This window comes from Chryseobacterium sp. WG23 (genome assembly GCF_024586575.1).
GTDB lineage: Bacteria > Bacteroidota > Bacteroidia > Flavobacteriales > Weeksellaceae > Chryseobacterium.
The window spans coordinates 461,374-519,044 of sequence record NZ_JALCZE010000001.1; the positions used below are offsets into that span (position 1 = coordinate 461,374).

General features: G+C 36.5%; 56 protein-coding genes (1 of these 56 running past the window's edge). 36 read left to right on the forward strand and 20 right to left on the reverse strand.

From position 1 onward, the window contains the following. The 8 genes from MP477_RS02125 to rplI form a co-directional block, all read left to right on the forward strand. Window positions 1–816: the 3' portion of an S-adenosyl-l-methionine hydroxide adenosyltransferase family protein gene (locus MP477_RS02125; protein ID WP_230035279.1), read on the forward strand. Its footprint begins 12 nt before the window's first position; only the last 816 of its 828 coding nucleotides appear in the window; its start codon lies off the left edge, out of view; its stop codon occupies window positions 814–816. A gap of 63 nt (window positions 817–879) precedes the next feature. Beyond that, window positions 880–2,187, forward strand: coding sequence for a dihydrolipoamide acetyltransferase family protein (locus MP477_RS02130; protein WP_230035277.1), 1,308 nt, complete (start codon window positions 880–882; stop codon window positions 2,185–2,187). 258 nt (window positions 2,188–2,445) lie between these two features. Continuing rightward, entirely contained in the window at window positions 2,446–2,793 is a 348-nt protein-coding gene (locus MP477_RS02135) for a hypothetical protein (protein ID WP_257188955.1), read from the forward strand. Window positions 2,794–3,021: 228 nt separating this feature from the next. Continuing rightward, entirely contained in the window at window positions 3,022–3,648 is a 627-nt protein-coding gene (locus MP477_RS02140; protein WP_257188956.1) for a hypothetical protein, read from the forward strand. A gap of 42 nt (window positions 3,649–3,690) precedes the next feature. Beyond that, window positions 3,691–5,043, forward strand: a complete 1,353-nt coding sequence (locus MP477_RS02145) for a chloride channel protein (protein WP_257188957.1) — start codon at window positions 3,691–3,693, stop codon at window positions 5,041–5,043. A 135-nt stretch (window positions 5,044–5,178) separates the two neighbouring features. Next, entirely contained in the window at window positions 5,179–5,520 is a 342-nt protein-coding gene (gene rpsF, locus MP477_RS02150; RefSeq protein WP_047429790.1) for a 30S ribosomal protein S6, read from the forward strand. A gap of 31 nt (window positions 5,521–5,551) precedes the next feature. After that, window positions 5,552–5,854, forward strand: coding sequence for a 30S ribosomal protein S18 (gene rpsR / locus MP477_RS02155; protein WP_034706728.1), 303 nt, complete (start codon window positions 5,552–5,554; stop codon window positions 5,852–5,854). Window positions 5,855–6,035: 181 nt separating this feature from the next. Beyond that, on the forward strand, window positions 6,036–6,548 hold the full coding sequence (rplI, locus tag MP477_RS02160) for a 50S ribosomal protein L9 (protein ID WP_230035271.1): 513 nt from the start codon (window positions 6,036–6,038) through the stop codon (window positions 6,546–6,548). 127 nt (window positions 6,549–6,675) lie between these two features. Here rplI and MP477_RS02165 read toward each other — a convergent pair whose 3' ends face one another. Further along, complete coding sequence (locus tag MP477_RS02165; RefSeq protein ID WP_257188958.1) at window positions 6,676–7,479, reverse strand: AraC family transcriptional regulator; 804 nt, start codon at window positions 7,477–7,479, stop codon at window positions 6,676–6,678. Window positions 7,480–7,621: 142 nt separating this feature from the next. Here MP477_RS02165 and MP477_RS02170 point away from each other — a divergent pair, with 142 nt between their 5' ends. From MP477_RS02170 to MP477_RS02185, 4 genes are all read left to right on the forward strand, one after another. Continuing rightward, window positions 7,622–8,953, forward strand: a complete 1,332-nt coding sequence (locus MP477_RS02170) for a TolC family protein (protein WP_257188959.1) — start codon at window positions 7,622–7,624, stop codon at window positions 8,951–8,953. Window positions 8,954–8,958: 5 nt separating this feature from the next. Further along, entirely contained in the window at window positions 8,959–10,005 is a 1,047-nt protein-coding gene (locus MP477_RS02175; RefSeq protein ID WP_257188960.1) for an HlyD family secretion protein, read from the forward strand. Window positions 10,006–10,327: 322 nt separating this feature from the next. Next, on the forward strand, window positions 10,328–11,890 hold the full coding sequence (locus MP477_RS02180; RefSeq protein ID WP_257188961.1) for a hypothetical protein: 1,563 nt from the start codon (window positions 10,328–10,330) through the stop codon (window positions 11,888–11,890). A gap of 107 nt (window positions 11,891–11,997) precedes the next feature. Next, on the forward strand, window positions 11,998–13,359 hold the full coding sequence (locus MP477_RS02185) for an aldehyde dehydrogenase (RefSeq protein ID WP_257188962.1): 1,362 nt from the start codon (window positions 11,998–12,000) through the stop codon (window positions 13,357–13,359). A gap of 120 nt (window positions 13,360–13,479) precedes the next feature. Here the strand turns inward: MP477_RS02185 and MP477_RS02190 are convergent, their stop codons facing one another. After that, window positions 13,480–14,049, reverse strand: coding sequence for a thioredoxin family protein (locus tag MP477_RS02190; RefSeq protein WP_257188963.1), 570 nt, complete (start codon window positions 14,047–14,049; stop codon window positions 13,480–13,482). 79 nt (window positions 14,050–14,128) lie between these two features. Between MP477_RS02190 and MP477_RS02195 the strand changes: the two genes are divergently transcribed. The 3 genes from MP477_RS02195 to MP477_RS02205 all read left to right on the forward strand — a co-directional run bounded on the left by MP477_RS02195 (window position 14,129) and on the right by MP477_RS02205 (window position 16,687). Continuing rightward, window positions 14,129–15,013, forward strand: a complete 885-nt coding sequence (locus MP477_RS02195) for a lysophospholipid acyltransferase family protein (RefSeq protein ID WP_230035256.1) — start codon at window positions 14,129–14,131, stop codon at window positions 15,011–15,013. A 6-nt stretch (window positions 15,014–15,019) separates the two neighbouring features. After that, window positions 15,020–16,003, forward strand: a complete 984-nt coding sequence (locus MP477_RS02200) for a glycosyltransferase family 2 protein (protein WP_257188964.1) — start codon at window positions 15,020–15,022, stop codon at window positions 16,001–16,003. A gap of 126 nt (window positions 16,004–16,129) precedes the next feature. Next, the gene (locus MP477_RS02205; protein WP_230035253.1) at window positions 16,130–16,687 is read left to right on the forward strand and encodes a 3'-5' exonuclease; all 558 of its coding nucleotides are present in this window, start codon (window positions 16,130–16,132) and stop codon (window positions 16,685–16,687) included. A 241-nt stretch (window positions 16,688–16,928) separates the two neighbouring features. Here the strand turns inward: MP477_RS02205 and apaG are convergent, their stop codons facing one another. The 8 genes from apaG to glgB form a co-directional block, all read right to left on the reverse strand. Further along, window positions 16,929–17,303 carry a Co2+/Mg2+ efflux protein ApaG gene (gene apaG / locus MP477_RS02210; RefSeq protein ID WP_230035247.1) on the reverse strand — a complete coding sequence of 125 codons (375 nt, stop codon included), beginning with the start codon at window positions 17,301–17,303 and terminating at the stop codon, window positions 16,929–16,931. 96 nt (window positions 17,304–17,399) lie between these two features. Then, a complete protein-coding gene (odhB, locus tag MP477_RS02215; RefSeq protein ID WP_047490993.1) occupies window positions 17,400–18,653 on the reverse strand; it encodes a 2-oxoglutarate dehydrogenase complex dihydrolipoyllysine-residue succinyltransferase in 1,254 nt (417 codons plus the stop codon). A gap of 38 nt (window positions 18,654–18,691) precedes the next feature. Next, window positions 18,692–21,505 carry a 2-oxoglutarate dehydrogenase E1 component gene (locus MP477_RS02220; RefSeq protein ID WP_230035246.1) on the reverse strand — a complete coding sequence of 938 codons (2,814 nt, stop codon included), beginning with the start codon at window positions 21,503–21,505 and terminating at the stop codon, window positions 18,692–18,694. 114 nt (window positions 21,506–21,619) lie between these two features. Next, window positions 21,620–22,660: an SRPBCC domain-containing protein gene (locus tag MP477_RS02225; RefSeq protein ID WP_257188965.1), complete on the reverse strand. Its 1,041-nt coding sequence runs from the start codon at window positions 22,658–22,660 to the stop codon at window positions 21,620–21,622. A gap of 244 nt (window positions 22,661–22,904) precedes the next feature. Then, the gene (locus MP477_RS02230; protein WP_230035240.1) at window positions 22,905–24,173 is read right to left on the reverse strand and encodes a glucose-1-phosphate adenylyltransferase; all 1,269 of its coding nucleotides are present in this window, start codon (window positions 24,171–24,173) and stop codon (window positions 22,905–22,907) included. Between the two features lie 293 nt (window positions 24,174–24,466). Next, a complete protein-coding gene (locus MP477_RS02235) occupies window positions 24,467–24,751 on the reverse strand; it encodes a hypothetical protein (RefSeq protein ID WP_257188966.1) in 285 nt (94 codons plus the stop codon). A gap of 1 nt (window position 24,752) precedes the next feature. Continuing rightward, window positions 24,753–26,159: a glycogen synthase gene (locus MP477_RS02240; protein ID WP_257188967.1), complete on the reverse strand. Its 1,407-nt coding sequence runs from the start codon at window positions 26,157–26,159 to the stop codon at window positions 24,753–24,755. Between the two features lie 2 nt (window positions 26,160–26,161). After that, a complete protein-coding gene (glgB, locus tag MP477_RS02245; RefSeq protein ID WP_257188968.1) occupies window positions 26,162–28,108 on the reverse strand; it encodes a 1,4-alpha-glucan branching protein GlgB in 1,947 nt (648 codons plus the stop codon). A gap of 206 nt (window positions 28,109–28,314) precedes the next feature. Here glgB and MP477_RS02250 point away from each other — a divergent pair, with 206 nt between their 5' ends. From MP477_RS02250 to MP477_RS02290, 9 genes are all read left to right on the forward strand, one after another. Beyond that, on the forward strand, window positions 28,315–29,436 hold the full coding sequence (locus tag MP477_RS02250) for an alpha/beta hydrolase (RefSeq protein ID WP_373567398.1): 1,122 nt from the start codon (window positions 28,315–28,317) through the stop codon (window positions 29,434–29,436). A 4-nt stretch (window positions 29,437–29,440) separates the two neighbouring features. Then, window positions 29,441–30,856 carry a leucyl aminopeptidase family protein gene (locus tag MP477_RS02255; protein WP_257188970.1) on the forward strand — a complete coding sequence of 472 codons (1,416 nt, stop codon included), beginning with the start codon at window positions 29,441–29,443 and terminating at the stop codon, window positions 30,854–30,856. 141 nt (window positions 30,857–30,997) lie between these two features. After that, window positions 30,998–32,203 (forward strand): acetyl-CoA carboxylase biotin carboxylase subunit family protein, encoded by a 1,206-nt coding sequence (locus MP477_RS02260; protein WP_257188971.1) that lies wholly within the window; start codon window positions 30,998–31,000, stop codon window positions 32,201–32,203. A 35-nt stretch (window positions 32,204–32,238) separates the two neighbouring features. Continuing rightward, window positions 32,239–32,952, forward strand: a complete 714-nt coding sequence (locus MP477_RS02265; RefSeq protein WP_257188972.1) for an alpha/beta hydrolase-fold protein — start codon at window positions 32,239–32,241, stop codon at window positions 32,950–32,952. Window positions 32,953–33,135: 183 nt separating this feature from the next. Next, on the forward strand, window positions 33,136–34,089 hold the full coding sequence (locus tag MP477_RS02270; protein WP_230035232.1) for a RimK family alpha-L-glutamate ligase: 954 nt from the start codon (window positions 33,136–33,138) through the stop codon (window positions 34,087–34,089). A gap of 31 nt (window positions 34,090–34,120) precedes the next feature. After that, window positions 34,121–35,239 carry a carboxylate-amine ligase gene (locus MP477_RS02275; protein WP_230035230.1) on the forward strand — a complete coding sequence of 373 codons (1,119 nt, stop codon included), beginning with the start codon at window positions 34,121–34,123 and terminating at the stop codon, window positions 35,237–35,239. Between the two features lie 33 nt (window positions 35,240–35,272). After that, a complete protein-coding gene (locus MP477_RS02280; RefSeq protein ID WP_257188973.1) occupies window positions 35,273–36,106 on the forward strand; it encodes a type 1 glutamine amidotransferase in 834 nt (277 codons plus the stop codon). Window positions 36,107–36,206: 100 nt separating this feature from the next. Continuing rightward, the gene (locus MP477_RS02285) at window positions 36,207–37,391 is read left to right on the forward strand and encodes a hypothetical protein (protein ID WP_257188974.1); all 1,185 of its coding nucleotides are present in this window, start codon (window positions 36,207–36,209) and stop codon (window positions 37,389–37,391) included. Between the two features lie 63 nt (window positions 37,392–37,454). Further along, window positions 37,455–37,946, forward strand: coding sequence for a MepB family protein (locus MP477_RS02290; protein ID WP_257188975.1), 492 nt, complete (start codon window positions 37,455–37,457; stop codon window positions 37,944–37,946). 142 nt (window positions 37,947–38,088) lie between these two features. On the opposite strand, the gene cphA is transcribed toward MP477_RS02290, so the two are convergent. After that, window positions 38,089–40,719, reverse strand: a complete 2,631-nt coding sequence (gene cphA, locus MP477_RS02295; protein WP_257188976.1) for a cyanophycin synthetase — start codon at window positions 40,717–40,719, stop codon at window positions 38,089–38,091. 198 nt (window positions 40,720–40,917) lie between these two features. Between cphA and MP477_RS02300 the strand changes: the two genes are divergently transcribed. The 4 genes from MP477_RS02300 to MP477_RS02315 all read left to right on the forward strand — a co-directional run bounded on the left by MP477_RS02300 (window position 40,918) and on the right by MP477_RS02315 (window position 43,575). Beyond that, window positions 40,918–41,808: a cyanophycinase gene (locus MP477_RS02300; protein WP_230035220.1), complete on the forward strand. Its 891-nt coding sequence runs from the start codon at window positions 40,918–40,920 to the stop codon at window positions 41,806–41,808. A 51-nt stretch (window positions 41,809–41,859) separates the two neighbouring features. After that, entirely contained in the window at window positions 41,860–42,348 is a 489-nt protein-coding gene (locus tag MP477_RS02305; RefSeq protein ID WP_257188977.1) for a hypothetical protein, read from the forward strand. A 49-nt stretch (window positions 42,349–42,397) separates the two neighbouring features. Continuing rightward, on the forward strand, window positions 42,398–43,240 hold the full coding sequence (locus MP477_RS02310) for an isoaspartyl peptidase/L-asparaginase (RefSeq protein WP_257188978.1): 843 nt from the start codon (window positions 42,398–42,400) through the stop codon (window positions 43,238–43,240). Between the two features lie 98 nt (window positions 43,241–43,338). Then, window positions 43,339–43,575 carry a YtxH domain-containing protein gene (locus MP477_RS02315; RefSeq protein WP_257188979.1) on the forward strand — a complete coding sequence of 79 codons (237 nt, stop codon included), beginning with the start codon at window positions 43,339–43,341 and terminating at the stop codon, window positions 43,573–43,575. Between the two features lie 333 nt (window positions 43,576–43,908). Here the strand turns inward: MP477_RS02315 and MP477_RS02320 are convergent, their stop codons facing one another. From MP477_RS02320 to MP477_RS02360, 9 genes are all read right to left on the reverse strand, one after another. Then, window positions 43,909–44,700 carry a bifunctional 2-polyprenyl-6-hydroxyphenol methylase/3-demethylubiquinol 3-O-methyltransferase UbiG gene (locus MP477_RS02320; RefSeq protein WP_257188980.1) on the reverse strand — a complete coding sequence of 264 codons (792 nt, stop codon included), beginning with the start codon at window positions 44,698–44,700 and terminating at the stop codon, window positions 43,909–43,911. Window positions 44,701–44,733: 33 nt separating this feature from the next. Beyond that, window positions 44,734–45,267 carry a PH domain-containing protein gene (locus MP477_RS02325; RefSeq protein ID WP_257188981.1) on the reverse strand — a complete coding sequence of 178 codons (534 nt, stop codon included), beginning with the start codon at window positions 45,265–45,267 and terminating at the stop codon, window positions 44,734–44,736. Window positions 45,268–45,331: 64 nt separating this feature from the next. Continuing rightward, window positions 45,332–45,973, reverse strand: a complete 642-nt coding sequence (locus tag MP477_RS02330; RefSeq protein ID WP_257188982.1) for a GNAT family N-acetyltransferase — start codon at window positions 45,971–45,973, stop codon at window positions 45,332–45,334. Between the two features lie 18 nt (window positions 45,974–45,991). Continuing rightward, window positions 45,992–46,837 (reverse strand): PH domain-containing protein, encoded by an 846-nt coding sequence (locus MP477_RS02335; protein WP_257188983.1) that lies wholly within the window; start codon window positions 46,835–46,837, stop codon window positions 45,992–45,994. Between the two features lie 11 nt (window positions 46,838–46,848). Continuing rightward, window positions 46,849–47,712, reverse strand: coding sequence for a PH domain-containing protein (locus MP477_RS02340; protein WP_257188984.1), 864 nt, complete (start codon window positions 47,710–47,712; stop codon window positions 46,849–46,851). A 194-nt stretch (window positions 47,713–47,906) separates the two neighbouring features. Continuing rightward, window positions 47,907–49,274, reverse strand: coding sequence for a histidine--tRNA ligase (gene hisS / locus MP477_RS02345; RefSeq protein WP_257188985.1), 1,368 nt, complete (start codon window positions 49,272–49,274; stop codon window positions 47,907–47,909). Between the two features lie 124 nt (window positions 49,275–49,398). Beyond that, on the reverse strand, window positions 49,399–49,854 hold the full coding sequence (locus tag MP477_RS02350; RefSeq protein ID WP_257188986.1) for an HRDC domain-containing protein: 456 nt from the start codon (window positions 49,852–49,854) through the stop codon (window positions 49,399–49,401). A 14-nt stretch (window positions 49,855–49,868) separates the two neighbouring features. Further along, window positions 49,869–50,201: a single-stranded DNA-binding protein gene (locus tag MP477_RS02355; RefSeq protein ID WP_047491066.1), complete on the reverse strand. Its 333-nt coding sequence runs from the start codon at window positions 50,199–50,201 to the stop codon at window positions 49,869–49,871. Between the two features lie 145 nt (window positions 50,202–50,346). Further along, window positions 50,347–51,372, reverse strand: coding sequence for a methyltransferase (locus MP477_RS02360; protein ID WP_257188987.1), 1,026 nt, complete (start codon window positions 51,370–51,372; stop codon window positions 50,347–50,349). A gap of 221 nt (window positions 51,373–51,593) precedes the next feature. Here MP477_RS02360 and MP477_RS02365 point away from each other — a divergent pair, with 221 nt between their 5' ends. The 8 genes from MP477_RS02365 (at window position 51,594) to MP477_RS02400 (ending at window position 56,746) form a co-directional block, all read left to right on the forward strand. Further along, the gene (locus MP477_RS02365; protein ID WP_257188988.1) at window positions 51,594–52,499 is read left to right on the forward strand and encodes an arginase family protein; all 906 of its coding nucleotides are present in this window, start codon (window positions 51,594–51,596) and stop codon (window positions 52,497–52,499) included. Beyond that, window positions 52,500–53,093, forward strand: coding sequence for an HPP family protein (locus tag MP477_RS02370; RefSeq protein ID WP_257188989.1), 594 nt, complete (start codon window positions 52,500–52,502; stop codon window positions 53,091–53,093). Window positions 53,094–53,098: 5 nt separating this feature from the next. Continuing rightward, on the forward strand, window positions 53,099–53,443 hold the full coding sequence (locus MP477_RS02375; protein WP_230035190.1) for a hypothetical protein: 345 nt from the start codon (window positions 53,099–53,101) through the stop codon (window positions 53,441–53,443). Between the two features lie 28 nt (window positions 53,444–53,471). After that, window positions 53,472–54,374: a TIGR01777 family oxidoreductase gene (locus MP477_RS02380; protein ID WP_257188990.1), complete on the forward strand. Its 903-nt coding sequence runs from the start codon at window positions 53,472–53,474 to the stop codon at window positions 54,372–54,374. 31 nt (window positions 54,375–54,405) lie between these two features. Then, entirely contained in the window at window positions 54,406–54,996 is a 591-nt protein-coding gene (locus tag MP477_RS02385; protein ID WP_257188991.1) for a Crp/Fnr family transcriptional regulator, read from the forward strand. A gap of 52 nt (window positions 54,997–55,048) precedes the next feature. Next, window positions 55,049–55,408 carry a DUF4406 domain-containing protein gene (locus MP477_RS02390; protein ID WP_257188992.1) on the forward strand — a complete coding sequence of 120 codons (360 nt, stop codon included), beginning with the start codon at window positions 55,049–55,051 and terminating at the stop codon, window positions 55,406–55,408. Continuing rightward, a complete protein-coding gene (nudK, locus tag MP477_RS02395) occupies window positions 55,395–55,976 on the forward strand; it encodes a GDP-mannose pyrophosphatase NudK (RefSeq protein ID WP_257188993.1) in 582 nt (193 codons plus the stop codon). Before MP477_RS02390 ends, nudK begins: the two co-directional genes overlap by 14 nt. A gap of 200 nt (window positions 55,977–56,176) precedes the next feature. Next, window positions 56,177–56,746, forward strand: a complete 570-nt coding sequence (locus MP477_RS02400; protein ID WP_257188994.1) for a DUF2306 domain-containing protein — start codon at window positions 56,177–56,179, stop codon at window positions 56,744–56,746. Window positions 56,747–57,671 lie beyond the last annotated feature (925 nt).

Consider the following 57,671-nt stretch of genomic DNA (forward strand, 5'->3'; position numbering starts at 1 on the left):
ACCCTTACTTCGGATTTCGGAAATTTAGATTACAGAGTTTCGGCTGTGAAAGGCAAAATTTTGTCTCTAAACCCTGAGGTTAATATTGTTGATATAACCCACGAAATCCAGGCATTCAATCTTATACAAACTTCATACATTGTAAGAAATGCCTATAAATATTTTCCAAAAGGAACTATACATATCCTTGCTGTAGACAGTTTTTTCAACAAATCAAGAAAAAACATTCTTTACAAAGCTGACGGCTCTTACTTTCTGGCAGCAGACAACGGTCTTTTGAGCCTCATATTTTTTGATATCAAACCTGAAGCGATCTATGAGATTACGCTGAATAACCGTTTTGATGATGTTATAGACTTCACCTCTACTGATATTTTTGTTCCTGCAGCCGTACATCTTGCTAATGGAGGATTGCCGGAAGTAATTGGAAGAAAAATAGAAACCACCAAACAGCTGATGTTCCCAAGACCTGTTCTTAATGAGTCTGAAGGAATGATCATTGGGGAAGTTACTTATATTGATAATTTCGGTAATATAATTTCAAATATCAGCAAAGATTTCTTTGAAAGTGCCGGCAAAGCCTATACAAGTTTTACGATAAAATTCAGAAATCTCACCCTGTCAAGAATATTTTCAAGCCATACGGAAGTGGTTTCCGACTGGGAAAGGGAGACAGAATTCCATGGGCAATCTGCTGCAATCTTCAATGACAGTCAGCTTTTGGAACTTACCATCTATAAAGGGAGCAAGAAAAACGGGGCCAAAAGCCTGTTTGGATTGAATGTAGGCGAGAATATCTATATTGAATTCTCCTAAAATTATATATTTCATAAAAAAACCGATTTTTTTTATATATTTGTCAAAATCTAAAAATCAAAAATGGCAGAATACAAATTATTGCTTCCTTCCATGGGAGAAGGGGTTATGGAAGCGACAATTATCACTTGGTTATTCAATGAAGGTGATAACGTAAAAGAAGATGACTCTGTAGTAGAAATTGCAACAGATAAAGTAGATTCAGACGTTCCGACACCAGTTTCGGGGAAAATCGTGAAAATTTTAAAGCAAAAAGATGAAGTTGCCAAAGTTGGTGAAGCCATTGCTATTTTAGAAATTGAAGGAGAAGGTACTGCATCGGAGGAAGTAAAAACGGAAACTCCGGCTGCTACTCCAGATACTGAAACATTAAAAACAATTGAAGAGCCGTTACAAACTGTAGCTGCTTCAAATGTAGAATTCTCAGGAGACCTTTATTTATCTCCACTTGTAAAATCAATTGCACAACAGGAAAACATTTCTGAAACCGAGCTGAAGTCTATCAAAGGAAGCGGTTTGGAAGGAAGAATTACCAAAGAAGATATATTGGCTTATGTTGCCAACAGAGGAAGCCAGCCGGCTCAGCAAGCAGCACCGGTACAGGCTGCTCCTGCTCAGAAACCAGCAGTATCTGCTCCGGCAGCTACAGTTCCGGTAAGTGCAGGTGATGAGATCATTCCAATGGACAGAATGAGAAAGATCATCGCTGAAAACATGGTGAAAGCAAAACATATTGCTCCACACGTTACTTCTTTCATAGAAACAGACGTTACCAACGTTGTAAAATGGAGAAACAAAAACAAAGCGATCTTCGAAAAACGTGAAGGTGAAAAACTGACTTTCATGCCTATTTTCGTAAAAGCGATTGTAAAAGCAATTCAGGACTTCCCAATGATCAATGTTTCTATCAGTGGAGACAATATCATCAAGAAGAAAAATATCAATATTGGTATGGCTACAGCCCTTCCGGATGGGAACCTTATTGTGCCTGTTATTAAAAATGCTGATCAATTATCTCTTTCTGGTCTTGCAAAAGCAATCAATGACCTGGCTTACAGAGCAAGAAACAAAAAGTTAAGACCTGAAGATACACAAGGGGCAACCTATACAATCTCTAACGTAGGAAGCTTTGGAAACCTTATGGGAACTCCAATTATTCCTCAGCCTCAGGTTGCTATTTTAGCAATTGGAGCTATCGTTAAGAAACCTGCAGTTCTTGAAACAGCAGACGGAGATGTTATTGCGATCAGAAACTTAATGTTCATGTCTCACTCTTATGACCACAGAGTTGTAGACGGATCTTTAGGAGGAATGATGCTGAAGCATGTGCATGATTATCTTGAAAACTGGGATCTGAATACTGAGGTTTAAAAACAGAAGATAGTTCCTTTGAAATTTAACCAGAAAACAACAGTGTAACCAACACCCAAACAGATATTACATGAAAAACGCAACTTTAATTGCAATAATTTCACTAAGCTTCATTATTCTTATTGATCTTATTCAGTTTATTTCCAGTTTTTTTGAGTTCTACTCTATGGAACTGTTCCGCGTTTTTGGTGTTTTAAACCTTATCTGTTTTATTGGTATTCTGCAGTTTTTCGTTAAATTATACAATAAACAAAAGGAATGAATCGTGAACTCAGGGAACTTTTTGAAATAAAACAGGACGAAGAAAAAAATATTCAGCCTGCCGGCCAAAACGTAAAGAATCATATCCTGATACGTCTTGCAGCGCTTATTTTTGGAAGTATTGTTTTTTTTATTGCAATGACTCAAGCTAAAGGCTGGGACGTTCTGGGTTATCTTTTCTTTATGATGATATTTCATGCTGTATGGCTTCTTTTCATCATTATTGAAATGGCTATTCTTCAGAGCAATGAAAAACTCAAACTGAGGAATGTTAATTTAACTTTCACTCTTATTCTCTTATTGATCTATGGAATAGGTGCTGCCGTCATCTTGGGCGGATCATAATATACACTACAGCAGGCTTTCATTTTTTGGAAGCCTGCTTTGTATTGTAACGGCTCCTGTTTTTATGACATCAGATTGAGAGTTAAGCTCTAAGTTATCAAGAGCTAAAACATTAGCATTTCACTTAGTAACGGGTGAGATTTTTTCAATTTTATTACTAAAAAAATAGATGTTAAGAATTTCTTATGCTATAGAATAGTTTTATCTTTAAGACAAATATATCAAACCATGGAGCTGGATTTCAGAAAATTATTGATTACGAAACTATTCGACTTTTCTAAAGAAGAGGAAACCTTGATTTTTAAGGTGTATGATACACTGTTTGAAATTTACAATATTTCGGTGATAGAAATTGAAAACTCACCTTATCATCAATTTCTCTCTGATAAAACAGACCTTCTGAAAACACCTAAGATCTGCTATTATATCACTAATAAAAGCAATACTAACTCCTTTTATCTTTTTATCATCAATAGAATTGGTACAACATTTCGGGGAGCCCGCTCTACCGATAAAGATGATACATTAGAAATTTGGGGCTTGAAAAAACTGGAAGAAGACTTTGAATTCATTTCCATTCATAAAAAAAAATTAGCAGACAGCATTGCAGGAATTTTCAATAGCCCTCCCCTTCATTTCAAAGAGAATAAGGATTTTAAAAATTTCTATGTTTGGGGAAGTAATCCCTATAAAACGATGGATTTTTTAACCCCGACACGCAAGAAAATTATACAATCTTTTCCCGATAAGGATTTTAGACTTGAAGTTAAAAATACTATTTTAAGCATGGGGCTTTCAAAAGAATTAAACGTAAATAATACCCTATCTATCGCAAAATTTTTAGAAGAAATATAATTTTCAAAATTTTACCGTAATTTCATCCCAGAAAATAGACAAATGCTGAAAATCCTTGCTTTTATACGGAGATCCGTTAAAAAATCTTTTGACAATATTCGAAATGAGCAGCTAAAATATAATCTGCTTCAAGCCATTCCCTTTTGGATAGGATCTGTTATTACCGGATTTTTTGCTGTATTGTATGCCAAAATATTTGCATGGGGTGAAAACCTGATGAATCTTATTTTTGACTGGCATGCATGGATGATCTTTATTATAGCACCTGCTGGATTTGTACTTTCCTGGTGGCTGGTAAAGGAATTTGCACCCAATGCTAAAGGAAGTGGTATTCCACAGGTAATGGCAGCTGTAGAACTTGCCAATCCGAAGGAACATAAAAAGATCAGAAGCCTTTTAAGTCTTAAAATTATTTTTTTCAAAATTCTATCTTCCGTCATTTTAGTAATTGGCGGAGGTGCTGTAGGACGTGAAGGTCCTACAATTCAGATTGCAGGTTCTGTTTTCAGAAAAGTAAATGAATACCTTCCTGAATGGTGGCCAAAGATCTCCAAAAAAAATATGATCATGACCGGAGCTGCTGCAGGACTTGCTGCCGCTTTTAATACTCCGTTGGGAGGAATTGTATTTGCAGTAGAAGAACTTTCAAAAACCCATATCAATTATTTTAAAACGGCTTTATTTACAGCCGTTATTATTGCAGGCCTTACCGCCCAGACATTGGCTGGATCTTATCTCTATTTAGGGTATCCTAAAACGCATGATGTTTCTTTGCTCATTATGTTCCCCATTGTACTTGTTGCAGGAACTGCAGGTATTCTGGCAAGCCAGCTTTCCGTTATCATGCTCAGAATCAATGGCTGGAAAAAGAAAAAACTGAAAACAGATAAAGCCACTGTTCTGTTCCTGATCATTTGCGCCCTGGTTATTGCCTCTATTGCTTACTTTATCAACAGGGAAATTCTGGGTTCCGGAAAAGAGATTATGGAGCGTGTTCTTTTCACCAAAGATAAACATGAAGACTGGTATGTGCCGATTTTAAGAATGCTTGGTCCAGCCCTGTCTTTTACATCAGGAGGTGCAGGCGGTATTTTCGCACCTGCTCTCACCGCAGGTGCAAGTATAGGTTCTGTAATCTCGGGAGCTATCCATCTCACCCCCAACGAAACCAATGTGGTGATTCTCGCCGGAATGGTTGCTTTCCTGACAGGGATTACAAGAGCTCCGTTTACTTCAGCGATTATTGTTCTGGAAATGACCGACAGGCATTCATTGATTTTTCATTTAATGCTTGCGGGAATGGTATCTTCTATTGCCTCTATTTTGGTAAGCAGACATTCGCTGTATGATATACTGAAGGTAAATTTTTTAACGGAAATCAGAGAAAAGGATTAGTTTGGGTTAGATTCTATTCCAATTTTCCGCACATTACAACTTTCAATTCTCAATTATTTCACCACTACTATTGTATATTATAAATATATTCTCTAATTTTGCACCTCGAAATAATTAACAAATTCATTTAACATTATGAACAATTACGAAACTGTTTTCATTTTAACTCCCGTTCTATCTGAGTCACAGGTAGAGGAAGCAGTGAACAAGTATGTAGATCTTATCAAAGAAAAGAACTGCGAAATCGTTGCTAAAGAAAACTGGGGATTAAAAAAATTAGCTTACCCTATCCAATTGAAAAAGAACGGGTTCTATACTTTAATCGAATTCAAAGGAGAAGGTACTGTAGTAGCTGATTTAGAATTAGCATTTAAGCGTGACGAGAGAGTAATCCGTTACCTTACTACAAAACTTGACAAACATGCTGTTGAGTACGCTGTAACTAGAAGAACTAAAGTAAAAGCAGCTAAAGCTTAATTATTAACCCTATTTTTTAAAAAGACAAGACATGGCAATAGATGAAATGGCTAAACAAGCCTCAGCTGGAGGAGAATCAGAAGTAAAATTCCTTACTCCGCTTGATATCAATACAAAATCTGAAAAGAAATATTGTAGATTCAAAAAATACGGAATTAAGCATGTTGATTACAAAGATGCTGATTTCTTATTACAGTTCGTTAACGAGCAAGGTAAAATTTTACCAAGAAGATACACTGGTACTTCTTTAAAATATCAAAGAAAAGTTTCTGCTGCTATTAAAAGAGCAAGACACTTATCTTTATTACCTTACGTAGCTGACTTATTAAAGTAAGATACAAAAGAAACAAGAAGAGAGAGAAAAGGCTTCGGTCATTTTCTCTTTTTTTAAGTTGCTGAATAAATAATTAATTCTAACGATTTTTAGATTAAAGGAAAGAAATAATTTCTAAGACATCAGTCTTTTTTCTTTTTTCTTTGTTCTTTTCTCTAAAACTAAAAAACGGACAACAACAATGGATATCATTCTAAAAAAAGACGTAGAAAACTTAGGACTTGAGTTTGATACAGTAAGTGTAAAACCTGGTTATGCCAGAAACTTCTTACTTCCTCAAGGAATTGCTCTTTTAGCTACTCCTAAAAACAAAGCAGCTCTAGAGGCTACTTTGGAAGCTAGAAAAGAAGAAGAAGCTAAATTAATTGCTGCTGCTAACGGTGTAGTAGATCAATTAAAGAAAACTTCTATTACTATTCCTGCAAAAGTAGGTTCTGGTGACAAATTATTCGGATCTATCAATAATGGAGATCTTTCTGCTGCTCTTGCTAAGGCTGGAGTTTCTGTAGAGAAGAAATACATCAAAATCCCAGGAAACACTATTAAAAGAACTGGTAAAGTTACGGCTAACATCAGACTACACAGAAACGTTGAATACAATTTTGAATTCGATATCGTTTCTGACGCTCCTCCTGCTCCAGCAGCTCCGGCTCCTGCAAAGAAGGAAGCTCCTAAAACTGAAGAAGAAGCTTAATAAGCTGTTTTCAAAATATACTGAACCACTTCATCTGAAGTGGTTTTTTTGTGCAATATATATTTCCTTATTGCTCTGGATATAATCTCTATGTATTCATATCCAAGATGCTTCCACTTTACGTTACTTACCCGTCACCTCTCAGTTTCTGCTGATATTCCGTAGGAGGTACCCCTATTATTTTTTTGAAGATATTGCTGAAAGAAGATAAGCTATTGTAGCCAACCATCATCGCTATTTCATACATATTGTATTTTCCTTCCAGCATAAGTTCAAGGGAGCGGGTGATCCTTAAAGCTCTTAAAAAACGGACATAATTCATCCCTAGAATCTCTTTAAATTTCCTAGAAAGGGTTCTTGTGCTCATTCCGAATTCTTTGGCTGTAGATTCAATAGTAAGGGGTTTTTCAAGATTGGCATGAATGTATTTTGCAATTTTCAGCAGTGTTTCATCTTTAGGAAAAGGATGCTGAACCGGGAAAGCCAGTTTTTCATCCATTTTTTCTAAAAAAACACCTTTTAAAGCTTTGAGAAAATTATATTTAGATCCGTTATTTTTTGTGATTTTCCCATCCCATTCTTTTGTATATAAAATCATTTCCCGAGCTAAGTTATTAACGGAATAGATATTAATTTCATTAAAACGGCCATTTTCATCCACCTCTTTTTTAAAATAAAAATTATAAAGATCCACTTTCGGACTGGTTGAAAAAATATAATGCGGGGTTCCTGCCGGAATCCACATAAAACACCTTGCCGGTAGATACCAGTGTTTCTGATCTGTAAAAACATGGACAATACCTCCTTCGGCATAGATCAACTGTGCTGAACTGTGATAGTGTATTTCTGTTGTGACATCTCCTGTGAGCACGTGATATATGTAAAATTCGGCATCTTCTTCTTCTACTGCCTTAAAATGGCTGTCATTCATGAGGTAAAGGTAAGAAGAAAAATTAAATTGGCGTAAATGAACAAATCTTTTTCTGTTTTCACAAATAGGGTCATATGCCTGTCGCCGTAACTTTGCTGCATCAAAATCATTTTAGCAAAAATCCTTTAAATAAATTATGAATATGATATTTAACGCATGTAAATATCAATGCATCGCGTTGTGCTTATTATTGACAAGCAATCTTTTACATACACAAGTGATCGATTACCGCCATCTCAGTTTGCAGGATGCTGTAGGCATTGGGCTGAAAAACAACAAGAACATTCTGATAAGTCATTTAAAACAGGAAATGTCTGTTACCAAAGAGAAAGATCTTAAAATGGAAAAGCTTCCGGACATTGAGTTTCACACCAGCTATAATCAGGTGACCAATCTTTTTCAGCATCAAAATGGCGTATTCAATGAAGCTACAAAATATGATGTTATCAACGGAATGTACGATTTTACTTTATCAGCTTCAATCCCTGTATATATGGGAGGAAAAATAAAAAATACTGAAAAGAAAGCAGCTATTGATACTGAAATTTCAGCTTTGAGAACACATCTGGATGAAAGACAGCTTACTATGGAGATTATTACCGCTTTTCTACAGATTCACCATTTAAAAGAGCAGCAAAGTCTTATCAATGACAAAATGAAAGAGGATTCTGTAAATATCAGGCAGGTAAAAGCATTAAAGGCCAATGGTGTAGTTACCGTAAATGAAGTATTGAGAACTTCTTTACAACTATCCAACCATAAAATGAGCTGGACGGAACTTGATAATGATATTCAGATTGCAGAGCATAAGCTGAAAACCATACTTTCTCTTCCGGAAAACCAGGAAATGCATGTAGACACAAAGGACCTGATCTCAGAAAAAGTAGCTATTCCCTATGTTGAAGAGCTTACCGAAACTGCTTTGCATAAAAATGAGTCTGTAGACATTACACATAAGAATCTTTCTTTAAAAGAACTCGACCGGAAGATCACTAAAGCCAATTATTTACCTAAAATTACAGCAGGTGGAGAATATTTCTTAAAATATCCGAATATGATGTTTTTTCCTCCCGAGCCTTATGCCTACCGTTTGGGAATGATTGGAATGAACCTTACCTATCCTATTGAAAATCTGTATAAAAATAAATACAAAATGCAGGAAACCAAAGAGAATATTGACCTTGCCAAACTCCAGATTGAGGAAAACGACGAGAAGATCCGGCACAGTGTATATGAAGCCTATAAAAAGTTTGAAGAAACCGACCAGAAAGTAAAAATAGCTGAAGAGGCCATTGATCAGGCTAAAGAAAATTACCGTATTGTAAGAACAAAATATGCCAATAAATTAAGCCTGATCACAGAACTCATAGATGCCGACAACACCTATCTGGAAGCTGAATCTAATCTTATTTCTGTAAAAATTAACCGACAATTAAAATACTACCAACTCCAATATACGATTGGAAACTTATAAAAACTATGGCAAAGAAAGTACTGACACAAAAGGAAAAAAGAATCAACAGGACCATTACTCTGCTAGCCTGGATCCTGATCATCAGCGGAATTACAGGAATGGTAAGTTTTTATCTGTTTTCAAGGAAAAATGTAACCACCAATGATGCTCAAATCGAGCAATATATTACTCCTGTATCCAGTAAAGTTTCAGGATTTATAAAAATAATCAGGTTCAAGGAAAATCAATTTGTTCATAAGGGTGATACATTAATTATTATAGATAACAGGGAATTTGTAAACCAGGTAAAGGTAGCAGAAGCCAATCTCCATACCACTACTGAAAATATTGCAACCATTCAAAGTGGTGTAAATACTAAAGAAAGTGATACCAAAATCATAGATGCCAAAATAGCTTCAGCAAGAATTGATATCTGGAGAACCGAGCAAGATTATAAACGATATAAAAACCTGCTATCAGAAGATGCCGCTACAGAACAGGAATTTGAAAACGTAAAGGCTTCTTATGAGCAGGCTAAGGCCAATCTTATGGCATTGGATCAGCAGAAAAATGCTGTGAGAGCAGGAGCCAATGAACAACAGACCAAAGTTGCTCCAGCCAAAAGCCAGATCCAGCAGAGTTCTGCCAATCTGAACAACGCTAAGCTTTTTCTCTCCTACACGGTAATCACGGCACCTTATGACGGATGGGTAGGTAAAAAAACAATTCAGGAAGGTCAGCTGATCAAGGAGGGCCAGGCTTTGGTACAGATGGTAAGCAAGGAAAAGTGGATCATTGCCAACTATAAAGAAACCCAGCTTGGGCAAATTGACCAGAAACAGGAAGTGATCATTACGGCCGATGCCTATCCTGATATTGAATTCAAAGGAAGGGTTGTTTCTGTTTCACCGGCATCAGGATCTCAATTTTCCCTGGTAAAGCCAGACAATGCTACCGGAAACTTTGTAAAAATTGAACAGAGATTTCCCATGAAAATTATTCTAGACAACAATAAAGACAATGAAAAGCTGCTTTCCGGAATGAATGTCCTGGTAAGTGCGAAGAAGATATAGTTTGAGAGTTTTTGTGTTTGAGAGTATTAGAGTATTAGAGTATTAGAGTATTAGAGTATTAGAGTATTAGAGTATTAGAGTATTAGAGTATTAGAGTATTAGAGTGTAAAATTATAATTCTTTTTATTTTCAGATCATCAAATTTTCAAATTAATGTTAGATTTTTTTTAGCGAAAAGGCAAGACTGCAAAATTACAGATCTGCTCATTTTTTCTGGGCCTATTTGTCATTTTACCTTTTACTTTTACACCATTGCTCTTTTGTCTTTTCGCTTTTTATTCAAACTAAAAACAGGTTCATCTTTCTTAGTTTCTACTATACTATGCAACATAATACAGTTTATCATAAATGGGTACCACAATGGCTGAAACTGCCACTTCTTGTACTGGCATTGTTTCCCCACCTGATGTTGTTGTCGCTGTTACATTCTAACAGCGCTTTCACATCTTCTTTTATGGATGTAGATTCAGACGACATCCAATACTTAATGATTTTGATGTATGGGACATTTGTGGTTACCCTTTTAGTTTTACAGCGATTTATGGCTTATTTCAGTGTGAAATATTATGTTCTGCTGATGTCTTCCATTTCTGTAATCATTCTTTACATTTTATCAGTCACCAATGATTATCATATCATTCTGGTGATACGGTTTCTGGAAGGAATTTTCGGACTATTGGAAGGAGCTATTTTCCTGCCGCTGATCATAGCAGAATTAAAAACAAAACATGCCAAAGTATTTGCTTACCTCTTTATGTATTCTATTATGCTTACAGGAGGAACGGTAACCACAACCTTATTAAAATCAAGCATTGAAAACTATAATTTTCAGCATATGGTTTTAATGATGGTTTATTTCCATGTTTTTGTTCTGATCATCGGAATTGCTATTTTCAACAGAAACCGCTTTTTCCCTAAAAAGCCTTTATATCAGCTGGATATTCCAAGTTGGTTTTTACTGTGGGTCTGTCTGCAATCCGGAGGCTATGCCATTATCTACGGAAAAAGACTGATGTGGTTTGAATCTGATACCATTATCATGTGTTTATTCATATTTCTAGTTTCCGGAGGATTATTTATGTTGAAACAAAGAAATTCAAAAAGACCGCTCTTTCATTTTGAAGTCTTCAGTTCAAAAAATGTCATTGCAGGAATGATCCTGTTTTTCATTTTTTATTTGATCCGTTCAGGCTTAAATAATGTATACAGCATAATGGCAACGGTCTGGAAATGGCCTTGGGATTATATTGTCAATATCCAGTACTGGAATGTTGCAGGAACATTATTGGGTGTATTTTTATCAGGAATCTGCCTGATGCGCGGAGTATCGTCCCGAATCGTTTTCTTTACAGGATTTATGTTGTTGGCAGTGGATTGTGCATGGTTTACCTATACTTTTTATCCGGATACTAGCCTTGCCACTATCTGTCCACCTTTATTTCTTCAGGGAGTTGCCCAGGGATTGCTGTTTACCCCTCTGGTTTTCTTTTTAATCTCCGGAATGCCGGAAGAATATGTAAACAATGCAACAGCTTTAGGTACAACAACGAGGTTCTGGACAACAGCTATAGGATATGCTTTAATGCAGAATCTAATGCTCTTTTTAACGTTAAAACATTCCGATACGCTCAGCTCTACCCTTACTGATACCAATCCTATCTTTTACAGCCAATGGAATCAGGTTTTCGGAACTCAAATTTCAAAACTTCCGGTCAATGAATCCCTATCGATAACTGCAGGAGCTTTTAAAGCAAAAATAACAGCCCAGTCTATCCTTCTTTCCAATATGGAAATTTTTACCGGATTATTCTGGCTGGCTTTAATAACAGCCCTTCTTTTACTGCTTTACCACCCCGTAAAAATAGCTGTGAGAAATATTATGTAATGCTGTAAAAAAACAGAGCTTAGCCCACACTACTTTGGCCAGTTTATTGTTCATTGTTTCAACAACAATACTGAACAAATATCTACGTTTAAAATACAAAGCATAGTATGGAAATTGAAAAGATTTTATTAGGACAAAAGGATTTTTTTAAAACACAGCAAACCAAGAATATTGCCTTCCGGAAAATGTATCTTGAAAAGCTTCGGAATCTTATCATCACCCATGAAGGTTTGCTATATGAAGCTATTCACAAAGATTTTGGAAAGTCTAAATTTGATACATTTACTACAGAGCTCTCTTTTTTACTAAAGGATATTGACTATTATTTAAAAAACCTGAAGTCTCTTTCTAAACCTAAGAAAGCAGGCACCAATCTTGTCAATCAGCTTGGAAGCAGCAGAATCTATTCAGATCCATTGGGATGTATATTGGTTATAGGTGCCTGGAATTATCCTTATCAGCTGTCGCTCTCCCCTCTTATTGCGGCCATTGCTGCCGGCAACTGTTGTATTTTAAAGCCCAGCGAAATAGCAGAAAATACGATGAAGGCAATGGCTGCCATCATCAATGAAAACTTTCCTTCTGACTATCTGTATGTATATGAGGGCGGTATTGATGAAACAACAGCACTTTTACAGTTAAAGTTTGATAAAATATTTTTTACAGGAAGTACTCAAGTTGGAAAGATCATCTATAAAGCTGCTGCCGGGCATTTAACTCCTGTAGTCCTTGAATTGGGAGGAAAATCTCCGGCTATTGTAACCAAAGAGGCCAATCTTGAAGTTGCCGCCAAAAGAATTGTATGGGGAAAGTTTCTGAATGCCGGACAAACCTGTGTTGCCCCGGATTATTTGCTCCTTGAAGAATCTGTACAGGAGCAGTTTCTGGAAATGCTCAGAAAATATATCAAAGAATTTAAGTACGAACCGGATTCAGAGCAGTATACAAGAATTATTAACCGAAGGAATTTTCAGCGTCTGATCAAACTTATCAATCCGGAGAAAATATATTACGGAGGTCATTTCGATGAAGAAAAACTGTATATAGAACCCACCATTCTTAATAATATAGACTGGAACGAAAATAGTATGCAGGAAGAAATTTTTGGCCCTATTCTTCCGGTTATCAGTTTTCAGAACTTTAACTCAGCTCTTAATGCTATTACCGAACTGGAAAAACCTCTTGCTGCCTATCTTTTCACCAATAATACAGAAGAAAAAGAGCTGTTCACCAGGAAGCTTTCCTTTGGAGGCGGATGCATCAATGATACCGTGATGCATTTAAGTAATGACAACCTTCCGTTTGGAGGAGTGGGAAATTCAGGGATAGGAAATTATCACGGAAAGTTCGGTTTTGAAGCTTTTTCACATCAGAAATCTGTTTTGGAAAAAACAACCTGGGGCGAACCTAATATTAAATATCCACCTTATTCTGAGAAAAAATTAAGCTGGATTAAAAGGTTTTTATAATATTTTGAGGATTATCTTAATTATCTTTATAGTTACTTTTAAACATTCGTAACTTTAATCGTCACAGAGTCTGTCAAAAATAAAGAAGCTGTTTCATTATTGAAACAGCTTCTTTTAATTTTATCCTTTAGGAGCCCAGGTATTGAAAAAATCTTTAACCTTTTCTTTACTATATCCTTTTCCATCTTCAAAGACATCGCTCTGCTGAACTTTAATCATCTTTCCATTTTTATCAAGTACAATAAATACCGGGTACCCAAATTTTTCACCAGGATTATCATATTGAGCAAAAACTTTTTCATTTTTATTATCCGGAGAATAGTTCAGGTGATAATATAGATATTTTTTATCTACAATTTCTTTTAATTCAGGGGTAGTCTGTACAAAATTATTAAAACGGAGACACCAGATACACCAGTTTCCTCCTGCCTGAATTATAATATTTTTGCCTTCTTTCTTAGCTTGCGCCACCAGTTTATTAATATCTGCCTGAGCGTCAGCTTTAGGATTATAAGGCTTAGGAAGCTTTGCTTTCTCCTCAGCTGCCTTTTTCTTCGCTTCCAGTTCTTTTTGTTCTGTAGGAACTATAAGAGCTGTTTTCCGTTTACCTTTATCCGGTAAATTATTTACATCCTGTGAAAAAGCAAAAATACTTAATCCCAGAAAAGCCAATATTGCTATTTTTTTCATAACATAAAAATAAAAAAATAATATTATCCATCTGCAAAAATAGAACCATAATTTTATTATCACTAAATTTGCGTGTTTTATGAATTACCTGATCAAAATATTATATTTCATTTCCAAACTTCCGCTTAAAGTATTATACATTTTTTCGGACGTTATGTTCTTCTTAAACTATTATCTGGTAGGTTACAGAAAGAATGTTATTACTCAAAATCTAAAGAACTCTTTTCCTGATAAATCTGAAGAGGAGATTGGAAAAATACGCAAAATGTTTTACCGGAATTTCTCAGACTATCTTGTAGAGACCATAAAATCTTTCAGCATCTCTGAAACAGAGGCCAGGGTAAGAATGCAGCACATTAATCAGGATGTATTTCATGAAGTTCAGAAGGAGGGTAAAAATATCATTCTGCTGGCGGGACATGTTTTCAACTGGGAATGGATTAATGCATTGGCAAAGATTGTTCCCCAGGAACACTGTCATCCGGTTTACAGAAAAGTGAATAGTGACTTCTGGGAAAACCAGATGAGAAAAGTGCGTAACAAGTTCGGTAATGAGGCACTGGAAGCCAATGAAGTGATTCTTAATATTTTCAGAAATAAAAATGACGGGAACTCCATCTACATGTTTGTAGCAGATCAAACCCCTCATTCTTCCCATGTCAATTATGGATTGGAATTTCTGAATCAAAGGACTCCTGTTTTTGTAGGATATGACAAGCTGGCAACAAGAATGGATCTTGCTTTTATCTATTGCGAAATGAAGAAGGTAAAGCGAGGCTATTATCAGGTCAACTATCACAGAATATACCCGGATCATGAAAAGTTTGTAGAACACGAAGTGGTAAAAAAGTTCCATAAATTGTTGGAAAACACGTTACACAAACATCCGGATAATTATCTTTGGTCTCACAGAAAGTGGAAATACCAGGATTCTATCAAAACTTTTGATTCTGAAAAAAAATAGATATACATGCAGAAAAAACTGGCAGTTGCTATCTTAAACTGGAACGGCAAAAACTGGCTTGAAAAATTTCTACCGAATGTGGTTCAATTTTCTCAAAATGCAGATATTTACGTCATTGATAACCTTTCGACAGACAGTTCTGTAGAATTTCTAACTACTCATTTTCCAACAGTAAAGATCATTAAAAATCATAAAAATCATGGTTTTGCAGGAGGTTATAATGAGGGTTTAAAGGAAATAAAAAATGACTATTACTGTCTGCTCAACTCTGATGTAGAAGTTACTGAGAACTGGATAGAACCTGTATTGGAGATCCTGGAAAAGAATTCTGATATTTCAGCTGTTCAGCCTAAAATATTATCCTATAGTGACAAAAACTATTTTGAATTTGCCGGTGCCGGAGGTGGTCTGATTGATAATCTGGGTTATCCTTACTGCAGAGGAAGGGTATTTGATGATCTTGAAGAAGATAAAGGCCAATATGATGATGAAACAGAGATTTTCTGGGCTTCAGGATGCTGCTTTTTTATCCGCTCAAAAGATTTCTGGGAACAACATGGTTTTGATGAAAGATTTTTTGCCCATCAGGAAGAAATTGATTTATGCTGGAGACTCATTAACTCTGGAAAAAAGATCTTTTATACAGGAAAATCCAGGGTCTATCACATAGGTGGTGGAACACTTAATAAGCAGAGTGCTCAAAAGACTTACCTGAACATCAGAAATAATCTTTCAATGATGCTTAAAAACCTTCCTTTTCCAAGACTGATATGGCTGATATTCTTCCGGCTTTGTCTGGATGGTGCTGCAGGAATTTATTTCGGATTAAAGCATGGATTTCCTCATCTGTGGGCAGTAGTAAGGGCTCATTTTGGTTTTTACGGTCAGCTTCCGGGAACCTGGAAACTGCGCCAGAAACACCAGAAAGATAAGTTTTATCAATCAAAATGGCTAATCTTTACCCATTTTTTAGGTGGAAAGAATAGATAGCAGTTTGCATATGGCCGGTTTAATCTACCAATATCTGTCATATTAAAGGTTACTATTATACTATCAAAAAAATTTATACCTTTTCACTCAATTCAAACCTTAAACTTAAAATATCAAATTATTTAAATGGATTTCTGTGCAATAGATTTTGAAACGGCAACTCATGAGAAAAGCTCAGCATGTGAGATGGGAATCTGCGTGGTACAGGATTCTAAAATTGTAGAAACGAGAACCTGGCTGATAAAACCTCCCAGTTTTCCCTATTTTAACAAATTCAATGTTGCTGTACATGGTATACAGCCCGAAGATGTAAAGGATGCTCCTACTTTTGATGAAATTTGGCATGAAGCCCAGGATTTAATGTACGGAACATTGATGATTGCCCATAATGCCAGTTTTGATGCTTCGGTTTTAAGAGGCTGTTTTGAACATTACGGGATGTTTCCTCCAAAATTAAACTATTTGTGCAGCATACAGCTGGCAAAAAAATCATGGAATTACCTTCCCAAATATGGGCTGAAACCTCTGGCAGAATACCACCAGATCAATTTTAATCACCACAGGGCTGGAGCTGATGCTGAAGTTTGTGCAAAAATATCCTTGCTGGCATTTGAAAGATTAATTATCACCAGCAATGAGGAAATAGATGAATCTGTATTGAAAAAATATATCAAGAAACTATAGTTTTAAAAACTAAAACCTTTTAATTTTTTATTTTTCAATGATACCTTTACTGTATGCACAGACAAATCATATAAACTTACGGATAGTAAAGAGTATTTAAAAGTCTATATGCTGAAAGAAAATTCATCCTTCAAAACCCTTCTGATTCTAAAATCAATGTCTCTAACCTGCTAAAAGGGGGCTACTTTATGGAAGTAAAATCTCAAAGTGGTATTAGCATCAATTGATTAAAGAATAATTTTTAGTTACTTAAAACTTCAGAGAGCAGATTGAATTTTGGGATATCTATCTCAAAAATCTCCTGGGTCTCCAGATTTTTAACCTGGTATTTTCCGCTCATATTCCCGACACCGGACCGAAGCATTACATTTGAGAAATAAGCGAAATTTTCGCCATTTTCTATTTCCGGAGTTAATCCAATTACTCCGTCACCTATAATCTCAGTATATCCAAAACCTACATCAAAAATTAACCATTTTCTTTTAAGTACTTTGATAGGAAAGCTTCCGTCATTTTCTATCGTAATATTATACTTGAAAACATAACGGTTCTCGGATGGAAAACTGTTTTTACTATCATATTCAGGTATTACTGAAACTTTGATATTAGAAGTCATTTTTGAGAACATCATTGTAGTATTTTCTTAACAAATACAAAAATCTCGCCTTTTTTAAGGCGAGATCATATATTTCTATTATAATTTTATTAAAGCTTATAATCCAAGGCCTTTTCTTTCGTCACCTCCCATTAATACTGCAACAGGATTGTCGATACCTTCTTTCACGGCTACAAGGAATCCTACAGATTCTTTTCCGTCAATAATTCTGTGGTCATAAGACATTGCTACATACATCATTGGTCTGATAACAACCTGTCCGTCAACAGCAACCGGTCTCTGGATGATGTTGTGCATTCCTAAGATTGCAGATTGAGGAGGGTTGATGATTGGTGTAGACAACATAGATCCAAATGTACCCCCATTAGTGATTGTAAATGTACCACCAGTCATTTCATCTACGGTAATTTTCCCATCTCTTACTTTTGTAGCAAGATCTTTGATGTTAGCCTCAACTCCACTGAAAGTCATGTTTTCTGCATTTCTCAATACAGGAACCATTAATCCTTTAGGGCCAGAAACTGCAATTGAAATATCACAGAAATCATAGTTTATTTTGAAATCTCCATCAATAGATGCATTTACATCCGGATACATTTCCAATGCTCTTGTAACAGCTTTAGTGAAGAAAGACATAAAACCAAGTCCCACTCCGTGTTTTTGAGCAAATTCTTCTTTATATTGCTTTCTTAATCTGAAAATTTCAGACATGTCAACTTCGTTGAAAGTGGTTAACATCGCAGTTTCATTCTTTACAGAAACCAATCTTTGAGCGATTTTTCTTCTAAGAACAGAAAGCTTTGTTGTGGTTGTAGATCTTGCTCCAGTAGCAGTAAGAGGACTTCCTCCTAATGCAGGAACTGCAGCCAATTCAGCATCAGTTTTAGTGATTCTTCCGTCTCTTCCGCTTCCTGAAACCTGCCCTGCATTAATTCCTTTTTCGTCAAGGATTTTCTTAGCAGCCGGAGAAGGAGCTCCTGTGGCATAAGTTTGTGGAGCAGCAACCGGAGCTGCTGGTTTTGGTGCTTCCTGTTTAGCCGGTTCAGCAGCTTTAGGAGCTTCTTCTTGCTTTGGAGCTTCAGCAGCAGGAGCATTTCCTTCTGGTCTTGCAGCATCCATATCAATTAAACAAACAACCTGACCTACTTGTACTACATCTCCTTCTTCTGCTTTTAAAGTGATGATACCACTTTGCTCTGCAGGTAATTCAAGAGTTGCCTTGTCTGAGTCTACTTCAGCGATAGGTTGATCTTTTTCTACATAATCACCATCTTTTACAAGCCAAGTTGCAATTTCAACTTCTGTAATGGATTCTCCCGGTGAAGGAACTTTCATTTCTAAAACTGACATATCGAGTATTTTTTATTTTTTAATGGATATTATTTTAATTAAGCTGTAACAGGTCTTTTTGCAGGAGCATCATCTCTATCAAAAACTCTGTTGATCACTGCATTTTGGTTTTTCTCAAACATTTTGTGGCTACCTGGGGCCGGAGCACCACTTGGTACAGGAGATACTACCTGAATTCCTGTATCTCTGAAGTTTCTCAGGATATAAGACCAAGCTCCCATATTTTCAGGTTCTTCCTGAGCCCAAACCAACTGTGTTTTATTGCTGTATTTGTTGAAGATCGCTTCGATAGCATCTGTCTGAAGCGGATATAGCTGTTCAAATCTTACTAATGCAATATTCTCACAGTTCAGTTCTTCTTTCTTCGCTAATAATTCGAAGTACAGTTTACCTGAGCAAAGAACTAATTTTTCTACTTTTTTAGGATCTGCTGTAGGATCGTCTAAGATTGGCTGGAATGAACCGTTTGCAAAATCTTCAAGAGGAGAAACCACTTTCGGGTGTCTCAATAAAGATTTAGGGCTCATTACGATCAATGGTTTTCTGAATGCCCACTTCAACTGTCTTCTCAATAAGTGGAAGTAGTTGGCTGGTGAAGTAATATTAGCAACTACCATATTTTCGTTAGCACAAAGTGTTAAGAATCTTTCCAGCCTTGCTGAAGAGTGCTCCGCACCTTGTCCTTCCGAACCGTGAGGTAATAACATGACCAATCCGTTTTGTAATTTCCATTTTTCTTCTGCTGCCGCAAGATACTGGTCAACGATAATCTGAGCTCCGTTTACGAAGTCACCAAACTGAGCTTCCCAGATGGTTAATGTATTAGGAGAAGCCATCGCATATCCGTAATCGAAACCTAAAACTCCATATTCTGAAAGGTGAGAATTGAATACATCAAATCTGCTTTCTGATACGTGTCTTAACGGGATATATTCTTCTTCTGTATCTTCGGTTTTTACTACAGCATGTCTGTGAGAGAATGTACCTCTTTCAACATCTTCTCCGGAGATTCTTACGTTATGCCCTTCTACTAGAAGTGTGGCATATGCTAACCATTCTCCTACTGCCCAGTCTAAAGAGTTTCCTTCAATCGCTTTGATACGGTTTTCGAAAAGTCTTGTAATTTTATTGATGAATTTTTTATCTGCAGGAAGTGTTGACATTTTAAGGGCCAATTCTTTCAGCTTAGTGATATCATATTTGGTATCCACCGGCGTCTGAACTACACCTCTCTTTCCGATAGGATAGTTCATCCAGTCTTCCGCCATAAATAAATCCATAACGTTTTTTTCAATCTCTTTAGAAGCATCAAAATCTTTATCTAATAAAGCTTTGAAGTCTACCTCCATCTTTTTGATGATATCGTTAGAAATTACGCTGTCCTGGATTAATTTATCTTTATAAATTTCTCTTGGATTCTGATGCTTGGAAATCGCTTTGTACAGATTAGGCTGTGTAAATCTTGGCTCATCCCCTTCGTTATGACCATATTTTCTATATCCTAAAAGGTCGATATACACATCTTTTCCAAATTTAGCTCTGAAATCAGCAGCGAAATGGATGGCATGAACTACCGCTTCAGCATCGTCAGCATTTACGTGCATTACAGGAGATTCTGTAACTTTTGCAATGTCTGTACAGTATGTTGAAGATCTGGCATCAAGGAAGTTTGTGGTGAAAGACACCTGGTTATTGACAACGATATGAACAGTACCTCCTGTTTTATATCCTTCCAGTGTCATCATCTGTGCTACTTCATAAGCAATACCCTGGCCTGCAATAGCTCCGTCACCGTGAATGATGATTGGTAAAACTTTAGAATAGTCTTTGTATTTATCATCTACTTTTGCACGGCAGATTCCTTCTACAAGAGCCGCTACTGTTTCCAGGTGAGACGGGTTTGGAGTCAGGTTGATACACACTTCTTCTCCTGAAGCTGTTTTAATTTTTTTAGATGATCCTAAGTGATATTTAACGTCACCGGAGAATACATCTTCTTCAAATTCTTTTCCTTCAAATTCTGAAAAGATTTGTTTATAAGATTTTCCGAAAATATTAGACAAAACATTTAATCTTCCTCTGTGTGCCATTCCTAAGACTACCTCATCTACCCCTAATTGGGAAGATCTGGAGATCAGTTGGTCTAATGCAGGAATCAACGATTCCCCTCCTTCCAGTGAGAATCTTTTTTGTCCCACAAATTTTGTGTGAAGATAGTTTTCAAACGCAACCGCCTGATTTAATTTTAATAAGATTTCTGTTTTTTCATTCGCAGAAAGGCTTGGATGGTTTTCATTAACCTGAAGCCATTTTTTAATAAAATCTTTTTCTTCAACATTGTTGATGTAGGTATATTCTACCCCGATAGAATCGCAGTAGATATTTTCCAAATGCTTGATCAAATCTGCTAAGGTAGCAGGTTCTTTCATTCCTGTTTCTACAGCACAGTTGAATTTTGTATTTAAATCCTCTTTAGTAAGACCGAAGTTTTCGATATCTAAAGTAGGAGTATAGTGTCTTCTTTCTCTTACAGGATTTGTTTTTGTGAACAAGTGCCCTCTTGTTCTGTAGGCCTCAATAAGGTTTACCACCTTAAATTCCTTTTTGATGTGCTCAGGAACCTCTCCATTTGATACTGCCTGAGAAATCTGTTGTACTGCAGGAGCAGCGTTGGCCGAAGCCTGAGTAAATTGGATGTTATCGTCATCACCGTAGTTCTCCAAAGCAAAATCGAAGCCTTGAAAGAAGGCTTTCCATGATGGTTCTAAAGAATCCGGGAATTTTAAGTACTGTTGGTATAAATCCTCAATTAACTGAGAATGAGCTGCGTTTAGGAATGAAAATCTGTCCATTATTACAGTTTATCTATTTATTAAAATTTATTTGTAGAATTAATCTTCAAATTTAATAAAAAAAACCGACTTAGAACAGTCTCAGACCGTTAAAAAAAATTAAGAAAACAAAAATCATTTATAGACTGATAATGAGAGCTTCATGTTTACCTCCTGTCCTTCCATCGGACGTTCAATGAAAGTCTGACGAATATCCCCAAAACGCATCTCATCTTTCTTTGCTTTCTGGATCAGCTGCTGAATGGCCTTAATTCTCCCTTCATAGCTCCCTTTGTAGTACATGACATAATTTTGTGACGGATTTACGGTTCTGAAGCTGAAATTATTGTCTGTTACTCCAATTTTTTTAGAAAGTGGGATCCCCAGAAAGTAAGAAACTTCTTTGTCTTTATAATTATCTGCATCTGTCATTAAGATAGAGTACCCGAATTCATCGTCTTTTTTGCCAAGATCCATGGTTACGAAATTATACATTTTGTTATAATTCATAACGATATTTCTGTAGAGTGCATCTTTTTTGTTGGAAGTGCTCACATTGATACCCAGCAGCAATTTATCTTCTTCATTTTCAACCATCAGACTGTCATATTTTATGGCAGCCATCTGATTGTCTTTTTCCACTTTATTTCCTAAAACATTCTTTAAATTCACCATACTTTTGGTAATATTCTCAGCAAATCTGTCTTCCGTCCAAAAATTACCTACTCTTTTCCATACAGAAAGTTTGGGGGTATGCACGTACCATATGATTTTTGTTTTTTCAGCTGATACAGGTTTAAATTTAACATCCACCAAGGTTGGATTTTCATTTTCATCTTCAAAAAGCTGGTATCTCAAAGTCTTATTAGGATTTTCATACCTGATGAACATTTCTCCACTGGTATCATTCTTGGGATCTACATAGCTGATGGCACTTCCCTGTCCTTCATAAGGCATATAATAATCTATATCCATAGACTGTGAACTGGTGAAATAATTGTTCCACCGGGTAAAATGCTGAAGATTATTAAACTGTCCAAAAACCTTATCTACAGGATAATCAACTTCTTTTTCAATGGTGAAGTTTTTACTTTCATCCACGAAATAGTACATGGAGGCAGCATAAGCTCCCCCTAAAAGAACAATAATAAAAGCTAAGATCTTAAAAATACGCATCACGCAAAAGTAATACAAATAAAAAAAGTGACCAATATGCTGATCACTCTAGTTGTATGTTTAACAATAATTAACCTATCAAGGACTAGAGAAAGCTGGAAATCACTGTTTGGCTAACAGTTACTACTCATTCTTTAATAAAAATCAGTAAAACTGATCGAATAAATTTAACCAATACAATTGACTTTCATTTACTCTTTCAGTTGATTAACTTCTCTCTTCAAGCTTTATTCTTTCTCACTTATTATCCTATATGTGTTCCCGGAGGCAATACAGCTCCTTTTTTCACGACTACAATACCATCCTGTACAGAATGGGTTTCATAATCACCATCCGGAAGATGTTTCCCCCCGATGATTTTCACATTGTCCCCGATATGGCAGTTTTTGTCCAGGATTGCCTTTTCAATATAGCAATACTTCCCTATTCCCATATTCGGACGTCCTTTCCTGTCGTTTATTACAATTTCTTTGGTATTCTGATAGAAATCAGCTCCCATCACGTAAGAATTTACAATGGTACTTCCTTTGTCTATCCTTGTTCTGTTTCCAATGACAGAGTTTTCAATTTTGTCAGCCATGATGATACATCCATCTCCAAATACGGCTTTGCTTACGTAAGAACCATTAATTTTTGATGGCGGAAGCATCCTTGCTCTGGTGTATATAGGAGAAGATGAGAAAAGGTTGAACTGCGGAAAGTCCTGACAAAGATCCAGATTGGCTTCGTAGAAAGACTCTATTGTTCCTATATCTGTCCAGTACCCTTCATATTGATAGCTCAGGGTTTTATATTTTCCTATTGAGCTTGGAATGATATCTTTTCCGAAATCATCTCCTGCCCCTTCATCAAACATTTTTTTAAGAATGGTCTTGGTAAAAATATAAATTCCCATAGAAGCAAGGAATTCTTTTCCATTGTGCTTATTTTCGTCCGAAACTTCAGATTTCAGTCCATCCAGCATATCATAGTCCGGTTTTTCATAAAAGGAAGTAATATTTCCTTCGTCATCCGATTTTAAAATCCCAAAACCTGTTGCATCTTTGGCATTCACAGGAATGGTAGCAATGGTAAGGTCACCTCCGTTTTCGATATGAAAATTCAGCATTTCCCGGAAATCCATCTGGTAAAGCTGGTCTCCTGAAAGTATTAAGATATAGTCATAGTCATATTTTTCAAGATGCTTCATAGACTGGCGTACGGCGTCTGCTGTTCCCTGATACCAGCTTTCATTTTCCACATTTTGTTCGGCTGCCAGAATATCAACAAATCCCTTACTAAAAATATCAAAATGATAGGAATTCTTGATATGTGAATTTAAAGATGCTGAATTAAACTGGGTTAAAACCAGGATTTTATTCAGTCCCGAATTCAGGCAGTTTGAAATGGGAATATCTACAAGCCTGTATTTCCCGGCAATAGGAACTGCCGGTTTTGATCTTGTATACGTTAACGGGAATAATCTTGTCCCTCTGCCGCCTCCTAAAACAATGGAGATTACATTTCGATTCATAATTATCTTGCGTGTTTTTATTTTATTAAATATACAGTTTTATTTTTGGTGTCTATATGTAATGTACAACAATTAATTCTCTTATTGTCTTCAGTATATCCATATATGGCTGTCTCATATATTTCGGAATCCTTCAGTTGTTTTACGTCTTTATAAATTCCGTCAATTGCTATATTACCCTTTTTAAGCTGTGCTCTGAAGACTTTATTAGTAATTAAAATGTCCATTATGTCAGCTTGCTTCATTGCTGCCTCTTCCAGATCTTTTTCATATCTTTCTCTCCAGCCTTTACCCTATTTCTTTTCTATGGCTGCATATGTTTTTTTATTTTCGGCATCAGCATTATCCATCAATTCTTTGGTAACTTCACAACCAGCAGCTTCTATATTCCTTATTTTCCATTTTTCTGAAATTATTTCCATAAGTGCCAGCCTTTCCAAATTTGGATAACCATAGCTTATAATCGTATAATAAGAGCTGTCCCGGTAGGTATTATTTTCTTTTGAATAAGCGTTAGTATTTTTTATTTTACAGGAAACAAGACTAATCAGAAATACAAAAAGAAAACCCCTTATCATATCAGTTGTTATATAAAGCTATGTATTTTTCCGCAGATTTCTCCCATGAAAAGTCAAAATTCATGTTGGCGTGAATAAGATCTTTCATGATGCCTTTTTGATTATAGATTCCCATAGCCCTATTCATCGCATGTACAATATCATCTACCCCAGCATAGGTGAAATTGAGTCCTGCTCCGCCGGTAGAAATATCTTCCACTGTATCTCTGAGCCCTCCGGTATACCTTACCACCGGCACTGTTCCATATCTCATAGAGTACATTTGGTTCAGTCCACATGGCTCTACCCGCGACGGCATGAGTAAAAAGTCCGCCGATGCATAGATCTTATGGGAAAGATGTTCTTTATACCCTAGATCCAAAGCAAAATTGGTATAGGTGTATTCATACTCTTTCAGCTTATTTTCAATATAGGAGTTTCCGGATCCAAGAATCATAATATTTAAAGCTCCATAGCTCTGTTTAATGCTTTTCCAGACAACATCGGGCAGCAAATCTGCGCCTTTTTCCGTAGCAAACCTACCAATGAAAGCAAACAAAGGCAGCTCAGGTTTTAAGCCATATTCTTTACACAGTTTTTCTTTGCTTTTTTTCTTTTGGTCAACTGCATTTTTTATATTGAAATTAAAATCCAGCATAGGATCTGTTTCAGGATTCCATACTTCGGTATCAATACCGTTAATAATTCCGTATGCTTTACCAAATTCCTGACGCACCAGACTTTCCAGTCCACGGAAGCTGATAAAAAGTTCTTCCAGATATCCCTCGGAAACGGTAGTAAAAGCAGTGGAACATTTAATCATACTGGCCAGAGGGTTGATCAGCCCGTTCCAATCCATCAGCCCCCATTTGTACATATCAAAAGAAGGTATATAATTGGCCATACTCCAGCTCATCATACCCTGATATTCTCCGTTATGAATAGTCCCTATGGTTTTTACTCCCTGTAAAAACTGAAATTCCGGGCAGTGTTCAACCATAAAAGGAACCAATCCGGTGTGATAATCATGACAGTGCAGAACATCCGGGCGGATCTTCATTGCACACATCCAATGCAATATTCCCTGCTGAAAGGCAAGAAACTGAAAACTCTCATCCTGATATCCATAAGGATTTTCTCTGTCCAGTAACCCGGGAATTTTCACCATATACAGCTCAAATCCCAGCACATTGGTTTTTTCTTTTAAAATCTGAACCTGCAGCATATTTTCTCCCTGATGGATAAATCCGTCAAAAACAATATCAAATTCATGATCATAGACAAAAGATTTATTATACCAGGGCATTACTACCTTAGCTTCTACGCTTTTTATTTTGTTCTGATATTTCGGCAGTGCCCCGACTACATCCGCAAGACCTCCTACTTTTGCTACAGGATAACATTCTGTACTTAAATGATAAACAACCATTCTTATCTTTTATGTTTAATTCTATGTAATTTATACTTTTTATCTTTTTTCTGCCTAAGGATAATTCCAGCCAGCGGAGGAATTTTTAGCGTTAATGATTTTGGGTGTCCCATCCATTCCTCATGCTTCTCATCCAGAATTTCAGCTGCTACTCCACTTCCGCTATATTTTTCATCATCGGAGTTGAAAACAACTTCCCAATGCGTTGCTGTATGAATCCCTATTTTATAATCCAGTACCTGTGGAGCAAGATTTAAAATAACCATACAAACATCATCTTTTCTTTTTCCTTTCCTTAGATATACATATACTGAATTTTCAAGATCATCCGCTTCTACCCATTCAAAACCACTTTTATCAAACTGATTTTCGTAAAAGACAGATTCTGTGGTATATAAATGATTCAGCTCTTTTACAAGCTTCTGTAATCCTTTATGAACTGGATATTCCAGTAAATGCCAATCCAGACTTTGGGTAAAATTCCATTCACCGGTCTGCCCGAATTCATCCCCCATAAAAAGAAGTTTTGCCCCGGGATGGGTAAACATATACACATACAAGGTACGAAGGTTCGCAAACTTCTGCCACTCATCTCCCCTCATTTTATAAATCAGGCTTGCCTTACCATGCACTACTTCATCATGTGACAGCGGCATCATATAATTTTCGTTAAACATATACACTGAAGCAAAGGTGAGCTTGTGATGATGAAATTTCCTGTTGACAAAATCTTCCTTGAAGTAATCCAGTGTATCATGCATCCACCCCATCATCCATTTCATTCCGAAGCCTACACCACCATCATGAACAGGTTTAGTAAGCATAGGAAAATCTGAGCTTTCCTCAGCTATGGTCATAATATGGTCGCCAAATTCTTTATAAACAGCTGTGTTGAACTCCTGAAGAAAAGCTTTTGCTTCAAGATTAACATTACCGCCATATATATTAGGTTCCCATTCTCCTTCGTTTCTTGAATAATCCAGATGAAGCATTGAGGTTACCGCATCTACACGTAATCCGTCCGCATGATAACGGTCCAGCCAGAACATGGCATTGGAAATAAGGAAAGACTTAACCTCATTTCTTCCGTAATTAAATATATAGGACTTCCAGTCGGGATGAAATCCTTTTCTCGGATCTTCATGCTCATACAGATAGGATCCATCAAAACGGTGAAGTCCGTTGGCATCCCCCGGAAAATGAGATGGTACCCAATCCAGGATAACCCCAATTCCATTTTGGTGAAGCTCATCAATAAGATACATAAGATCCTGTGGAGAGCCAAAACGGGAAGTTGCTGCATAGAAACCGGTAATCTGATATCCCCAGCTCGGATCGTACGGATACTCCATAACAGGCATAAATTCCACATGGGTAAAGCCCATTTCAAGAATGTAAGGAACAAGTTTTTTCGAAATATCCCGGTAATTTAAAAACCGGTCAGGATATTCTTCATTCCTCATCCATGACCCGAGATGGAGTTCATAAACAGACAAGGGAGCTTTCAGGCTGTTATTTTGCCAGCGGCTTTCCATCCATTCCTGGTCATTCCATTCATACCAGGTAGTAGATATCAGTGAAGCTGCCTGTTTATTCTGCTCCCAGCTTAACGCATAAGGATCACTCTTTTCTAAGATTTCACCTCTTTCTGTTTCAACAGCATATTTATAAAGGGTTCCCCAGGATAATCCTCCAATAAACCCTTCCCATATTCCCGATTCATCCCAGCGGGGATACAGGATATGGTCTTTGTGGTTCCAGTTATTAAAGTTTCCTATTACAGAAACCTTTTTAGCATTGGGAGCCCAGACTGAAAAATAAATTCCTTTCACTCCATCTTTTTCCGCAGCATGTGACCCAAACTTAGTATACAGCTTATAATGCCTACCTTCTTTGAAAAGATACACATCATGATCAGTAAAAAGTGTATAGGTTTTAACAGAATTCATCAAGGTCCGATTGTATTTAATATTTTCTTTGAAACTACGAAAAATCCCGGTAACAGCCGTTAATTATTAATCAAATTATTGGCGTGTTAGGGTTCTTTATTCGCACATCTATCAAATATATTACTTTTCTATTCATTATTTTATGATTTTAAAACAATCTTTTTTATAAATTTAGAAATCAAATAATTATCAATTAAACACATATGATCAGATTGGAACTTTACATCGAAGAAAAAGATGACAGGCCTGTATTTGTTACAGGAAATTTCAACAAATGGAACCCTAAGGACTACAACTACCAGCTTAGGCAGGTGGATCCCCATAATTATTTTATAGAACTTGATACCTCTTCTCTTCCTGATGAAATTGAATATAAATTCACAAAGGGAGGGTGGGAAAATGTGGAACTTGATAAATACGGGAATATCAGCCCCAACCGGAAAGTAAAAAAAGCAGCTGGAAAGACTTCTGATATTGTAGAGAAATGGAGATTTAACTGGGGCCCGTTTAAAGAAGAGTTTTTTCCTATAGCAGAAGTGATTTCCGAAGAATTCTATATTCCTCAGCTTGACCGTTACCGTAAAATCTGGGCTTTACTGCCTTTTGATTATTATACTTCCGATAAAAACTATCCGGTCCTGTATCTTCAGGATGCACAGAATCTATTCAATGAAGGAAGTGGATTCGGAAATTGGGAAATTGACAAAAAGTTATCTATCCTGGCAGAATATGGCCGGGGTGACGTTATTATCATCGCTATAGAGCATGGAAGTGAAGACAGAATAAAAGAATATATTTTTGATAATGACAATATTGCTAATGGCTCTGAAGGAAAAAAATACATCCGCTTTATTACAGATACTTTAAAACCTTTTGTAGATGAGCATTACCGCACAAAAAAAGACCGGAACAACACCGGTATCGGCGGCAGTTCACTAGGAGCCCTTATCAGTATTTACAGTGGATTTCTTTATCCGGAAGTCTATTCTAAACTGCTGATCTTCTCTCCTTCTCTTTGGGTAGAGCCTAATAATAACTTCCCCATGATGAATTTCAGAGTTCCGTTTACCACAAAAATATATCTGTACGGCGGTGGCCAGGAAGGTTCCAAAATGGTAAAAAGAATCCATATTTTTGAAGAATATTTAAGACGGTGGGAAAAAAAGAATCTTTTCGATTTTGAATTCAGAACGAATATTAACCCTGAAGGCACCCACAATGAATTTTACTGGTCTCAGGAGTTTCCAAGAGCTATTGAATGGCTGTTCTATGACAATACAGAGAACCCTGTAGAAGTAAAACCTCAGCAACAAAGCATTAAAAATTAAGTTTATGAAATTAATCCATAAAAAAAATAAGAATTACTCCCAGGTTTTTCAATTGTTCACGGAAGAAGAATGGGCAAAATCCTATACAAATTTCAATAAAAATATAAGCAACTTTTTTACCGGAAAGAAATACGAAACTTTTGTTCATACGGATGAGAAAACCATTATTTATTTTATTGGTTTAGGTAAAAACTCTCTTCAGGATTTTGAAATACAACAGGTAGGGAATGCATTTTCTCAGGCACAAAAAGAAAAGCTGTTAGCTGTTCCCACTTTAGTAGTGGCAGATTTCATCAACAAGAAACAATTTGAGGAATTTGTAAAAGGATTGTTAACAGGAACCTACAATTATCCTTTTGAAAAAACACATGCATTCTGGAATCCGGCATTTGAGCTTCACTCTGAAAATATAAGTCAGAAAACATTGGATCTAATCAGTCGGAAAGCAGAAGCATTAAGCAATGGGCAAACCGCCTGCCAGGAATGGCTGAATAAGCCTGCCAATTTGAAAAAGCCTGATATTTTCAGTGCATACCTTAAAAACTTAGCTAAAAAACACGGGTTAAAATACACTGTTTTCAATAGAAAAAAGTGTGAAGAACTCGGCTTGGGTGCTTATCTGGCCGTCAATCAGGGAAGTGCTTATGATGCGGCTTTCACCATTTTAGAATATAAAACTACTGTTAAAAATGCTAAAACCGTCGGTTTAGTAGGAAAATGCGTATTGTTTGATACGGGAGGTATTTCCATCAAGGGTTCCACCAATTTACACTATATGAAATCTGATATGGGCGGTGCTACAGCCGTTTTAGGTGCACTTATCTATGCTGCAGAAATGAAGCTTCCCGTCAATATCATAGCCGTTCTTCCTATCACGGATAATGCCGTTTCTGAAAAGGCATTCATTCCAAGTGATGTAGTAACTGCATACAACGGAAAAACAATTGAAGTGATAGACACTGATGCAGAAGGCAGGATGATCCTTGCAGACGGGCTCTCCTATCTTGCCAGGAATTATAAAACCGATTGTATGATTGATCTGGCAACACTCACGGGAAGTTCCGTAAGAATGTTCGGGGATACTTGCGGTGCTTTATTTTCCAATAATGAAGACCTGAAAAATCTTTTAATAAAAACAGGAGATCAGACTAATCAGAGACTGTGGAATCTTCCGCTTTGGGACATCTGGAAAGATGACATCCAGTCTGATGTAGCAGACCTGAAAAACATCTCTCTGAAGCCTATTGGAGATTGTATTATCGCCGCAAAATTCTTAGAGCAATTCACTGAAGGCCACCCTCGTTGGGCTCATTTAGATATCGCCGGAGTAGCCTTCGGAAATGTGAAGTATGCTAAGGAAAAAGCAGCCACCGGATTTGGGGTTCAATTACTGGCCGATTTAATCGAAAATTATCATTAAAAATTAGTTTTTTACAAAAAAACTCTGTATACTTGAGTAGAGATTTCTCAAAAGTTCAGCATATTTCAATTTTTGATATTAATCAAACAACAAAGAATTGCTTTTATTTTTGATAATTCACTAAACTTAAAAAAACATTATATGGAGGAGAAAACTATTGTATGTATTTCGTGCTATTACAAGGGTTACGATTTCATGGACGAAATGAAAGCACTCGGTAATAAAATAATCTTAATTACATCAGAAAACCTTAAAGAAAAAAACTGGCCCTGGCATGCTATTGAAGAAACCTTCTATATGCCGGAATTAAAACCCTCAGTATGGAATCTTGAGCATTTAATTCAGGGGTTTTCACATCTGATGAAAACCCGAAAAGTAGATGCTGTAGTAGCTCTTGATGATTACGATGTGGAGAAAGCTGCCCTGATCAGAGAAACATTTCGTATTCCGGGGATGGGACAGACTACCCACCGGTATTTCAGAGATAAACTGGCTATGAGGCAGAAAGCGAAAGATTCAGGAATCAGTGTTCCTGAGTTTACCGCGGTCTTCAATGATGATGAGGTGAATAGCTTTGCAGAAAGGGTTCCTGCTCCCTGGGTATTGAAACCACGGTCAGAAGCTTCAGCATCGGGAATTAAGAAACTTACCTCCAAAGAGCAGCTTCATGAAGCTTTAGATCTTCTTGGGGAAGAACGTCACCTTTTTTTACTGGAAAGCTTTAAGCCCGGAGATGTTTATCATGTAGACAGCCTTACTTTTAATAAAGAAATAGTATTTACCTCAGCTTCAAAATATCTGGCTCCTCCTATGCAGGTTTCTCATGAAGGAGGCGTGTTCAGGTCTAAAACCTTAGGAAGATATTCAGAAGAATTTAAAGCTCTTGAAGAGATCAATGCCAGAGTTCTCACCAATTTCGGACTGCTCAATGGGGCAACCCATACAGAGTTTATCCGGGGAAAAGAAAACGGAAAATGGTACTTCCTGGAAACATCTTCCAGGGTAGGTGGAGCACACATTCCCGATTTGGTGGAAGCATCAAGCAATATTAATATCTGGCGAGAGTGGGCCAAAATTGAGGATGCTCTTTTAAGGGTTAAATCTTATACCATTTCTCCTCCTACAGGATATTATTCGGGATTAATCATTGCTTTGATTAAAGATAAGGAACCGGATTACAGTAATTTTGAATGTGAAGAGGTCGTGAAGTTTCTGCCGATAGATCATCACGTTGGAATTGTTTACAAATCCAAGGATTCTGCTATCATACAGGAAAAACTGGATAGTGCTGCCGATAAGATCCAGGCAGAAATGCTCAATATTTTACCGCCAAAAGTAAGAAGCTGAGCCATTAAACATAATTATTAAAGAAAAATTTATCAATGCCTCATATAGAACATACGGAGTATTATTCAAATATACTGGGAATAAGCCTTAAAGTGGAAGTGACCGGACATTACGGACATCCTATCATTATGTTTCCAACTTCTCAGGGCCAATATACCCAAAACCATGATTTTCATCTCAATGGAAGTATCAACTGGTTTGTAGAACAGGGAAAAGTAAAATTGTATAATATCCAGACCATCGACGGCTGGAGCTTTTATGATGAAAGTATTTCGCCACAGCAGAGAATAAGAAATTATGAACGCTATGTACAGTTCCTCATTAAAGAATTTGTTCCCTATATTCAGAAACTCCATAAAACCCATCGGGTAGCAGTAGCCGGAGCCAGCTTCGGAGGCTATCACGCGGCTAACTTTGCCTTTAGGTTTCCTGATGTAGTCTCTCATCTGTTCTGTCTTTCGGGAGCTTTCAGCATAAGAAATTTTATGGATGGGTATTCTGATGATTTGGTTTACTTCAACTGCCCAAGGGAGTTTATAAAAAATGATGAGGCCTGGAAATATAAACATATGCATATTGTCCTCAGCACTTCCGATCAGGATATCTGTAAAGACAAGAATATTGAAATGGCAGAAATCCTAAGGGTAAAAGGCATAGACTTCTGGTATGATGAAAGAAAATGGATAGGACATGACTGGCCGTTATGGAGAATGGTCTTTCCTACATTTATAAGTGCTTATTTCTCTTAAATAACGATTTATAAACCACAAAGCTGTAACATTTAAGTTTTTAAAAACTTTCACCCTTCCTGAATATCACAATTAAATACGTGGTGATTCACCTTCCCCGAGAGGTGTCCAATCAAAGATTTAACAGGTTCGTTTTAGGAATGATAAATAGTAAAAATATATACCAATAAAAAAACAAAAATTATGACAAAAAAAGTAGGAATTCTATTCGGCATGGAAGATACGTTCCCTTGGGCATTCATAGACAAGGTCAATGAACTGGGTGGCGGAGAGATTGTAGCCGAACCTGTAACCATTGATAAACTGGAGCAAGGAGCAGATTATGGATATGCAGTGATTATCGACAGAATTTCACAAGATGTTCCTTTTTACAGAGCTTACCTGAAAAATGCCGCACTTAACGGGACGTACGTAATCAACAATCCGTTCTGGTGGAGTGCCGATGAAAAATTTTTCAACAATGCCCTGATGACCAAATTGGGAATCCCCCTTCCAAAGACTGTTTTGCTGCCTTCCCATGAAAGGCCTTCCGACACTTCGGAAACCTCATTCAGAAACCTTAAGTTTCCTCATGACTGGGAATATATCTTCAATTATGTGGGCTTCCCAGCCTATATGAAACCTCACGATGGTGGCGGCTGGAAAAGTGTATACAGAGTTGAAAACCCTGATGACCTTTGGAATAAACTGGGAGAAACGGAACAGCTGGTAATGATGGTTCAGGAGGAAATCATTTTCGAAGATTATTACAGGGTATACTGTCTGGGAAGAAAATATGTTCACATCATGCCTTATGAGCCCAGAAATGCACCTCATTTGAGATATGCCACCACTCATCAGACTGAGGGTGAAGAGCTGAAAAAACTATTAAAAACCATTCACGATTATACCATCAAGATGAATGAAGCGCTAGGGTATGATTTCAACACAGTAGAGTTTGCGGTAAGAGACGGCATTCCTTATGCTATTGATTTCTGCAATCCGGCTCCGGATGCAGACAGAAATTCTGTAGGAGAAGAAAACTTTGCCTGGATTATAGAACATGCAGCAAAACTGGCTGTAGAAAAAGCTAAAGAATATGTTCCGGGAAAACCTAATATTACCTGGGGAACCTTTGTGAAGGATTCAATCAAATAACATTGAAAAAGAAATAAAAAAACACAAGAAAATGCATCAATTTACTATTGGAATCGAAGAAGAATATCAGATCATTGATGTTGAAAGCAGGGATCTTATTTCTCACGTTTCAAAAATCATTGAAGGTGGCAAAGCCGTTTTAAGTGAAAATTTAAAACACGAAATGCACGAATCCATGATTGAAATGGAAACGGGGATCTGTCAGAATATCCAGGAAGCGAGGGCCGAACTGACGAATTTAAGACGGCATTTGATCAATACCGCTCATGAACAGGGATTGCGGGTATCCGGAGGAGGCACACATCCTTTCTCACATTGGTCAGAAAACACCATCACGCAGGGAGAAAGGTATATCAAAATTGTTGATGATATGGGAGATGTTGCCCGTGAAAACCTTATTTTTGGCCTGCATGTACATATTGGAATTCCTAACCGTGAAGAAGGAGTAAGAATACAGAATGTCATGCGTTATTTTCTTCCCCATGTTTACGCTCTTTCTACCAATTCACCCTTCTGGATCGGACGAAACACAGGTTTTAAATCTTACAGACAGGAAATTTTTGTCAAGTTTCCAAGAACAGGTATTCCCAGTTATTTTAATTCTTTAGGAGAGTTTGACAGTTATGTAGATCTTCTGATCAAAACCGGAACCATTGATAATGCCAAGAAAATATGGTGGGACTTAAGGGTTCATCCATTTTACCCTACCATAGAATTCAGAATCTGTGATATGCCCTTAAGGATTGACGAAACAGTCTGCCTTGCTGCCATTATGCAGTGCCTTGTTGCTAAGATTTACAAGCTCCATCAGCTGAATTTAAGTTTCAGAAGCTATAGAAGGCTGCTTTTGAATGAAAATAAATGGAGGGCTTCCAAAAGTGGTATTGACGCACATCTGATTGATTTTGGAAAAGAAGAATCTGTTCCGTATCCTCATCTTTTAAAAGAACTTTTAGAATTTATAGATGATGTAGTAGATGATTTAGGATGCAGGAATGAAGTTGAATATGCCTGGACGATTCTGGAAAACGGAACCGGTGCAGACAGACAGCTTCAAATATTTAAGGAAACAGGAGATCTGACGAAAGTAGTAGATTATATGATCTCAGAAACAGAATATGGAATCACACACGGCCAGCCTGCTTCATAATATTTTTGGTAACTTTACAAAAAATATGATGTAATGAAAGATATTCGAATTGCTCTGCTGGATATGAATAACAACCATGTTAATCAAGGCTTTAGGAACATAAAAGAAATTTCTGAAGCATTCCAACAGAATTCTGAAGAAAATGTAGTTATTAAAACATTTGATATTAGGTTTAAAGATGAAATGCCGGAAATTGGAGATTTTGATATCTTCATTTCTTCGGGTGGTCCCGGTAATCCACACAGAGAAGGTTTAGAGTGGGAAAACAGGTTTGCGCTATTTCTAGACGCCATTTTTGAGCATAATCAGTATAATGAAGATAAAAAATACCTGTTCCTGATCTGTCATTCATTTCAGCTGGCAAGTATTCATTGGAATCTGGGCAATATCTGCAAAAGAAAATCCTACTCTTTCGGAGTCATGCCTGTTCACAAAACAAAAGAAGGCAAAGAGGAGTTTTTATTTAAAAATCTTCAGGATCCTTTTTATGCAGTAGACTCCAGAGCCTATCAGTTTATTGAGCCAGATCATAAGCGTTTTGAAAAATTGGGTATGAAAATCGTTGCTATAGAAAAATCCCGTCCCCATATCAATTTAGAAAGGGCCATAATGGCTATCCGCTTTTCAGATGAAATATTCGGAACCCAGTTTCACCCTGAAGCCAGTCCTGAAGCTTTGATAGAAAATCTGAAAGATGATAAAAACAAAGAAGCCATGATCGAAAACTTCGGAATGGAAAAATATCTTGAAACAATGGATAGAATAGATGATGAAGATAAAATCATCCTAACCAGAAACCAGGTCCTTCCAAGGTTCCTTCAGTTTGCAAAAAAAAACATTTTGAAAAAGGCTGAATCTTTAGCTTAAAAATTGTGAACAACATGCATGTGAACTCACATTAAGTAGCTAAACCATACATAAATCGGGCATACATGCTCGATTTTTTTAACATCACAAAAGAAAAAATATGATCCCAAAATACAGAAAACAGTTTAATCAGGAATATTCTCAAGAAAAATACCGGCAGCTCAAAGATATCTTAAAAGAAAAAGGCGGTGTAGAACCTGGCTTCAGGATTTCAGAAAGCCCGATTATTCTTTCCAAAGAATTTGAAACAAAACTTCTTGAGGCCACTGAAAGCATCATCAGCCAGATCAATGCACTTCCGGCGGAAACTCTGAGAAAAGCTATTCCTGAGAACTGCAGGGTTCCTAATGATACCAACAGGCCTCATTTTTTCACTATAGATTTTGGAGTGTGCAGAGGTAAAAATGGAAAAATAGTACCTCAGCTGATTGAGCTGCAGGCATTTCCTTCATTGTATGCTTTTCAGAAAACTTTTGAGGATGCATTTTGTGAAGTCTACCCTTTTCTTTCGGAGATCAGAAACCCAATGCCTCACGAAACCTTTAAAAGTCTCCTGAAGGAACTGATCGTAGGTGATGAAAACCCTGAAAATGTAATCCTATTGGAAATTTTTCCCGAAAAACAGAAAACAGCAATAGATTTTGCTTTAACAGAAAAGTTACTGGGTATTAAAACTGTCTGTCTGACAAAAGTAAAAAAGGACGGCAAAAAACTATACTATGAGAACAATGGAAAACTGGTTCAGATCAAAAGAATCTATAATCGGGTTATTTTTGATGAGCTGGACAGAATCCCTAATCTCACTACAGAATTTGATTTCCGTGAAGACGTGGAAGTACAATGGATTACACACCCCAACTGGTTCTTTAAAATATCAAAATACCTTCTTCCGCTGCTACAACATCAGTATGTTCCCAAAAGCTATTTTTTACATGAATTTCCCCAACATGAAAACCTTGAAGATTTTGTATTGAAGCCTTTATTTTCATTCGCAGGAAGTGGGGTGAATCTGAACCCAACAAAGGAGGTTACGGAGGCTATTGAAGATAAAGAAAACTATATTCTGCAGAGAAAAGTAAGCTATGAACCTATTTTTGAAGATATCAACGGTGAATTTTCAAAAGCAGAGATCCGGTTATTGTATATTTGGAGAGAAAATGATGAACGCCCTATTCTGCTGGAAAATCTGGGAAGAATGACCAAAGCGGCAATGGTGAATGTAGACTTCAACAAGAAAGATGCTATTTGGATTGGAAGTTCCAATGCTTTTTTTGCCTTAGACTAATTTATTTTTTATCAATTTTGCAACTCAAAACTCAATCACTCCACCTTAGAATAACTCCACTCAATGAATGTAAAAACCTTTGAAGAGCTGATGTTTCAATCACTTGGACTGGTCTGCTCAGCTATTGAAGAAGATCCCGAATGCAAAGATTACTCAGGTTTTAATTGTACAGTAAATCATTTGAAAATAAAATTTCGTATTTCCAAAATAACACCTACCAAAACAGGGCAGTTTGTAACCATTTGGAAGAGGAATGAAAAGGGAGAAACAACCCCTTTTGAACTGAGTGATAATTTTGATTTTTATATGGTTGCAGCTTTTAAAGACTCTCTTTCGGGAATATTTATTTTTCCAAAAAAGGTTCTGTCAGAAAAAGGAATCCTATCTGATGGAAAAAAAACCGGTAAACGGGGAATCAGGGTATATCCTGGTTGGGATATCACAGAAAGTAAACAGGCAAAAAAAACTCAGGAATGGCAGACAAAATATTTCATCGGATTTTCTGATGATAAAAATAAAATGCTTCAGCAAGCTAAGCTCCTGTTGAATATTTAATTCAATTTTAGTGCGGGATAAGACATTTCTGCTTTGCCAACTTATTTAGGACGGGACATTATAAAAACAAAAGCCTCCGAAAGATTCGAAGGCTTTGTTATTAAACAGATACAATTAAGTTTATTAAAAAACAAAATTCTATTTAAAAGTTATTATTATCTTCCAGTAATTCTCGTGCCTGATATTCCTGTACAAGGTCAATCGCATTAGAAATTACATCGCTTAAAGCTGTAATAAACGTTCCTTCTTCAGCCATTCCCATGGCATGCTTCAACGCTTCAATTTCCTTTGGAATAATCTCATAACTTACGTCTTTACCGGCTTCATTAATCCCGTCTATAATAAGCCCGTTAATCTCATCTTCCGTTCTTCCACGAAGGTGTTTTTCATTACGGATGATAATATAATCGAACATTCTTCCGGCAATCTTTCCACACTCCCTGATATCGCTATCCCGTCTGTCTCCAACCCCAGAAATAATGCCTATTTTCTTGGTAGATTCAACATTCTTCAGATAATCTTCAATAGCTTCGTAGCCTGAAGGGTTATGGGCAAAATCAATCAGAACTTTAAAGTTTTTGAATTTAAAGACATTCAGCCTTCCCGGAGTAAGCTGTGCACTCGGAATAAATGTTCGTAAAGAATTGGAGATATCTTCAATTCCAAACCCGTGAAGATAACTCGCCAAACTCGCGGCCAATACATTTTCAATCATGAATCTGGCTTTTCCTTCCATGGTAATAGGAAAGTCTTTCGCTTTTCCTATCCTGATCTTCCAGTCGCCTTTTTTGATCGTTACAAAACCTTCTTCATATACACAGGTAATTCTTCCTTCTTTCGCAAACTTAACGATATGGGGATTGTTCTCATTCATACTGAAAATAGCCACATTACAGTCCAGATCATTAACGATCTTCATGGAGTATTCGTTATCAGCATTAAGAACGCTCCAGCCACTTTTCTTTACACTGTCCAGAACGACTCTTTTTACTTTGGTAAGATCTCTTAAGTTATGAACATCATTCATTCCCAAGTGATCTTCCTCAATATTGGTCAATACTCCTATATCACATTGTGAAAAGCCTAATCCGGAACGCAGGATACCCCCTCTGGCAGTTTCAAGAACGGCAAATTCTACAGTAGGATCTTTTAAAATAAATTCTGCAGAAAGCGGCCCTGTAGTATCTCCTTTTGTAAGCATGGTATTCTGGATATAAATACCGTCTGAAGTAGTGAAACCTACCCTATGGCCATTGCTTTTAACAATATGTGAAATCAGCCTAGTCGTTGTTGTCTTTCCATTGGTTCCTGTTACAGCAATGATCGGAATTGTAGAAGGTTTTCCCTGTGGATACAGCATATCCACTACCGGAGCCGCGACATTTCTTGGCAATCCCTCACTCGGAGCCAAATGCATTCTGAACCCGGGAGCTGCATTTACTTCTATAATAGCACCACCGCTCTCCTTTAAAGGCTGGGTCAGGTTTTCCGCCATAATATCAATACCACATACATCTAAGCCTATGATTTTAGATATTCTTTCGGCCATTGTGATATTTTCCGGGTGCACCATATCGGTAACATCTATTGAAGTTCCTCCCGTTGACAGGTTTGCCGTTGATTTCAGGTATACCACTTCTCCTCTTTGAGGTACTGTTTCAAGGGTATACTGAAGCTTTTCCAGCAATTCCAAAGTATCTTTATCTACCTCTATTTCAGTAAGTACGTTTTCATGCCCATATCCTCTTCTTGGATCTTTATTTTCTTTTTCAATAAGCTCATGAAGGTTCAGCTCGCCGTCTCCCACTACATGGGCGGGAACCCTTCTTGCTGCCGCAACCATTTTATTATCTATAACCAGCACTCTGAAATCATACCCTGTAATATATTTTTCAACAATTACTTTTTTAGAATATTTCTGAGCATGCTCCAATCCTATTTTAGCAGATTCCCAATCGTTTACGTTAATTGATGATCCTTTTCCGTGATTCCCATCCAGGGGTTTCAAAACGATAGGATAACCTATTTTTTTGATCACAGCATTTAAATCCTCTTCATCAACGACAAGATCTCCGATAGGAACAGGAATGGCAGCATCATGAAGCATTCTCTTAGTGAGTTCTTTATTACATGCAATATCTACAGCAATGGAACTTGTTTTCCCTGTAATAGTCGCCTGGAATCTCTGTTGATTCACCCCATATCCCAGCTGCACCAAAGAATTGGTTCCCAGTCTGATCCACGGGATTTTTCTGGAAACTGCTTCTTCAACAATACTTCCGGTGGAGGGACCGAGCCGAACACGCTCTCTGATCTCTTTTAGTTTATGAATACAGGCATTGATATCATAGTCTTTCCCTTCTATTAGGGCTAAAGCAATTTTCACAGCTTCTTCAGCAGCATAAATTCCTGCATTCTCCTCAATATAGTTGAATACCACATTATATATTCCCGGAGTTTTGGTTTCACGGGTCCTCCCGAAGCCAACATCCATACCGGCCAGCGTTTGGATCTCCAAAGCAATATGCTCTATCACATGCCCCATCCAGGTTCCCGTTTCCACTCTATGGAAAAAACCTCCTTCCACTCCTTCTGAGCATCTGTGAGTCATCAACGATGGGATTAATTTTTCAATCCTTTCCCTGAATCCTTCTATTTTATTGGTAGGATAATTCTCCATTTCTTCGAGGTCTAACCTCATCTGTATCAGTTTCTTTCTTCTGATACTCCAGATATTAGGACCACGCAGTGCCTGAATCTTTTCGATTTTCATAGTCTATTGGCATTTTAACAGTTAACAATAACTCCTTTTATAGCCAAAGATAATGTAAAACCCTAAACGAAACTATAGCAGATTTAAAGATTTATTAAAAAAAAATTAATTTCTCTTCACATTTTTAAAACATTAAAAATCAACTAAAGATGGCACGAATTTCGCCAAATAATGTTAATTATTTTTTAATTTTGTACCATGACGAAACCTGTTGGAAAATTAATAGTTATCGGAGGCGCTGTAAACAAAGGAAGTTTTGCGGAAACCGATTATGATCAGAACATCGAGAAGAACCTTAATTTTTTTGAGCGAGGAATTTTAAGAAAGATTATTAATGAATCAAAACTGAAGGAAGATTCTGTTATCGAGGTTGTAACAACAGCCTCTCAAATTCCTCAGATCGTAGGAACAGAATACAAAAAAGCATTTGAGTTTCTAGGTGCCAGAAATGTCAATATTCTGGATATCCACAACCGCGAAGAAGCGAATTCTGATGCCATGGTGGCAAGAGCCAATGCTGCAGATGTAATGATGTTTACCGGTGGAGACCAGTTGAGACTTACTTCTATTCTTGGAGGAACAAGATTTCACGACACTATTTTATTAAAATATCAGGAACAGGATTTCATTTATTCCGGAACTTCCGCAGGAGCTGCTGCTGCTTCTGAAAATATGATCTATCAGGGAAGCAGTTCTGAAGCTCTGTTAAAAGGAGAAATCAAAACAACACAAGGCTTAGGATTAATTGATAATGTTATCATTGATACTCATTTTGTACAGCGAGGCAGAATCGGGCGCCTTTTCCAGGCTGTGGTTAATAATCCGAGAACATTGGGAATCGGACTAGGTGAAGATACAGGACTTTTCATCCATAATGATGTAATGACTGCTGTAGGCTCCGGTCTTGTTATTTTAGTTGACGGCAGATTCATCAAAGACACCAACCTTACGAATATTAATTTAGGAGAACCTATCTCTATTGATAATTTAACGGTACATGTAATGTCTATGAACGATCATTATGATCTTACTACGAAAACACTGACTATTGAAAATTCTCAGTTTAACCCTATTCCACAGGATAAATAATCTAAAAATTATTCAAAAGTAATTCCTATTTTAGTTAAAAAATAAAGCTAAATGGCAGAAGGAAAAATTGAAGAATTTATAGATCTCCTTTTGGAGGGCTATGACGTTGCCAATAAACAGGAAATCATTTCAAACTGTTCTTTTGCTTATACAAACCCAGCTCAGTATATAGCCGATAATGAAGCGGAATGGGTAATTGAAAGTGATGAAGACGGTGCTTTTGAGTTTTCAGTTACTAACGAATTGTTTTCTTTTCTGATCCGTGGTGACAAAATAGATGAAATACACGAGCTCATTGATGAAAGCCTTAACAATATCATCGGAGATTTTCCAATGGGAGTAAAATATGTATCAGATTATTTTGCGTGGCTGCAGCCCAGGCTTGATCAGGAAAATCCTCCATTGGAAATTATTGAGCTCGCAGACAGTTATTCTGATGAATTACAGCTGATGATTGTAGAAAAGCATAATGTAGAAAATATTTCAAAGCTTTGTCAGGAATTAAGGGTTCATTTTAGAAGGACTACAGTGCCTTATTAACCTTTTCCAGACAGATAATAATTTAAAAAGTAAAAACTAAACTTTATTTATGAAGCTCATTATCCACGGTGGTTTTTTTTCGGAAAGCGATCAAAGCCATGAAGTAAAGACCGCAAAACAGGAATCTTTAAAAGAAATAGCCAAAAAAGCATTTGAATACCTTCAGACTCATTCGGCCTTTGATACAGTAGCCTATGCCGTTTCTCTTCTGGAGGATGATCCTTTGTACAATGCGGGAATCGGTTCACAAATTCAGAGTGATGGTGTTATCCGTATGAGTGCAGCTATTATGAACGGGGATACCCAGAAATTAAGTGGCGTCATCAACCTTCAGGATGTAAAAAATCCCATACTCGTTGCCAAAGATCTGATTGGGGAAGATGACCGTGTTTTAGGAGGGAAAGGAGCAAAGATCTATGCTACAGAGCATGGTTTTGAACACTTTTCTACAGAAATCCCACAAAGAAGGAAAGAATATGAAGCCAAGCTCAGCAATGGTGGAAAAGGAACAGTAGGCTGTGTAGCCATTGATAAAGAAGGGAAATTAGCCGCCGCTACTTCCACTGGCGGAAAAGGGTTCGAAATTCCGGGAAGAATTTCAGATTCTGCCACTGTGGCCGGAAATTATGCCAATTCATTCTGTGCAGTAAGCTGTACAGGTGTGGGTGAAGATATTGTAAGCAATGCCACTGCCACAAAAATTGTAACAAGGGTTACTGACGGCATGAGCCTTGAAAAAGCCTTTCAAAAAACTTTTGATGAGCTTAAAACTATTGATGGATTTGCGGGAGCCATTGCTATAGACAACAATGGAAATATCTATCATCAGGATTCCTATCCTACTATGGTTTTTGCAAGTTTCGATGGTAAAGATTTTGAAGTCTTCTTTTAATTTTAACATTTTTTTATCATTGTATTTATTTTTTTGGCACGTATTTTACATACTTATTAATAACAAATTTTAATATTAATACTTTAAAAATAGAAATCATGGGAAACAAAACAAAAGGCATATTAGCTTTATTAGGATTAGGAGCTTTAGCTTACTGGAAATATAAGAATTCAACTCCTGAAGATCAACAAGCTGTAAAAGATAAAATCAATACAGCAAAAGATAATCTTAACAAATGGGGAAATGACCTTAAAAGTAAAGCCAATGACGTTGCTTCTCAGGTTCAGAGTAAAGTGGATGAAGCTAAAACAAAAGCTGAAGATACTTTAAGCTAAGAAAATAGAAAGTAGTTTTTTTAACATTCATATATAGAAAAAGCCATCGTAATTATTGCGGTGGCTTTTTGATGGTCATTGTCCCGCCCTAAAATAAGTTGGTTTTCTGTCAACCTATTTTAGGACGACTCACATATTTCAAGATCAGGCGTAAAATTGGGTGGTTTCTCTTTAACGCAAAGTTCTATTTTTATTATGTTTGATTTTAAGTATGCTAAGAAATGAATCGATTGGAAATCGATTTTGATGAAGCCAACTTTTTATATCACTTATTCAGCGACAAAGTAGCCTTTCTTTGCTTCCTTAAAATAGAATATCCGAATTATTAACCGGTTATTTTTTCTGAGCCATCAATGCATATACCAATGGTATTTTATTTCCAAACTGGGGAATTCTCCATTTTCCTTTTTCAAATTCTTCTACATGCCTGAAACATGGATATGGTGACCAGTCAAATTCCTGAAATATTTTCAGTTCTATATCTTTTTTAATCAAATTATCCAGAACTTCTGCCAGGGAATGATTCCACATGACATATTCCTGTACAATAGGTGCCGACTGATCTGCATAAGTACCTTCATAGGTTTCTACAATTGGTTTTTCATTGAAATAATTGTAGGCTACTTTTGTAAAGTCATCATCAAACATCCAAACTACTGGATGAAACTCCGCCATAATAAACTGACCGCCAGGCTTCAGAAAATGACTGACTACCCCTGCCCATTTTTCCAGATCAGGAAGCCATCCTATAGTTCCGTAACTTGTATAAACAATATCAAATTGCCTATCCAAAACATCCGGTAAATTATAAACATCTGAGCAGATAAATTCCGTATCGGTTTCACATTGCTGAGCCAAATTGATTGCTGCTTCAATTGCTTTATCCGACAAATCAATTCCTGTCACTTTTGCCCCCATTCTTGAAAGCGAAATAGAATCCTGCCCAAAATGACACTGTAAGTGCAAAATACTCTTTCCTTGTATATCTCCCAGAAGCTCCAGTTCTATTGAATTGAGTGAACTTCTGCCATTTAAAAATTCATCTACAAAGTAAAAATCCGACTTCAAATGCGGATCTACTTTGGCATTCCATGAGTTTTTATTGATTTCTAAGTAATTTTCCATGATTGTTTTTCTTTAAGTAGTAAGCCCGGTTCGCTATTTTTCAAGCAATTTTTTCTTTTGCTCCAGAAATTCTTCCTCGCTTAAGACTCCGGATTCTTTTAATCTTCCTAATTGTTCGAGTTGGTCTAAAACATTAGGTTCAGATTTGTTCTGAAAAGTTTCTTCAGGACGAGATATGAACTCTCTTACTTTTTCACAAAACAGCTCAGCATGGTACTTTCCTACTCCATCAATCTCTACGATATCATCTGTAACCTGAATATCTATGGAAGCCAGTAAGAATGCTGTTTCATATTGTATGGAACTTATTTTGCTGTAAGAAAAGTCTTCTACTTTCAATCCGTACATGAATTCCTTATCCACAAAAATCAATCTTCTGTCTGTGGCTACTAAAATAATATGATGATTGTTTAATTTGTTTCTGCCTTCAACAAGATAGACAATTTTTTCATCTGCCAAAAGGATCTCCGGCAGTTCATGAATTTCTTTTCGGGCAAATATGGTAGGACTGATATCCAGCTTCTTAAGCTCATCCCTTATTTCGTCAAGTCTTGATTTTTCACTCATAGCATTAGTTTATGGAGCTAAATTACTATTTCTTAGTAATAAAAAATTTAATTCAATAAAAGTATTAGTCTTCTCCAGGTATCACAACGGAAGTGTGCAGGCAGTACATCTTCCATCCTAAGGTTTCATACAATAGTTTTCCTTCTTCTGTAGCCACTAATAAATTATTTGAAAATCCCTTTGATAGAGCTATTTTCTCAAGTTCTTTCAGTAAAAAAGTAGCAAGTCCTTTCCTTTGGTGATTTTTTTCGGTAATAATCCTGTCATAAACCGCAATATTATCTATAAGAGAGATACGGCCTATAGAAGCCTGCTCGCCATTTTCTGCTACAATTCTGACAACAAAAGTAGTGTTGTACTCAGAAAACTCCAGGTAATATCCTTCTGCAAGACTGATTTCCGGGAAATTCATCGGGTGAAAACAGGTCATCATATATCCCTGTGGCTGCAGTTTCCATCTTTCAGGGATTTTCTCTATAAATTCATCAGGAGAAGTGGATACTTTCAGATAAATCCAAGGCTCATCAATTGAATTTGCAAGTTGGAAAAAATCATCATTAAGCTGAGGAAATACAAAACGTTCTTTTTGTTTTTCATCGCCTACAATCACCCTGAATCCTGATGTATATGGTACAGGAAAAGACACTTCTCTTGATAAACACCATCCTTTAAGCCATTTTTCTACTATTGATACTTTATCCTTCATGATTCAGTGTTAAAAGTTTTATTTTAATTGTTCCAGCAGTTTCTTTTTCTGTTCTGCAAATTCTTTATCGGTTAAAATTCCGTTTTCTCTCAGTTTTCCTAATTTTTCAAGCTGATCAAAAACTTCTTCTGATGAAACTGAAACACCCTTTACAGTATCAATTTGTTTCGAAGACTGTTCCTTAGGATTATTATAAATAGTTTTTATCTTGTCGTAGAATTTCTCTGCATCATCTTTATCCATAAAACATTCAAACTCTACCACTCTTTCATCAAGATGTAATTTAATAATTGGCGATCTTGGATCTGTTACAAAACTTACAGCGTTGATAATTTCGTTAGGATACTCATTGATTTTTGCTGCCCCGAACATGGCTTTTGATACAGAAATCAATCTCATGGGTGTTGCTACCAATATCCCGGCTGCCAATGTATTGACAAACTGAGCATCTGTAATCGCAATTATTTTTTCATCTTCAGAAATCAAGTAAGGAAGTTCTTTGATTTCTCCTTTGGTAAACATGGAGAGGCTAGCATTCAGCATTTCCAGCTCATGCTTTATTTTCTGATGTCTGCGTTTATAAACCTCTTTTGAGATTTGACGGGACCCGGAATCTATAGCTGCAGGAAGATTCTGTTCTGTAACTGCCAATATCTGAGTCTTTTCTTTTTTCCCGGTGATCAGCATTTCATTAATATCATCAATGCTGAATGCATTAAGCTTGTAAAGCAATTCGTCATTGATATTGCTTGCATTATTTAAACATTTATTGCATAAAACATTGCCATCCGAGAGTTTATTAGCCCCCAAAAGCGTATCCATGGATGTTAATTCTGTATTACACAATGCACAATTATTGCTCATTTCTTTTTCTTTTATAATTTATCAAGCAGTTTTTTCTTTTGTTCTGCAAACTCTTCATCTGTCAAAATTCCTCTTTCTCTGAGCTTACCCAATTTTTCCAGCTGCTCAAGAATAGCTCCGGAATCTCCTTTATCAGTAGAATATACATTTTCCTGTACCAGATCCGGAATAGTTTGAGTAAATGCCTGTAATGACGTTGAATCCTGTCTGAATTTATTTTCAATATAAGCCATACTCCTGCTTTGAACATCTGAAAATGCCCTTCCGTCACTTTTGTTGTGTAATTTAAATTCTGCAGAAGCCCCTTTAATATTTATTTTCAGAATAGAATACAGAAGATTTTCAGTATGTTCAATAGAAACAATCTCATGAAGAGGAAACTCATTCCTGACTACTCCACCCAAAATCTTTTTATCAATAAAAACAACTCTTCTTGGCGTTGCAAAAACAATTCCTTCGCGTTTATTTTGGAGGTATATACATTCTGCAATTGCCAGAAGATTTTCATTCTGATCCAGCACAGTATCCAATGCATTGACTTCTTCATTGGCCAAGACACTTAGCCTTGCATTAAGAGCCACTATCTGATCTTTAATCTGATCCAGCCTGGTAGGGGCATCATATTCGTAATGGCTGCTTCCTGTATATTGGGATCCTCCCGGATTCTGACTGCCCTCAATTTTACTTTTCAGAAACATTCCTGTAATTTCCGCAAAATAAAACTGATCAAGAGTATTGATAAGGTCTCTATTGATATTAATGGCTTTAGTAAGGCATCCTGCACACAAATAACCACCGTCTGCCAGTTTATTTTTACCTACAGACAGATCTGTTTCCGTAAGCGGCGTACCGCACAATGCGCAAATAGTATTCATTTGGTTTTTAGGTTTAAAAGTTTTTTATGAATACAGGGTATCATTTCACCCTGCTTTTATAACATCGACTCCAAATTACAAATTCTGAACCGATATTAAAGGTCAAAAGTATTTAAATCTTAGCATCCATCAAATAAATCAACCACAAAAGCAATTTTTGTGGTTGATTTGTTTTTAATATATGTCTAATATTATTATCCTAAAAACTCTTCTAAAGAAACCGTTTTCTGTTCCCCAGCTTCAAGGTTTTTGAAAGTAACAGTATTATTTTTAATCTCTTCCTCTCCAAGGAAAACAAGGTTTTTAATACCTTTCTTTTCAGCATAAGTAAACTGCTTGTTGAGTTTTGCACTTTCAGGATACAGCTCCGCTGAAATTCCTTTTGCTCTTAGCTGTATAATTAGTTTTAAAGCTTCTGTTACTTCTTCACCTCCAAAATTGGCAAATAAATATTCTATTTTAGAAGAAGCTTCTTCAGGAAAAAGGTTCAGTTCTTCCATGACCAGATAGATTCTGTCCAACCCAAATGAAATCCCTATTCCCGGAATATTTTTAACTCCAAAAACTTCTGTAAGGTTGTCATATCTACCTCCTCCTCCAATAGATCCCATAGCCACTTCATCCGCTTTCACTTCGAAAATAGCTCCGGTATAATAATCCAATCCTCTTGCCAATGTAATATTGAATACAAGATTCTGCATATTAACACCAAGGTTCAGAGATTGCGTAAGAACATATTCCAACTCTTCCACCCCTTTCAGTCCTATTTCATTGCCTGCAAATTTCTCCTTAAGCTGAAGAAGGTTTTCCAGCGCGTCATCAGACTGACTAAACAGAAAATCCAGTTTATCAATAGAATCCTGAGAAATCTCTCTTTCCAGCAATTCTGTAACCACTCCGTCTTTTCCAATTTTATCAAGCTTATCTAAAGCTACCGTAAAATCAATCAGTTTATCTGTAATCCCAGCATATTCAGCTAATCCCGAAAGAATCTTTCTATTGTTCATGTGAATAGTTACAGAAACTCCAAGATCAGCGAATGATTTTAAATACAGCTGAACCAGCTCTACCTCCTGCAATAAACTTTCACTTCCTACTACATCGGCATCACACTGGTAAAATTCTCTGAATCTTCCTTTCTGAGGTCTGTCTGCTCTCCAAACCGGCTGGATCTGAGAACGCTTGAACGGGAATGTCAGTTTCCCATGATTCATGGCTACAAATCTTGCAAAAGGTACGGTAAGGTCATAGCGAAGGGCTTTATCAGTAAGATATTCCGAATTAAAGGGTTTATCCAATGCTTTTTGAAAATCATGAAGCATCAGCTCTTTTTTATCTTCTTTTGCTTCATTGATGCTTGAATTTAAAATTTTAAAGATCAACCGATCGCCTTCTTCTCCGTACTTTCCCGTTAAGGTAGAAAGATTTTCAAAACTTGGAGTTTCCAATGGCTGAAATCCGAATAATTCAAAATTATTCTGTAAAATACTGATGATATATTTTCTTCTGGAAACTTCCTGTGCTGTAAAATCTCTTGTTCCTTTTGCTAAACTTGGCTTCATTTCTAGTATGTCATTTTGATAGTTGCAAAAATAAGGAATTGCTATGACTTTACACAGCATAAAAAAAGCCGGAGAAGTAACCTTCCCCGGCTTTTGTTGTTATTTGATCATTTATGCTGAAAAATCAGACACTTTCAAGGATTTCCAGTATTTCTTCGCCATAATTTTCAATCTTATGTTTCCCGAATCCTTTAATCTCGAGCAGTTCCTCTTTTTTAGCGGGTTTATACTTGGCTACAGAAATTAATTCTTTGTTACTTGCTATAAAGTAAGTAGGCAGATTCTGTTCTCTGGCTTTCTCAGATCTCCAAAGTTTCAGAGCATTCAGAATTTGCTCTTCATCAGTATTCAAAAAATCGTTTTCGGCAGAGTATTTTACCACTTTTGGTTCTTTCACCGTATTTTTCGCCGATTTCAAGGCTTCAAAATACAATATAACAGACCAATAGCATTCATCATTTACAAAAGCCGTTTCCACTTTTATAATTTCATTCACTTCCAGAAAATCATCAAGCATTTTTTGATCTTTGTAGAGAAATTCTTCAGGAAGTCTTATTTTAAAAACTTTTACTTTCATCATTTGCATTTTTAGAATTATTTACCTCCTAACAAAAGGATCTCGTCTACACGAATCTCTGTAATGTACCTTTTTACGCCGTCTTTATCGTCATATGATCTGTACATCAATTTTCCTTCAATAGCTATTTCTTTTCCTTTGGGAACATATTTTTCCATAATTTCGGCTACTTTCCCAAATGCAATCAGATTGTGCCATTGTGTTTCTTCTACTTTTTCACCTTTGGCATTGGTGTAATGATCGCTGGTAGCTAAAGATACGCTGGCTTTTACGTTTCCATTGTCGAAGTTTACCATTTCAACTTCTTTACCTGTGTAACCAATAAGTGTTACTTTGTTTCTTAGTGACATAACTTTTATATTTTAAAGATTAATAAATTAGATAAGAGACGTTCACTGCTTTCTCAAATCTCTGTTGCAAAGATTGCGATGTCACCACAAGCCAGTCGGTTATAAACTATTTAAATTCACTTGTAGTCGTTTGCCGTCGGATAAGTTATATCTTTTCACATTCGATAATGCTTTTGGCTTCTGTTCCGATTGAAATAAGCTGATTACACTGCAATCCTGCTTTTTCAATCAGTTCTTTAAATTCATTCAATGTTCTTTCCCGACCGGTAATACAAGCCATCATCACAATATCAAGGAGTTTGGCTGGGTGTGGTTTATTTTGAGAATCATCGGGAATAACAGCATCTATAATTAATAGTTTTGCTCCTTTAGACATAGCCTCGCAACATATTTTTAAAATCTGTATACATTCATCATCGTTCCAATCGTGGATAATCCATTTCATAGTATACAGGTCAGCCCCTGCCGGAACTTGATCAAAGAAGCTTCCTGTAGCTACAGAACACCTTGTTTTTAGGTTTTCGGGAATGAGCTGAGTGGTATTTTCGATTACATGTGCTTCATCAAAAATAATCCCGGAACTCCCGGGAGTCGCATTTAAGATTGCATACATCATTATCCCGTTTCCCCCTCCAATATCTACAATCTTTTTGTATGGACTAAAATCATAGGTCTTAATAATTCCTGAGAGCTCCATATTGGAAAGCCCTGTCATTCCTCTGCCAAAATTGGCGCCTAATTCCGGATATTCTCTATAATACTCCCAGAGATTCATTCCATGAACATGTTCAAAAGGAATCTTTCCGGTTTGGACACAATAAGTAAGTTCCATAAAACCTGGAAAATGTTCTCTTAAATTAGCCAGCACAAAATCTTTTACAGTCCCGGGAACTCCTGTTAGCAGAGTGGCTCCAAAATCATTTAATCGAAAGGTTTTATTTTCCAGCTCTTCAAAGATCCCAACACTGCTCAAAGCTCTCATAATCCGGTACAGCTGTTTTTCCTGCGAATTTGTTTCTTTTGCTAATGAAGAGATTGTTTGAGGACCAGCTTCCAGATGGTCTGCAATATTCAGTTCTGCGGCCGTCTTTATACAGCCGGTAATCCACATCCCTCCTAACATTTCAAACATCTTCTCAGTAAATGCTGGTTTAATAAATTGTTTTTTCATGGTTATTTTTTTTTGATTTAATTTAACATATTACTTTATGATTATATATAATTCAGCAATACATGAATTTAGTCATTTTAATTAAAATTTAATATAAAGTACTGGCAGTTTAAGGTTACAATCAGAAAAAGCTTAAATCAGTTTCCTTAAAGAAAACAATTAGCTTTCTCAATACTATCCATTTACAAACGGATAATTCCGTACCTTTGTCAAAATTCATTATGAAAAGGGATATCAATATTTTTGAGTTTCCTCTTAATTTAGGACTTACAAAAAAGGATCATGAGACTGAACCCGGAGTCAGAAAACTTCCGGATTGGCTCAGAAAATTTGATTTTCATAAAAGAATTGGTCCCCAACATATTTTCAGACTGGAAGCTCCGGAATATGCCATGGATTTCGATGAAGACTCAGGGGTTAAAAATGCAGATGCCATTATTGGATATGCTAAAAAGCAGGCTAACCATATTCTGAACAGCTATGATAAGAATACTTTCAATATCATGCTCGGTGGGGACTGCAGTATTCTGATCGGAACCGCAGTTGCATTAAAAAAACTGGGAAACTTCGGACTTTTTTATCTTGATGGTCATACCGATTTTATCCCACCAGAATTATCAGAAAGCGGAGGTGTTGCCGGAATGGATCTTGCGATAGTTTCCGGAACTGGGCATGAAAAGCTAACCAATATTGATGGGCTAAAGCCTTATTTCCTTGAAGAAAACATCTTTTGTAGCGGTAATGCAGAGACAGATGACGAGGAATATGTCAGCCAGATCATCAATTCCAACATTCATTATTATGACCTTGAAAATCTCAGGAAAAACGGATTCAGAAAAACTGTTGAGGACTTTTTGAAAATAACAGCTGAAAAAAAGCTGGATGGTTTCTTTATCCATTTTGATGTGGATGTTTTAAAAGATGAAATCATGCCGGCAGTAGACAGCAGAATGGAAGATGGAATAAGCTATGATGATCTGCAGGAAATGCTGATCCCACTGATTCATCATCCTGATTGTTTTGGAATAGAGATCACTATTTTAGATCCCGATTATGATAAAGATGGATTTTATACCCAAGTTTTTGTAGAAAAATTAATTCAAATTATAAAAAATAAAGAAGACTAAATGAAGAAGACCATAAAAAGAACGTTTAGAGTCTCAAAGTATGTGATCTATAAAGAAACGCTGGTTGATTACAAAGAGCATTTCTGGTCATTTTTGGGTGCCTTTTTTGGGATTGGGCTTATTGCATTCATCCAGTCCCATTCTTTAGCTGAGACAGAAAATATATTCCTTATAGGTTCTTTTGGAGCCTCCAGTGTTCTTATTTATGGAGCTATTCAGAGTCCTTTGGCTCAACCCAGAAACCTGATAGGCGGACATGTTTTGTCAGCTCTTGTAGGTGTTACAGTGTATAAACTTGTTCCGGATATTATCTGGCTCTCTGCTCCATTGGCCGTAGCTTTTTCCATTGTCATTATGCAGTACACCAAAACTCTGCACCCACCAGGCGGCGCAACAGCCCTTATTGCTGTAAGTTCCACCGGGAAAATACCTGAATTAGGGTACTGGTACGTTATCTCTCCTGTTTTATCAGGGTGTATTATCCTGCTGATTGTGGCATTATTCTTCAATAATATAACGCGCAACAGAAGTTATCCTTCCCACAGCAGATTTATAAGATTGTTAAAGAAAAGACATACCAAACACACAAAATAAATAGTATGAACTGCCTGGAATGTGGCGAAAAGATCATCGGAAGGTCTGACAAAAAGTTCTGTAACGATGCCTGCCGGAACGCCTATAATAATAAACAGAATAAAGATTCTACCAATCTGATGCGGAATGTAAACAACAAGCTCCGCAAGAATTATCGTATCCTTGTAGAAATAAATACTGATGGCAAAACTAAAGTAGCAAGATCTAAACTGGATGGCTTAGGTTTTGACTTCGATTATTTCACCAATATGAAAGTCTATAAAAACGGATCTGAATACAAATTTATTTATGATTACGGATACAGGCTTTTGGAAGATGATTTTATACTGATTGTAAGAAATCAGGCATAATCCTCCTACACCACCAAACGATATAAATATGAAAGAAATTGTTCTGATTACAGGAGCTAGTGGTATGATTGCCCGGGAACTCGCAAAAAAATTAGAAAATGAATATAGTCTAAGGTTTCTTACCCGAAAAAAGAAGCACGATAATGAATATGAATGGGATATCACAAAGAAGACAATAGAAGAGTCTTCTTTGGAAAATGTTTCCCATATCATTCATCTGGCGGGTGCTAATATTTCAGAAAAGCGATGGACTGATGAAAGAAAAAAGGAATTAATCTCCAGTAGGGTGGATTCTGCGGCATTGCTTCAGAATACTTTAAAAAAGAAAGGGATAAAACTTAAATCCTTTATTTCAGCTTCAGGTATTAATTTTTATGGAACTCAAACGACTGAAAAAATATATACCGAAGAGGATCAGCCGGGAAATGATTTTTTAAGTGAAGTGGTTGTTTTATGGGAAAGAGCAGCCGATCATTTCGAAGAGCATAACCTTGCAGAAAGAGTAGTTAAAATCCGCACAGCTGTTGTACTTTCTGAAAAAGACGGGGCATTAAAAAAAATGGTTCCTCCTATTCAATATTGCATAGGATCTCCTTTGGGCAGTGGAAAACAGTATATGCCGTGGATTCATATTGAAGATATCTGTTCAATGTATGAGTTTGCTTTAAGCCACTCCTCTGTTCACGGTGCTTATAATGCCGTTTCCCCACAGCATACCACCAATAGTGAACTGACCGGAAAGATCGCTGAAGTGCTCAAAAAACCCTTACTGATGCCTAATGTTCCGGCTTTTGTTTTAAAGCTTCTTTTTGGGGAACTCGCTACGGCTATATTGGAAGGCTCAAGGGCTTCTTCACAGAAAATTCAGGATGCAGGCTTTCAGTTTAAGTTCCCGGACCTTAAAGAAGCCCTGAAAGACTTATTAAAGTGAAATAAGCGATAACAATCTTTAGTAGTTCTATATGGAAAACCTTTTAATTCTAAAAAATATATCCAGACATATTTCACTCAGCGGACAGGAAATTTCCTATTTTATTTCCTTATTAAAAGAGAAAAAGGTTCAGAAAAAAGAACTGATTTTAAAACAGCAACAAGTCTGCAAAGAAATCAGTTTTGTTCAGTCCGGTGTTCTTAGAGCATTCTATATGGATGCTGCAGGAAAAGAATCTACCATTATGTTTGCTGTTTCTGATTGGTGGATTACCGACATGTTCTGTTTCATCAACCAACAACCTGCCATGCTGAACATTGAAGCTCTGGAAGACAGTGTTATTTTGCAGTTACAAAAAGACAGCCTCGATGAGCTGTACCTTAAAATACCGAAGTTTGAAAGATTCTTTAGAATTATGATGCAAAATGCCTATATAAGAGAGCAGCTCCGCATTATTGAGAACCTTTCTCTTTCAGCAGAAGAACGATATGACAGCTTTCTCCAAAAATATCCTCTGGCTGCCCAACGGGTTACTCAAAAACAAATTGCTTCATATCTGGGCGTTACTCCCGAGTTTTTAAGTACCATAAAAATAAATAAACAGAAAAATACCCCCTCTTAATCTACATTATTTTTTTTTACCTTGTAAGTTCCGTTATTTTATGCAAAAAAATATGCTTATACTTATTGCAGGTCCCTATCGCAGTGGGACAAATGATGATCCGGAACTGATTCAGCAAAACCTTCATAACCTTGAAGCTGCAGCACTTCCTATTTTCAGAAAAGGACACATCCCTATCATTGGAGAATGGATTGCATTGCCATTAATCAGTCTTGCGGGCTCTACCCAGATTGGGGATGAGGCATGGCAGGAGATACAATATCCGGCTGCTCACCGTATTTTAGAAAAATGTGATGCCATTTTTCGGATACACGGAGCTTCAAAAGGAGCTGATGAAGATGTGAGAATTGCCCAGGAAAAAGGCCTTAAAATTTACTATAACACAGAAGATATACCCGATGCAAAATCCTAATATTACTATTTTAAAAACAGAGATCCTGTCAGATAACTGGTATACTTTAAACAAAGTTACTTATACCATTCTAAAAAAGGACGGAACTACAGAAACCCAAAGCAGAGAAGCTTACGACAGAGGAAATGGAGCGGTCATCCTGCTTTACAATACATCTTCCCATACTGTTATTCTGACAAGACAGTTCCGTTTGCCTACCTATATTAACGGGAATTCAACAGGAATGCTTATTGAGGCCTGTGCCGGCCTTTTGGATAATGACAACCCCGAAGACTGTATCAAAAGGGAAACGGAAGAGGAAACAGGATATAAAATTTCTAAAGTTGAAAAGGTATTTCAGGCTTATATGTCGCCAGGTTCTGTGACAGAAATTCTTTATTTCTTCATCGCTGAATATTCTGATGAAATGAAAATTGCTGATGGCGGCGGCCTTGAAGAAGAGGGAGAAAACATTGAAGTATTGGAAATGTCTTTTGAAAAAGCTCTCCAAATGGTAGATTCAGGAGAAATCAATGATGCCAAAACAATGATGTTACTCCAGCACTTACGGGTTAAAAGTATTTTATAACAAAAATAATTACTGAGAATGAGACTCCCAATCATCCTATTTTCAATGATAACCTGCACAACGATTAAGTATTAATGACCAAGGCTTTACGAATATACATTTTTAAAATCCTGGCTCTGTTTTCAGTACTTATTTTCAGTATTCTCATGCTGAAAACAATTTCCCAGTATACGAGTTTTGAAAAAAACGTGGGCTTTCTTATGTTTAAGCAACAGGTAGTCCGAAACCCATACTGGCTGACCTTTTTTTACATTCATATCTTTTCTGTTACGCTTTGTCTTTTAGCTGGCTTAACGCAGTTTTCCAGTCGTTTCCTGGCTGAGAACAGAAAACTCCATACAATCATAGGCAAGATGTATGTTTATAATATCCTTATCATCAATGTCCCAGCCTGTTTTATCCTCGGACTGTTCTCTAACGGAGGTTTAATCGGGATTACGGGATTTCTGCTGCAAGATAGTCTCTGGGCCTATTTTACCATAGCAGCAATTCTTTCCATTAAAAAAGGAAAGATAATCAGCCACCAAAACTATATGATTTTAAGTTATGCCGTTACTACAACGGCCCTTACTTTCAGAATCATTAAAAACTTTTTTTATAATGAAGAATATCATGATTATGAGCTTTTTTATGGGATCAATGTATGGTTGGCCCTATTCATCAATTTATTCATCGCATACTTAGTTTTTAGAAAAAAAACTCCTTTATCGGCTAAGATTAAGATTCATAAAGAAAATAATAAAGGCAGTGAAAAGAATCAAAAGAAATGAACTGATAAATACCAAAGCATTTAAATAAAAGGCATATTTACTTTTTTGTGTCCATCTTTTAAAAAGACGCATCACCAGGTAAGAAATTCCCCCAAATATGATAAGGGCAAAGATAAAAAAAAGATAAGGCACGATCCAGTTCATATGATTAATTAATTGATGTAAAACTATTATTTTAAAATTAAAAAACAATATCTGCCCATCAATAATATCATGCGTGATTAAAAAAATGAAATTATGGAAATAAGAAACATAGACCATCTCGTATTAACCGTTGCAGACATTGATAAAACGGTTGAGCTCTACATTCAGGTTATCAGAACTTCATTGAGGTAAGCAATTATACAGATTCGGATTTCAAATAACTACAAGCATATTGTTATAGTAAAATTTTCAACATAACATGCACAATTCATGCTGTTTTCAACATTAACCATTTGTGTTTATAAAGAAAAATATACTTGAAAAGTACAATATTTTGGAAAAAAATAAATACAAATAAAGAAACAGCTTAAATAAAAGTTAATGTAAAAAAAGCGCTCATTTATTTAGTTATTATTTCACTATAAAGTTACTTATTTTCTTTGTCAGTTGTTTTGAGTATAGTATATTTGTCAAACAAAACCAACAAATAATGAAACACGAAAAAAACAGTTCCCCCTATCTGATTCCCAAACAGATGGAGTATATTCTTTTATAAACAGACACTAACAACTTAAAGTAAGTTTAGTCTGTAATTATCCTTTATTTTTATTAAAAAATCATATATGACAAGGTGTGAGGATAGTTTGTTTTCATAAAACGAATACATCAGCCTCGCCCCCATCCATAATCATATTATAAGTATTTGAATCATTATAGAAAGATAAATACAGCCAACTTATAACTGTAAAATCAGCATTAGTATAAAACTTATACTAATCAA

Bases quoted from the DNA above. Each gene is read 5' to 3' on its own strand.
- MP477_RS02130 (WP_230035277.1), top strand. From the start codon at position 880: ATGGCAGAATACAAATTATTGCTTCCTTCCATGGGAGAAGGGGTTATG.
- MP477_RS02270 (WP_230035232.1), top strand. From the start codon at position 33,136: ATGACAAAAAAAGTAGGAATTCTATTCGGCATGGAAGATACGTTCCCT.
- MP477_RS02400 (WP_257188994.1), top strand. From the start codon at position 56,177: ATGTTTAAGCAACAGGTAGTCCGAAACCCATACTGGCTGACCTTTTTT.
- MP477_RS02385 (WP_257188991.1), top strand. From the start codon at position 54,406: ATGGAAAACCTTTTAATTCTAAAAAATATATCCAGACATATTTCACTC.
- MP477_RS02365 (WP_257188988.1), top strand. From the start codon at position 51,594: ATGAAAAGGGATATCAATATTTTTGAGTTTCCTCTTAATTTAGGACTT.
- MP477_RS02180 (WP_257188961.1), top strand. From the start codon at position 10,328: ATGCAACATAATACAGTTTATCATAAATGGGTACCACAATGGCTGAAA.
- MP477_RS02205 (WP_230035253.1), top strand. From the start codon at position 16,130: ATGGATTTCTGTGCAATAGATTTTGAAACGGCAACTCATGAGAAAAGC.
- MP477_RS02175 (WP_257188960.1), top strand. From the start codon at position 8,959: ATGGCAAAGAAAGTACTGACACAAAAGGAAAAAAGAATCAACAGGACC.
- MP477_RS02185 (WP_257188962.1), top strand. From the start codon at position 11,998: ATGGAAATTGAAAAGATTTTATTAGGACAAAAGGATTTTTTTAAAACA.
- glgB (WP_257188968.1), bottom strand. From the start codon at position 28,108: ATGAATTCTGTTAAAACCTATACACTTTTTACTGATCATGATGTGTAT.
- MP477_RS02390 (WP_257188992.1), top strand. From the start codon at position 55,049: ATGCTTATACTTATTGCAGGTCCCTATCGCAGTGGGACAAATGATGAT.
- nudK (WP_257188993.1), top strand. From the start codon at position 55,395: ATGCAAAATCCTAATATTACTATTTTAAAAACAGAGATCCTGTCAGAT.
- MP477_RS02380 (WP_257188990.1), top strand. From the start codon at position 53,472: ATGAAAGAAATTGTTCTGATTACAGGAGCTAGTGGTATGATTGCCCGG.
- MP477_RS02235 (WP_257188966.1), bottom strand. From the start codon at position 24,751: ATGATAAGGGGTTTTCTTTTTGTATTTCTGATTAGTCTTGTTTCCTGT.
- MP477_RS02170 (WP_257188959.1), top strand. From the start codon at position 7,622: ATGATATTTAACGCATGTAAATATCAATGCATCGCGTTGTGCTTATTA.
- MP477_RS02260 (WP_257188971.1), top strand. From the start codon at position 30,998: ATGGAGGAGAAAACTATTGTATGTATTTCGTGCTATTACAAGGGTTAC.
- MP477_RS02285 (WP_257188974.1), top strand. From the start codon at position 36,207: ATGATCCCAAAATACAGAAAACAGTTTAATCAGGAATATTCTCAAGAA.
- MP477_RS02330 (WP_257188982.1), bottom strand. From the start codon at position 45,973: ATGAAGGATAAAGTATCAATAGTAGAAAAATGGCTTAAAGGATGGTGT.
- MP477_RS02255 (WP_257188970.1), top strand. From the start codon at position 29,441: ATGAAATTAATCCATAAAAAAAATAAGAATTACTCCCAGGTTTTTCAA.
- MP477_RS02370 (WP_257188989.1), top strand. From the start codon at position 52,500: ATGAAGAAGACCATAAAAAGAACGTTTAGAGTCTCAAAGTATGTGATC.
- MP477_RS02375 (WP_230035190.1), top strand. From the start codon at position 53,099: ATGAACTGCCTGGAATGTGGCGAAAAGATCATCGGAAGGTCTGACAAA.
- MP477_RS02350 (WP_257188986.1), bottom strand. From the start codon at position 49,854: ATGATGAAAGTAAAAGTTTTTAAAATAAGACTTCCTGAAGAATTTCTC.
- odhB (WP_047490993.1), bottom strand. From the start codon at position 18,653: ATGTCAGTTTTAGAAATGAAAGTTCCTTCACCGGGAGAATCCATTACA.
- apaG (WP_230035247.1), bottom strand. From the start codon at position 17,303: ATGACTTCTAATATCAAAGTTTCAGTAATACCTGAATATGATAGTAAA.
- MP477_RS02340 (WP_257188984.1), bottom strand. From the start codon at position 47,712: ATGAATACTATTTGCGCATTGTGCGGTACGCCGCTTACGGAAACAGAT.
- MP477_RS02335 (WP_257188983.1), bottom strand. From the start codon at position 46,837: ATGAGCAATAATTGTGCATTGTGTAATACAGAATTAACATCCATGGAT.
- MP477_RS02320 (WP_257188980.1), bottom strand. From the start codon at position 44,700: ATGGAAAATTACTTAGAAATCAATAAAAACTCATGGAATGCCAAAGTA.
- MP477_RS02165 (WP_257188958.1), bottom strand. From the start codon at position 7,479: ATGAATGACAGCCATTTTAAGGCAGTAGAAGAAGAAGATGCCGAATTT.
- rplI (WP_230035271.1), top strand. From the start codon at position 6,036: ATGGATATCATTCTAAAAAAAGACGTAGAAAACTTAGGACTTGAGTTT.
- rpsR (WP_034706728.1), top strand. From the start codon at position 5,552: ATGGCAATAGATGAAATGGCTAAACAAGCCTCAGCTGGAGGAGAATCA.
- MP477_RS02310 (WP_257188978.1), top strand. From the start codon at position 42,398: ATGAAGCTCATTATCCACGGTGGTTTTTTTTCGGAAAGCGATCAAAGC.
- MP477_RS02140 (WP_257188956.1), top strand. From the start codon at position 3,022: ATGGAGCTGGATTTCAGAAAATTATTGATTACGAAACTATTCGACTTT.
- hisS (WP_257188985.1), bottom strand. From the start codon at position 49,274: ATGAAGCCAAGTTTAGCAAAAGGAACAAGAGATTTTACAGCACAGGAA.
- MP477_RS02265 (WP_257188972.1), top strand. From the start codon at position 32,239: ATGCCTCATATAGAACATACGGAGTATTATTCAAATATACTGGGAATA.
- MP477_RS02240 (WP_257188967.1), bottom strand. From the start codon at position 26,159: ATGGTTGTTTATCATTTAAGTACAGAATGTTATCCTGTAGCAAAAGTA.
- MP477_RS02225 (WP_257188965.1), bottom strand. From the start codon at position 22,660: ATGCGTATTTTTAAGATCTTAGCTTTTATTATTGTTCTTTTAGGGGGA.
- MP477_RS02325 (WP_257188981.1), bottom strand. From the start codon at position 45,267: ATGAGTGAAAAATCAAGACTTGACGAAATAAGGGATGAGCTTAAGAAG.
- MP477_RS02190 (WP_257188963.1), bottom strand. From the start codon at position 14,049: ATGAAAAAAATAGCAATATTGGCTTTTCTGGGATTAAGTATTTTTGCT.
- MP477_RS02200 (WP_257188964.1), top strand. From the start codon at position 15,020: ATGCAGAAAAAACTGGCAGTTGCTATCTTAAACTGGAACGGCAAAAAC.
- MP477_RS02195 (WP_230035256.1), top strand. From the start codon at position 14,129: ATGAATTACCTGATCAAAATATTATATTTCATTTCCAAACTTCCGCTT.
- MP477_RS02355 (WP_047491066.1), bottom strand. From the start codon at position 50,201: ATGTCACTAAGAAACAAAGTAACACTTATTGGTTACACAGGTAAAGAA.
- MP477_RS02300 (WP_230035220.1), top strand. From the start codon at position 40,918: ATGACGAAACCTGTTGGAAAATTAATAGTTATCGGAGGCGCTGTAAAC.
- MP477_RS02135 (WP_257188955.1), top strand. From the start codon at position 2,446: ATGAATCGTGAACTCAGGGAACTTTTTGAAATAAAACAGGACGAAGAA.
- rpsF (WP_047429790.1), top strand. From the start codon at position 5,179: ATGAACAATTACGAAACTGTTTTCATTTTAACTCCCGTTCTATCTGAG.
- MP477_RS02360 (WP_257188987.1), bottom strand. From the start codon at position 51,372: ATGAAAAAACAATTTATTAAACCAGCATTTACTGAGAAGATGTTTGAA.
- MP477_RS02220 (WP_230035246.1), bottom strand. From the start codon at position 21,505: ATGGACAGATTTTCATTCCTAAACGCAGCTCATTCTCAGTTAATTGAG.
- MP477_RS02145 (WP_257188957.1), top strand. From the start codon at position 3,691: ATGCTGAAAATCCTTGCTTTTATACGGAGATCCGTTAAAAAATCTTTT.
- cphA (WP_257188976.1), bottom strand. From the start codon at position 40,719: ATGAAAATCGAAAAGATTCAGGCACTGCGTGGTCCTAATATCTGGAGT.
- MP477_RS02280 (WP_257188973.1), top strand. From the start codon at position 35,273: ATGAAAGATATTCGAATTGCTCTGCTGGATATGAATAACAACCATGTT.
- MP477_RS02275 (WP_230035230.1), top strand. From the start codon at position 34,121: ATGCATCAATTTACTATTGGAATCGAAGAAGAATATCAGATCATTGAT.
- MP477_RS02230 (WP_230035240.1), bottom strand. From the start codon at position 24,173: ATGAATCGAAATGTAATCTCCATTGTTTTAGGAGGCGGCAGAGGGACA.
- MP477_RS02305 (WP_257188977.1), top strand. From the start codon at position 41,860: ATGGCAGAAGGAAAAATTGAAGAATTTATAGATCTCCTTTTGGAGGGC.
- MP477_RS02290 (WP_257188975.1), top strand. From the start codon at position 37,455: ATGAATGTAAAAACCTTTGAAGAGCTGATGTTTCAATCACTTGGACTG.
- MP477_RS02315 (WP_257188979.1), top strand. From the start codon at position 43,339: ATGGGAAACAAAACAAAAGGCATATTAGCTTTATTAGGATTAGGAGCT.